This window comes from uncultured Algibacter sp. (genome assembly GCF_947487575.1).
In the GTDB taxonomy this organism is placed as follows: domain Bacteria; phylum Bacteroidota; class Bacteroidia; order Flavobacteriales; family Flavobacteriaceae; genus Algibacter_B.
Genome location: NZ_CANKXG010000001.1, coordinates 230686 through 288356, shown reverse-complemented (window position 1 = coordinate 288356; position 57671 = coordinate 230686). Strand labels below are relative to the sequence as shown.

Here is a 57671-nt window from a genome sequence, read left to right as displayed (position 1 = left end):
AGTTCTGCTTGCCAATTCTTGTTGTTGAAAATTGTAAAGCGCAACTTTTGCGCCAGCCTCAGGGTTGGTGTTTAAAATATTGGTAACCGCAAAATAATACGAGTTGTTTGTACCCTGTTTTGCAATAACGCCAAGGTTTGAAGCGAGTAAATTTTGAGATACAATTTTACGCTCGTTATAATAGGCATCATGACATGGGTTTTGCTCTTCGCGCCAATTGTAAACATAATTTTTGTAACGATAGGCTTTGTTATCCCAATAAGCTTCCTCACGTAAGTCTTCATCTTCACTATCTATTTCAGCGTAATCGCCTTCATAGTAATCTTCTTCGTAATAGTTATTATAATCATCATTTTCTGAATTTGAAACACCTGCATTGGCTTCACAATCGTATAACGAATAGCGTTTATCAAAACTAAGTTCCACCCGATAAATAGCGCCAGCATCAGCTTTAAAAAACTTTGATAAATCGATGCTATAAGCTTTCCATTTTCCTGTGTTTTCTGCTGCGGATTGTAATTGAATAGTCTGTTTTGCAATCCGACGCCCAACCTTTTTTATATCGTATTTATTGTTGCTGTTTAAGTTGTTGTCTTGCAAAAATTGCAGTACGTTATCTTCAAATATTTTAATTACACGAACATCAATTGCACTTAAGTTAACCGCTTCAAAATTGAATTTTAATTGCTCAGAATTTGGTAAAATGGTGCCGTTACTTATTAATTTAACTTGTGGTTTTAAATCTTCAAAAGCTATAGTTTCAGAAAATGGTTTCTTCAATTTATAACCTTCAGTATTTTTGATGCCTTGAAATACATCTACCTGAATATTACCCACTAATTTACTGTCAGGATACACTTTAAGAACATTTCCATCTACTACATATTTTGGATTCTTTACTTTTTGAATGGAGACTAAACCATCAAAATTTTGTTGTTTTTTAAGTGGGTCTGAAAAGTTAATGGATAGATGCTGTTCTGGAGATTGCGTGACATTAGTTTCAACAATCGTAAAGTTATTTATACCAGGAATTAAAATGGTGTTTTCGCCTTCATTAGTTGCTTCAATAGATTTTCCATTCCATTTTACAAGGATGTTGTCGTCTTCAATTTTACGATTAATACTATCAATTTTAAACTCAAAATACTTCGAACTTTCATTTGCTTCATTAAAAACCAATGCTAATTTTTTGCCATTTTGGGAGGCTTCAACTAATGTTTTGGCATCTTCAATTGAAATAACATCTGCCGATTTTATAACCCCTTCAAGGTATTGCCAATTTTTGCTGTACGATTGTAAATGATTAGTTTCAATATTAAAACTTGGCGTGATGGTTTTAAACTGAAACGTATAATCTTTAAAGCCATCAGGCATATTTTTATAGATGTCATTTAGCTTCACAACAACCGTGTATTCCGTATCGGGTTCTAAATGTTCATCGGGTTTAAAAAGTAAGGTGTGTTTGTTGGCTACCGTTAATTTACCTTCAACATGAGGTTTTATGATTACGATTTTATCGGTTATTTCCTGTCCCATTTCCCAGTCTTCAACTTCGTTTGCTAAATTAATTTGAATAGGACTAGCCACTGAGGTTATTCCTGATGTGGTATAACTAATATAATCTCGAAATTTGAAAAGATTATCGGTTTCTACAACTTTCTTTTTACAGGAAAATACTAGTACAATAACCGTTACGACAGCAAGAAGTTTTTTGAATGACATGAAGAATAGATTTAAATGAACAAATTAACTAAAAAACGAAAGCGTAGGTAGAATCCCGTTAATTAAATTACGTTTAGGAATTGCTATTTAGTCTTTTGGAGATGTTAAATAAGTCTTAAGGTTTTTTATGAATTGGTATTGTTATGTCTTTTGTGGAAAATTATCGATGAATTGCCCGTTTTTAATAAAAGCAGACGATTTTTAGGGTTTTATACATCTACGAATATGGGATAACCGTATATTTCATGTACCCAAATGATTGATATTATGAAAACCTACTATTCTAAAACCTACTTAATTCTTATTTGTTTTGCATTATTAATTGCTGCGACATCGTGTTCTAAAGATGATACGACTAATGAAGATGACATTGAAAAAGAAGAACGACTTACAGTTGCCGATGAAATTTTACAGATAGTAAATGACCATAGATTAAGTATTGGTGAAAACACATTAGAAATCAATACTTTGGCAACAAACTTAGCGAACGAACATACGGAGTATATGATTGCCCAAAACGATATTAGTCATGATGATTTTAATCAACGATCTGATCGTTTAATTGATGAGGAAAATGCCTCAAGAACTGGTGAAAACGTAGCTTATGGGCAGCGTTCTGCTTCAGCTGTAATGGAAGCTTGGTTAAACAGTTCAGGACATAGAAAAAATATAGAACGCGATTTTACCCATATAGGCATTGGCGTTATAAAAAATGATGCTGGCGTTTATTACTTTACTCAGATATTTTTAAAGAAAAGACCTGATAATAATGCCTAGTCTTTAAACATCCCGATATACAATGTACCTTTATCATCCATTGTGGCACGAAACATTCCAGGTGTATTAAATTCCATAGCAATAGTGCCATCGCTATCAATGGCTATAATACCGCCGTTACCTTTGCCGTTCCCAATAGCAGGTAATTTATTTTGAATCACTTCTTTTGAAGCTTCTTTTAGAGAAAGTCCTTTATATTCCATAAGTGCAGAAATATCGTAAGCGACCATACCACGAATAAAATACTCGCCCCAACCTGTGCTAGAAACAGCGCAAGTGTTGTTGTTAGCATAAGTGCCTGCGCCTATAATGGGAGAGTCGCCAATGCGTCCCCAACGTTTATTGGTCATACCGCCAGTTGAGGTGCCTGCTGCTAAATTACCATGTTTATCTAAAGCGGCACACCCTACAGTTCCAAACTTTGAGTTTTGAATATCTGCATCAAAAAAAGAGGCTACTTTTGTGTTTTCAGACGCTTTTACACGCTCTAAAGCTTTTAGGCTTTTTTCTGTATGAAAATAGGAGGGCTCTACAATTTTTAGTCCTTGTTCTTGAGCAAAAGTTTCTGCACCTTCACGAGCAAGCATCACATGTGGTGAGTGTTCCATAACGGCTCTAGCCAAATTAATCGGGTTTTTTACCGTTTTTGTACCTGCTGATGCACCTGCATTTAAAGTTTTACCATCCATTATAGAAGCATCGTGTTCACAAGTTCCTTCGTTAGTTAAAACAGCACCTTTGCCAGAATTAAATAGAGGTGAGTCTTCTAAAATGTTAATCGTGTTTTGTACTGCATCTATGCTAGTGCCACCATTATTTAAGATGTTATAGCCTACGCGAATCGCTTCTTCTAATTTTTGACGATATGCTGCTTCTTTTTCTTGAGAAATATTGTCCCTTTTAATAAAACCAGCACCGCCATGTATCACGATGGAAAATGCTGCCTTATCAGATGCTTTGACTATTGGTTTTTCAACAACTTTAACTTCTTTATTACATGAATATAGAGTAAAAATAATGGCAATAATAGCTGTGATTTTTTTCATGACTTAACTTTAAGTTTAGCAACTAAAGTTACTAATTTTATCATTAACTAATTTCAATAAAAACAACATTTTATTAGTATATTCGCAAATAATTTTATCATATTTAATAAATCAATAATTAATGAATAAAATAGCGACTGATTTTGGTATAGATAAGGCACTAGAAATTTTGAGTGTAAAACCTATTAATGAAGGTACATCTACGGGGTCAAATAATTTTTCTAATGGGGATAGTATTGAAAGTTATTCGCCAGTAGATGGACAACTTATCGGAAAAGTAAAAACGACTACAAAAGAAGACTATGCGCAAGTGATGGATGCTGCAACTTCAGCATTTAAAACTTGGAGAACTATGCCAGCACCACAGCGTGGAGAAATTGTACGCCAATTTGGAGATAAATTACGCGAAAAGAAAGAAGCCCTAGGAAAATTGGTGTCTTATGAAATGGGTAAAAGCTATCAAGAAGGTTTAGGTGAAGTACAAGAAATGATTGATATCTGCGATTTTGCTGTTGGGTTATCACGACAACTACACGGACTAACCATGCATTCTGAGCGCCCTGGACATCGTATGTACGAGCAGTATCATCCTCTTGGTGTTGTAGGCATTATTTCAGCATTTAATTTTCCAGTTGCAGTTTGGGCGTGGAACACAGCTTTAGCTTGGATTTGTGGCGATGTTTGCGTTTGGAAACCTTCTGAGAAAACACCACTTTGTGGTATTGCTTGTCAAAATATTGCTGCTGCAGTTTTTGCTGAAAATAATTTACCAGAAGGTATTTCATGCTTGGTTAATGGGGATTATAGTGTTGGTGAATTTATGACGAAAGACACACGTATACCATTAATATCTGCAACTGGTTCAACTAGAATGGGGAAGATTGTGGCTAAAGAAGTTGCGGGGCGTTTAGGAAAATCACTTTTAGAATTAGGTGGCAATAATGCTATTATAGTAACCCCTGACGCCGATATAAAAATGACAGTGATTGGTGCTGTTTTTGGTGCTGTTGGTACTGCAGGTCAGCGTTGTACCTCTACACGTCGTTTAATTATTCATGAATCGATTTATGATAAAGTAAAAAACGCTGTGGCTGATGCTTACAAACAATTGTGTATTGGAAATCCGCTAGATGAAACTAATCACGTAGGGCCATTAATTGATGCTGATGCGGTAAGCATGTATAAACAAGCTTTAGAAAACGTAATTAACGAAGGTGGAAATGTTGTAGTTGAGGGTGGTGTACTTTCTGGAGACGGTTACGAGAGTGGTTGTTATGTTAAACCAGCAATCGCAGAAGCAAAACCCCATTTTGAGATTGTACAACACGAAACATTCGCACCAGTTTTATATTTATTAAAATACTCTGGTAATATTGAAAATGCAATTGATATTCAAAATGAAGTAGCTCAAGGCTTATCTTCTGCTATTATGACAAATAATTTACGTGAAGCAGAACGATTCTTATCTGTTCAAGGTTCAGATTGTGGAATAGCCAATGTAAATATAGGAACATCTGGTGCAGAAATAGGTGGTGCTTTTGGAGGTGAAAAAGACACTGGTGGCGGACGTGAATCAGGCTCTGATGCTTGGAAAATTTACATGCGTAGACAAACTAATACTATTAATTATACTACAGAGTTACCTTTAGCTCAAGGGATTAAATTTGATTTATAAAGGTAAATGATTTTACTCAATTTTTATAGAGTCACATTCTTAGAATGTGACTTTTTTTGTTTTATGTTTCTTACTGTATGAGCTTAAAGTGTTATATTGTAAGCACTTATAATTTTATTAACCATAAACTATTTAAAGATGAGTAAAAAAACATCCTATCTTTTAGGAATTATACTCACTATTATTCTCGGGACAATTTTGTATTATTTTCTTTGTTGCAGTATATGCTGTGGTCAAGAAAGTTGTGGACACAAAAAAGATGAGACTAAAAGTGCAGTAACTCCAGAAATTAAAGATGCAACCAGAAATGCATTTATGATTAAAGACGCCAACAGCGACTTTAACATTAAAATGAATGACAATTTCAATTTCAAAACTTCTAATTTTTCAATTCTAGATCCAGTATCACAAGATGTTGATAAAGGTGTTTTAAAATTAAAAGATTATTTATTAGCAAACCCTTCAAAAGATATTGAAATTACAGGGTTTTATAAAAGTGATGAAGTTAATAATTCTGCATATCCAAATTTAGGATTAGCACGCGCAAATTCGGTTAAAAACTATTTGGTATTACACGATATACCCTCAAAACAAATAGATACTTATGGTAAGTTAAATAATGATATTAATCCAGATGTAAATAGCACATTATTTGGGCCTCTTGAATTTGGAATACTAACTACAGATGCATCAGATGCTTCATACATGGAAGCTTTGGAAAAGGCCTGTGATGCTGTTAGAGCAAACCCATTAGTACTTCATTTTAAAACCGGTCAAGCTGCCATTAACTTATCTTCAGAGCAACGTCAAAAAATTGCAGATATTTCGCATTGTGTCGATAAATTAGGAGTAAAGATTCAAGTGGTTGGGCATACAGATAATACAGGAGATGCTGCAAACAATGTTGTATTAGGACTAAAACGTGCAGATTTTGCCAAAGGCTACTTAACTAGAAATGGTATTTTAGAGGGCAATATTGAAACATCATCTAAAGGACAAACAGAACCTATTGCAGATAATGCAACAGATGAAGGTAAAGCAGAAAACAGAAGAACAGTAATAACAATTAACTAAATTAAAAATATAAAATTATGAATTGGTGTATATTAATTCCATTATTAGTTGGTGCAATTTGTGCAATTTTAGGATACTTATTAGGAAAACTTTTAGGAGGCGGTAATGATAATGATTGTGAAGATAGAATTGCAAAATTACAAGCGGATTTAGAAGCTTGTAGAAAAAGTAGAGTATCTTTAGAAAGTGATTTGAAAACGACACAAGCTTCATTAGCATCCTCATTAACAGCTGCTAGTACAGGAACGCTTGTAGCTTTTGATGCAGCCGCAGCCAAAGCCGTATTTGGTAAAAAAATAAAAGAAAACGATTTAACGGTAGTTGAAGGTATCGGACCAAAAATCCAAGAATTATTTCATAATCATGATGTAAAAACTTGGAAAGCATTATCAGAATGTACAGTAGATAAATGTCAAAGTGTTTTAAATTCTGGTGGTGAGCGTTACAAAATTCACAAACCAGGCACATGGCCAAAGCAAGCTAAAATGGCTTATGAGGGCAAATGGGAAGCATTACTTAAATGGCAAGACGAGCTGGACGGAGGAAAATAAAGCACTAAAAATTATTAAAGAAGAGAAAACCGTTTCAATAATGAAGCGGTTTTTTTGTCTATAAAAAAAAGATTAAACCTTTAATTAACGCAATTTTATTTAAAATTATTTGGGCGTTACTCACTGAAACTCCTAATGCGAGCAAGTTAGCTATTGGAAGTAATAGGAAAGCATCGAGCAAAAAAAAACCTTGAACCAATCTTACGATTTGGGGCACAAGGTTTAATTAAAAAGATTAATAGCGGTGCAAATATAATATTTATTCTATGTTTTCAAAATTTAAAGCCATATTTATTAACATTTGTTAATTTACTTACCATTGCTTTTGGGTGGTGCTTAAGCCTTGGTAAAATACTGTTGAATCCCCTTGATTGATATTCAAATTATTAGCGTCTCCATTGATAGCCCGAATATTTTTCCCAATTACATTTAAAAAACCTAATTGTCCACCGCTTTCGTAAATAGCTAAGTACCCTGTTGAAGTTGTTGGCATATTACTACCTTTAAGAACTAAAAAATTATCACCGATAGTTGTTGAGTTTAAAGTGTTTCCTAAATCTAAATACCCATCTGAAATATTTGTATTAGACTGTTTAATTTTTATAGTTGCTCCAGAAGCCTCACTAAACATTTTATATTTAACAGCAAATATATAGCTTCCATTAGGTATTGTTAAACCATCATTATTTGCTATGGTTGCGTCTGAAAATGTTCCGCTTGAAGGTGTTGCGCTATAGTCTAAATCTGTCATTGCAGATTTGTTTATATCATTTAAACTATTAGCTAAATTATTATATTCTACTTCGGTAATTATTACCCAATCTCCATCGTTGGCTGAGGAATATGCCGATTTTGAAGTAGATAAAAAGCTTTCAATATCATCTATGTCATTAAGATTAAAAGTTGCTGTAGCTGTTGTAGAGTTTGAAGCGTTTATAATAGAAATGCTAGCTGATATAATTGGATTGGTTTCAAAATCAAATAATGAAGCGTCAGCAACAGTAATTACTCCCGTACTAGGATTGATGTTTAAAGCACCTGCAACAGTTTGAGAGGCAATAGCGAAACTTAAAGTACCATCTCCAACAGCTTGTAAAGTACCTATAACATCTCCATTAACTGGGTTTTCATCAATAGTGGTTACTAAATTTTGTGCATTGATTCCCTTGTTATTACTTGAGTCGTCACTTTTACTACAGGCTAAAATAAATGTAAATAGTAAAATTGTAAATAATTTGATTGTTTTCATAATTTTTTTGATTTAAAGATTCGGTTATTAATAGGGCGCAAAGTATATTACTACTGTAGTACACAATACCATATATGTAACAAAAGATGTTAAATATGTAACATTGTTTAACTTGTTATATAATAAATGTTATAAGGAGGGTATATTACTTTGAATCAAAGAAATAATAGTTAGATAAGTGTTTATTTATATGAAAGATAAACATCTTTGCTAAATGCTTTTAAGTATGGTTTGGTTTCGCTAAACTTATTTATAACTTGATAGAATAAATTGAGATGCATATTAATAATTTATTCAATAAAAAAAACCCTTGCTATATTACTTGTAATGTCTTTTATATCAAGGGTTTTGTTCAGTGAAATTGACTAATAACTTCGTTAATATTGTTATTTCATTACAACATGAATATTAATTCTCTGTTACTACGATATCAAAAGTGATGTTTAAAGGCATTGCAGATTGATCTTCGGTATAAATAGCCCAGTTTACTCCAGTATACCAAATTGATAGTGTTTTGTCTAGAACAACATTTGCGGCATCACCAGGTGATCCCCAATTATGAGTAAATACAAATGTCGCATCGGCATTGTTATTAAGAGAGGGGTGGTCAATAATTGTGTAATTTCCACTTATATTGGCTGCTGTCGCTTGGTGTTTAAAAGTTTCAACTGTATCACCTTGGATGAGTACGTTAAAAGCAGAATTTAATGGTAATTCACCTAAATTTTCAGTAAAGATAATCCAACGTTGGGTTGAGTCATCATACCAAATAGAATAATTATGGATGTTGTAAACCGAATTAGGGTTATAATAGGTTGAAAGAATAACATTAGCATTAGGATTATCATTAAGTAGTGGGTGATCTAACACTGTATACGAGTTAGAAGACCCTTGATTTGCTGCAGTAGCAATATGCGTTATTAATTCCCCATCTTTAGCTATGTAAATGTTATATGTACTCCCTTCTACAATGCTAGTAGTATCCTCATTAAAAACGCTCCAGTTCGCTCCATTATACCATAACCCTGTTACTTTGTCGTTATAAGTACCACCATTCCAATTATGGCAAAAAACAATTTTAGCATCAGGGTTTCCATTAAGATCAGGATGATCTAGGTAGGTAATATTTCCTGAAGAATTTTCTGCTGTTGCAGTATGAATATAAATTAAATCCTTGATGTTAGTTAAGTTTACTGTAGCTGTTGCGGTTGTAGTGCTTGTGTCATCTGTAACAGTTACTATGGCTTGAACTATAGGATTAGTTTCAAAATCGAATAATGCATTATTAGCTATTGTTAATTCTCCTGTCGCCGAATTAATGCTTAACGCTCCATTTGGTGTTTGAGAGGTTAACGAATACGATAATGAACCTTGACCAGCAGTGGCTTGAAGAGCACCCAGAACAAGACCAGTTGTAGGGTTTTCTTCAATAGTTGTTGAGAAATTAGAAGCACTTACATTATTTGGTGTTGATGGGGCATCATCACTACTGCAAGCAAAGACAAAAATTAATAGTATAATTGTTAATAAGTGTGATAATCTAAATGTTGTTTTCATGATTTGTAGCTTTTAAAATTGTGTTTATTTATTAGTACTAAATTATGGCAGAAGTAAACAGAATGATGTCTCGTATGTAACAAATGGTATTACATATGTAACAAATTTAGTGTTGAAATGACATAAGGTTATAAGACATATAAAGAGGTTAAATCCTTATTAACAAAAGGTTTACCCTATAAGTAAAAAAGTATATTCCTACAAAAATTTAACTATATTTTACTTTTCTTAAAATACGGAGTGTTTCTTTATATGAAAGGTAAACATCTTTACTAAATGCTTTTAAGTAAGGTTTAGCATCATTAAGTTTATCTAAAGCATTATCAAATGCATTTAAATAACAAATTAAATAAGTAGCTGGTAAATTTTTTAAATCTAATGTTTCTCTTGGGCTTAAAGTCAACCCTTTTTTCAATTTATCCAAAATGGCATTATTGGTATTGTAAATATGATGAAGATCTTTTTTGTTAAACTGAGGGGGCTCAAATAATAGTTTGGTTTCAATATTATAATGGGCGTTGTCTTCAAACTTAATGATGGTTTCTTCTAATTGATAATACTTATTGGAGTTTTGAAATCCAAGATTAACATATTCAATAATTTTAAAACTATCATCATTTATAGCAATAGAAACTTCATCTAAAGCCGAAAAAAACAAACGGACTTGCTCATTTATAAGTTCAATATCAACACGAGAAAAAAACGTTTCATGTTTCACTTCTTTTTTCTGTCCCGCCCAACATACCACAAAATATTCCTTAAAAACTTTGTACTGCGGATTAAAGTCTTTCCTGAAATTCATAAAATCGAAAACACCGTTTAAGGTGTGCTCAATATTGTTTTGAGCATGTTTTTCAATGGCTTCAACAATATTGGAGTTTACATCTTTTATCTCAATATCAAAAACCTTGGGCATACTAATACTTCCATCTCTAAAAAATACTGAGCCTCCATAATATTTCCAGATATTTTTTCTAAGAGATGTTATTTTCCCCGTTGGTCGAATAGTAACCAATCCCACTACCTTATCATCTGGCAAATGCGGAAATGGAATGTTTTCATATTGTACTATAGGCGGATGACTCAAATAGGCATTAATGAGATTTTGAATTTTGCTATCGTCAAAAAAATCAACCCCAATAATGTTGTTATCTTCATCTTCTACACCAATTACGATGTAAGAATTGTTTTTTGGATTACTATTAGAAAGCGCACAGATGTGTTTTAAGAACTTAGCTTTTCCTTCCTTATGGCTGATATCAATTTTTCGCTTTTTATCATAAAAACTGTTCTCATCGTTGTGAGCTAAAAGGTGTTTTATGAGCAAGCGTTTATTAATCATATTTGTTATTCCTGCGTATGTAGGAGTCTATTTAAAATTCTTTTTTAACCGTTACACTATTTGCCTGCGCCGTTGGAAAAACAAGTAAATCAGCAATATTTACGTGAGGCGGTCTAGATATGGCAAAATAAATAATTTCAGCTATATCTTTGGCTTTCAATGCTTTAAATCCTTTATAAACATTATCGGCAATTTCATCACCTTTAAAACGCACTTGCGAAAATTCAGTTTCAACCAAACCCGGACTTATGGCACCTACTTTAATACCAAAAGGGTTTAAATCAATACGCATACCTTCTGTTATGGCTAAAACGGCATGTTTACTAGCACAATACACGTTGCCTTTAGGGTAAACTTCTTTTCCTGCCGAAGAACCAATGTTTATAATATGGCCAGATTTACGCTCAGTCATTTGAGGAATAACAGCCTTACTTACATAAAGTAAACCTTTCACGTTTATATCCATCATAGCATCCCAATCATCAATAAGTCCTGTTTGTATCGGGTCTAAGCCATGAGCATTTCCAGCATTATTTATTAAAACATCTATGTTTTTAAAGTCTTTCGGGAGTGATTCGATGGCTTTAAAGGTGTCGTCTTTATCACGAATATCAAAATTTAAAATATGCACATCGGTTAAACGCTCCAGAGCTTTTTGGATGGTTTTTAAACGTTGTAAACGCCTTCCGCAGAGTATTAAATTGATGCCTTGTTTTGCAAATTCGTAAGCAGTAGCTTCTCCAATACCACTTGTAGCTCCAGTAATTAGGGCTGTTTTTTTCATTTATTTTATAATTAATGTCTATAAAAATACTTAAAAGTGACTATATAATTAGTGGCTTTTAAAATTATAATAGAAACAATGTATTGGGCGTTTAAGAGAAACTTATAATAATTATTTGTTAAATACCATCAACATTGATATGGGTTATTATTTTTAACCATTTTTTAACACCTTTGCAATAATTTTTTTAACATTTTGCAATGCTCAAATACTAAGCGTACATTCGGGCTTTTAATAAAACAAAAAATGATGGAAGAAACAGGGACAATTGATATTAAATCGATAAACGAGAAAATTGAAAAAGAGAGTGCTTTTGTTGATTTACTGATGCTAGAAATGAACAAAGTTATTGTGGGTCAAAAGCACATGGTTGAACGTTTGCTAATTGGTTTATTAGGACAAGGGCATATTCTATTAGAAGGTGTTCCAGGATTAGCAAAAACATTAGCTATTAATACACTGGCACAAGCGGTTGATGGTAGTTTTAGTAGAATACAGTTTACACCAGATTTATTACCTGCAGATGTTACAGGAACGTTAATCTACAACATGAAGCTTAACGATTTTTCAATTAAAAAAGGACCAATATTTGCAAACTTTGTATTGGCAGATGAGATAAATAGAGCGCCTGCAAAAGTACAATCGGCTTTATTAGAAGCTATGCAAGAAAAGCAAGTGACTATTGGCGATGAAACATTTATACTTGACAAACCATTTTTAGTAATGGCAACTCAAAATCCTGTTGAACAAGAAGGAACGTATCCATTGCCAGAAGCACAGGTAGACCGTTTTATGTTAAAAACAGTTATTGATTATCCAAAAATTGACGAAGAGCAAATGATTATGAGGGCGAATTTAAAAGGTGCTTGGGATAAAGTAAACCCTGTAGTTTCAGTCTCTCAAATATTAAAAGCTCAAGAAGCCGTTCGTGAAGTTTATATGGATGAAAAAATTGAAAAATACATTCTGGATATTATTTTCGCAACACGTTACCCTGATAAATATAGGCTTCCGGCTTTAAAACCATTAATTTCTTTTGGAGCTTCGCCTCGTGGAAGTATAAATCTTGCTACAGCAGCAAAGTGTTATGCATTTATTAAACGTCGTGGATATGTGATTCCAGAAGATGTACGTGCTGTAGTCTATGATGTGTTAAGACACAGAATTGGTATTACTTATGAAGCTGAGGCGGAAAATGTAACTTCAGAAGACATCATCAATAAAATTGTAAACGAAATAGAGGTACCTTAAAAGTTTATTTGTTTAACTGTTTATTCGGTTAAACAGCTCACAACTAAACGGTTTAACAATTCAACATTTCAACAACAATTGGATACTAAAGAATTACTAAAAAAAGTACGTAAAATAGAGATTAAGACACGTCGATTGTCTGATCATATCTTTGGAGGGGAATATCATTCTACTTTCAAAGGGCGCGGTATGACTTTTAGTGAAGTACGCCAGTATCAATTTGGAGATGATGTTAGAAATATTGATTGGAACGTTACTGCACGTTATAATGAGCCTTATGTAAAAGTTTTTGAGGAAGAACGAGAACTCACCATGATGCTTATGGTAGATGTTTCAGGTTCTGAATTATTTGGTACAGAACAACAATTTAAAAATGAAGTGGTTACAGAAATAGCCGCAACATTAGCATTTTCAGCAACACAGAATAATGATAAAATTGGTTTGATTTTATTTTCAGACCAAGTAGAATTATATATTCCGCCTAAAAAAGGACGTTCGCACGTACTTCGTATTATTCGCGAGTTAATAGAATTTGAACCAGAAAGTAGACAAACTAATTTAGCCGAAGCTTTAAAATTCATGCAAAACGTCATGAAGAAAAAAGCGATAGTATTTGTGTTGTCTGATTTTATTGCAGATGATTACCATCAAACCATGAAAATCGTTTCTGGGAAACACGATGTTACTGGTATTAGAGTTTATGATAAACGCGAAGAAGATATACCCAATTTAGGGATGGTACAAATGCAAGATGAAGAAACTGGCGAACTAATGCTGGTAAACACATCTTCAAAAAAAGTACGTCTCAATTACGGGGAATTTTATAATCAAAAAGTAGATTATTACAAAGAAAGCTTTACTAAGTCTGGAGCAGGAGCTATTGATTGTCGTGTTGATGAAAGCTATGTAAAAAAGCTATTAGGATATTTTAAAAGAAGAGGATAATGAGCACGAAGTGCGAAGTTAGAAGTATGAAAATAAATATGAAAAACGAAATTAAGATAGAAATTATAGATATGATTAAGAAGATTTCAAGCTTCAGGCTTCAATCTTCAATCTCCCTATTCTTTATACTCTTTTCTCTTTTCTCATTCTCGCAAGTATCATCAACTATTGATTCAACTTCAATTAAAATTGGAGAGCAAATTACCTATTATATTCAAGTTGAATCAGACACAACAGATTTGGTTGTTTTTCCTGAGGGTCAAACATTTTCACCTCTAGAAATGATTGAATCTTATAATGTTGACACCTTAAATAAAAAGGCTAAATACAACCTGATTAAAAAATACGGATTAACCCAATTTGATTCAGGTAAATACACTATACCTAGGCAAAAAATTATTATTGGAGATAAAACGTTTTTTACCGACTCTTTAAAAGTTGAGGTTAATAATGTTGTGGTAGATACTACTCAAGGACTTTACGATATAAAACCCATTATTGCAGTTGAAAAAAGAGGAAGCAATTGGTGGAAGTATCTATTACTTACATTATTAATTATTGGTGCAGTTGCATTTTTATTATACTGGTTTATATGGCGAAAAAAGCCTTTAACTGAAGAAGAGGAAATTGCATTATTACCGCCTTACGACAGAGCGAAATTAGCACTTAAGAAACTAGATGATAGCCCATATTTAGAAAACCAGAATTTAAAAGATTACTATTCTGATTTAACGTTTATTATCAGGAAATATCTAGATGAAAAAGTATATGATAAAGCTTTAGAAAGTACTACAGATGAGTTAATTACCAGATTAAATTTACTTAAAGATGGTAATCAAGTTGATCTTAGTAAAGAGGATATTAAGAATTTAGAAAGTATTTTAAAACGTGCAGATTTAGTAAAATTTGCCAAATCTGCTCCGGATATTGAACTGGCTAAAATTGATAGAGATACTATTGATGTAGAAATAGATCATGTTAAAGAAGCATTACCAGAGCCTACAGAAGAGGAAAAACTATTAGACGAAAAATATAGAGAAGAACAAGAACGTAAAAAGAAACGTAAAAAAGTTTGGCTAACAGTTGGTATTAGTGTTTTTTTATTACTAGCAACATTAACAGGGCTTTCTGTAAAGTATGGTTTTGATTTTGTAAAAGACACCATTATTGGTCATGATAGTAAAGAACTTCTTGAGGGAGATTGGGTACGCAGTGAATATGGATTCCCTCCAATAACCATTTCAACACCTAAAGTTTTAAAAAGAACAACACCGGAATTGCCAGAAGAAATGGCACAACAAATAGAGCTGACTCAATTTAGTTATGGCAGCTTAATGGAGAAATTTCAAATACAGGTAGCTACAACAAAAATCAAGAATTTAGGAGAAAACAAAATAGACCTTGAACAGGCCATGGAGGGTACTTTAAAATTTATTGAAAACGCAGGAGCTCAAAATATAATTACCAAAAATGAAAAGTTTGAAACACCAAATGGTGCCGAAGGCTTAAAAATTTATGGTTCTATGGATTCTCCAGTTCTTGGTACTGATAAACTTGAAAAAGGTAAATATATTATTTTAGGTTTCACAGCAGAAAGTGTTATTCAACAGGTAATGCTTTTTTATAAAGAACAAGATGTATATGCTGAACAAATGGTAGAGCGTATTTTAAATTCAGTTGAACTTAAACCAGCAGAAGAATAATGTTTGAAGGGATTGAATTTGTAAATAAAGAATTTTTCTGGTTGCTATTAGCACTTCCTTTGGCTACCCTTTGGTATGTTTTGAAAAACAAAAAACAAACGGCCGAACTTAAAATATCAAGTTTAAAAGGCTTTAAAATCACCAATCCCTGGTTGCCAAAATTAAGACCCTTATTGTTTGTGCTTAGATTGTTAGCATTGGCACTCTTAATCATGGCTTTGGCAAGACCGCAATCGGTTGATGTGTCTACAAAAACAAAAACTACTCGAGGCATAGATATTGTTATGGCTATTGATGTTTCAGCAAGTATGTTGGCTAAAGATTTGTCGCCCAATAGGTTGGAGGCCTTAAAGAAAGTAGCTTCAGAATTTATTAAAGGCAGACCAAACGATAGAATTGGTTTGGTTGAATACGCTGGTGAAAGTTATACAAAAACACCAATTACTAGTGACAAAGCTATAGTACTTCGCTCATTAAAGAGTATTAAATACAACACCATTATTGAAGGCGGTACCGCTATTGGTATGGGTTTAGCAACTTCAGTAAACCGATTAAAAGATAGTAAAGCATCAAGTAAAGTTATTATTTTGTTGACAGATGGAGTGAACAATACAGGATTTATTGACCCTAAAATAGCCAGCGAATTGGCGGTTGAATATGATATAAAAACATACACCATTGGTTTAGGAACCAACGGAATGGCATTATCACCTGTTGCTATTTTGCCAAATGGAAACTTTCAATATGGACGAATTCAAGTGGAGATTGATGAAGATTTACTTAAAGAAATTGCTGAGGTTACGGGCGGTAAATATTTTAGAGCTACCAATAACAAAAAACTTGAAGAAATTTATGATGAAATAAATAAGCTTGAGAAAACAGAAATAGAAGAGTTTAAATATTATAATTACGAAGAAAAATATAGACCATTAGTAATTTTAGCAGGCTTGTTATTGCTTGTAGAATTACTATTGCGTTTTACTGTTTTTAGAAGCTTTGTATAAAAACGAATAAGCATTTAGAATGTTTCAATTAGAAGAAAAAATATGGTTTTGGGCATTTGGGATTATTCCAGTAATAATCTTACTCTTTTTGGTGCTTCAATTTTGGAGATATAAAACACAAAAAAAGTTTGCTGATGCTTCTTTGCTTAAAAGATTAAGTCCAAATAGGTCTGTTTTTAAATCTGTTTTAAAAATAATTGTTTTAAGCTTAGCATTTATTTGTTTAATTATTGCTTTGGTAAACCCTAAGATTGGAACAAAACTAGAAACAGTAAAACGCGAAGGTGTAGATATTGTTTTTGCTATCGATGTTTCTAAAAGTATGTTGGCTGAGGATATTGCTCCAAATCGGTTAGAAAAATCTAAGCAATTAGTTACTCAAATTATAAATAATTTGGCTAGTGATCGTGTTGGAATTATAGCCTATGCAGGAAAAGCATTTCCGCAGTTACCAATTACAACAGATTATGCATCTGCTAAAATGTTTTTACAAAGCATGAATACCGATATGCTTTCGTCACAAGGAACAGCTATAAACGAAGCTATAAAATTAGCTAGAACTTATTTTGATGATGAAGAGCAAACTAATCGTGTGCTTATTATAATTTCAGATGGCGAAGACCATAGCGAGCAAGCTGCTGTTGTAGCTGAAGAAGCAAGTGAAGAAGGTATTAGGATTTTTACTATTGGTGTTGGCGATATAAAAGGAGGACCAATTCCTGAAAAGCGTAACGGTGTTGTTTTAAATTACAAGAAAGACAGTCAAGGCGAAACGGTAATTACAAAATTGAATGAGGAAACGCTTCAAAATATTGCATCCGAGGCTAATGGTGCTTATATAAATGGGAAAAGCACTAATGATGTGGTAGAAAATATTCGTGAGATTTTAAATGCTATGGATAAAACCGAATTTGAAGCAAAAGAATTTGCCGATTTTAAAGATCAGTTTCAGTGGTTTTTAGGTTTTGGAATTTTCTTTTTATTATTAGATATTTTTCTGTTAGAAAGAAAAACGGCTTGGTTAAAAAAATTGAATCTTTTTAATGAAAATCTATAAATAAAATGAGTTGCCTCCTTAAGCATAATTGAAAGGCCTCAATTTTATAAAATAATTAACGCCAAAAATGCATTAGATTCTATAATTTAGGAATAAAAATGAAACATATAATACTATTCATATTAACGTTAAGTTCCGTTTTTTCTTTTTCTCAAGAAGAGAATAAAGCGTTGTTATTGGCTGAAAAAAAAGCAAATAACTTTGTGTATGAAGGCAATGAACTAATTGAAGGAGAAGATTTTGTTTCAGCTGAAATGGAGTATAGAAAAGCCATTTCAGAACAGCCAACTACAGTAGCCGGAGCCTATAATTTAGGAACGTCTTATTATAAGAGCGGAAATTTTGAAGAAGCATTATATCGTCTTCAGCAAGCCACAGAAACCGCCAGTTCAAAAAGCGAAAAACATAAAGCATTTCATAATATTGGAAACATTTTAATGCAAAACAAAAAATGCAAGGAAGCCGTTGAAGCTTATAAAAGCGCTTTGAGAAATGACCCAACTGATAATGAAACCAGATATAACTTAGGTGTTGCAAAAGTTTGTGCTGAAGAACAACAAAAACAAGAAGACGAAAATAAAGACGATAAGGAAGATCAGGACAAAAAAGACGAAAACAAAGACGATCAAGAGAATAAAGAAAATAAAGATAAAGAGGACGAAGATAAGGAAGACAAGAAGGACGAAGGAGACAAAGAAAAGAAAGAAGGCGAGGACGAAAAGGATGAAGAAGGCAAACCTAAAGATGATGAAAAAAAGGATAAAGAAGAAGATAAAGGAAAAGGAGACAAAGAAAAAGAAGAAAAGAAACAACCACAGCCACAGCCAGGACAATTATCTCCTCAGCAAATAAAAAGTTTGTTAGAAGCTATGAATAATCAAGAACAAAAGGTTCAAGAAAAAATGAATGCTGAAAAACAAAAAGGCGTAAAGATTAAAACAGAAAAAGATTGGTAAAAGAAATTGAAGTCTGAAGATTAAAATAAAGTGTTTATTTGTAATGCTTAGTGCCGTTGAAGCATCTCTATTTAAGAATAATGAAAATTAAAAAACATATATATATAATTTTACTACTCATTTCAACCTTTGTTTCTGCACAGGTGAAATTTGATGCCAAGATTAGTAAAAATAAACTTGGTGTAAATGAACGCTTGCGTGTTGATTTTGAAATGAACCAAGATGGAGATAATTTTAACCCTCCAGATTTTACAGGATTTACCGTTGTTGGCGGCCCAAATCAATCTGTAAGTAATTCCTGGATTAACGGAAAGCGGTCTTTTAAAAAAACATACACATATTTTTTAGCTCCTAAAAAACGAGGAAACTTTATAATTTCTCAGGCTACAATAAAAATTGAAGGAGAAATTTTTAAAACCACTCCTATAAAGGTTCAGGTAACGGCTGCGGTAGATATTCCTAAAGACCCAAATAATCCAAATTATTTAGCATCCGAAAACATTCATTTGGTTGCCGAGGTTTCAAAAACAAATCCGTATTTAAATGAAGCAATAACTGTAGTTTACAAATTATATGTTTCACCTAAAATAGCTGTTGATAATTGGAATGAAATTGACACACCAAGATATAATGATTTTTGGAGTCAGAACATAAACACAAAAGGTCAAAAAGTTCAAAATGGAACTTATAAGGGAGAGGATTATCGGTATTTAGTTTTAAGAAAAACGGTTTTATACCCTCAAAAAACTGGGAAACTAAATATTGAGCCGCTAACTTTAGACCTATCAATGCGTGTACCTTCTAATAGAAGAGATATTTTTGGAAGTTTATTAATGACAAGAGTTAGCAGAACTGTTTCAGCTGGTAATAAAACAATTAATGTAAAAGCTTTACCAAATGAAGGAAAACCAGTTGATTTTACTGGTGCGGTTGGAGATTTTAAATTAGATGTGTCATCTTCAAAAAAAGAGTTAGACGCTTCAGAGTCACTTCAATTAAAAGTTAGTGTAAAGGGTAGTGGAAACTTAAAACTGTTTAAACTGCCAAAAATATCGCTACCAAGTTCTTTAGAGGTTTATGAGCCTGAGCATAAGGAAAGTGTTAGAACTAATTTATCTGGTATGCAAGGTAGTATTTCAGACAGTTATACTGTAGTGCCTCAATTTAAAGGTAAATACCCTATTCCAAGTATCTCTTTTTCATATTTTGATTTAAAAACAGAAAGCTATAAAAGGCTGTCTTCAGATGAAATAGTTATTAATGTTTTAAATGGGCCTTCTAATAATTCATCTTCATCTGAAAATAACACCACACTAAACAGTAATAAACAGGCTGTTGTTTTAAACAGCAATCAGTTTGCTTTTATTAAAACAAAAACTAATTTTTCAAATGTAAAGCCCAATTATTTTTTTAAAACCAAATTGTTTTGGAATTTACTATTGTTGCCTTTGTTAGTAATTCCGTTAGCAATTATTATTCGAAAAAAGAAAGCCAGTAGAAATGCAGATGTTTACGGTAATAAAATTAGAAAAGCCAATAAGTTGGCACGTAAATATTTAGGTAATGCAAAAAAATCTTTGGGAAAAAAAGAAGCATTTTATATAGCCTTAGAAAAAGCATTGCATAATTATTTAAAAGCAAAATTACATATTGAAACGAATGAGTTAAGTAAAGATAAAATTAAGAGTTTATTAAATGAAAAAGGCGTTGAAGAAACTGTTATTAAAGATTTTGAAAGCATTTTAGAAAGTTGCGAATTAGCTAGATATACGCCTATAGATATTGTTACTATGCAAGAGGATTATGATAAGTCTGCAAAAACAATTTCTTTAATTGATAAGCAAGCACGTTAATATGAAAAAAAGATTATACATACTATCGTTATTGTTTAGTTTTGGGCTTTTTGCTCAAAACCAAACGTTGTTTGAAAAAGCAAATGCATTATATAACGAAGGTAAATATGCCGAGGCAATAGATAATTATAGTGCGATTTTAGAGACCAAAAAGCATTCAGCAGATTTGTATTATAATTTAGCCAATGCACATTATAAGTTAAATAATATTGCACCTAGTATATATTATTTCGAAAAGGCATTATTGTTGAATCCTGAAGATTCTGAAATAAAAAACAATATAGCGTTTGCTAGAAATATGACTATTGATGCTATTGACGTTATTCCAGATGCAGGATTTTCAAAATTATTGAATACCACAACTCATAAAATGTCTTTTGATGCTTGGGCAAAAGCAGCAGTTACTTTGGTGTTTTGTTTTGTCATACTATTCTTGATATACTATTTTGCGTATTCAACATTAAATAAACGTCTAGCTTTTATAGGTAGCGTTACTGCTTTAATATTGGTATTTATAACTCTTGCTTTTGCTTTTCATAAATATAATTTAGATAAAAATGATAATCCCGCTATTATTTTTGCTCAAGAAAGTAAAGTAAAAAGTAATCCTAATTCTGGAAGTGAAGAATCTTTTCGACTACATGAAGGTACCAAAGTGCAAGTTGTTGAAGTTTATAATGACTGGAAAAAAATAAAACTTTCTGACGGGAAAGTAGGTTGGGTAATATCAGATGATATTAAAACGTTGAAGTAAATTAATTTTTAATTAAACAAAATTAATTATATTAGCCATTTAAGAAAACAATGTATAGAAATATAATCTCAATCATATTGTCAACATTATTCTTGGTGCTTTTAGTGGCACCAACAGTTATAATATTGATTGATGATTCTGCAGATATATCAGTATTCTATACTTCAAGTGAAGAAGAAGAAAAAAAAGGTCAAGAAAAACAAGAAAAAGATAAGGAGTTGTTATACTACGAGTTTTTAAAAGGAAACTCCTATTTTACTGTTAATGAAGCAGAAATTAATTTAACGCATTATTTTAAAAACTATACAAGACCTTACCTTAACCTCATCTCTCCTCCTCCAGAGTTTAGCATATCATAGTTTAGTCAATGGCCTTTAAGGTCACAATTAATTTTTAACTGCTTTTGGTATTTTTTACATCAGAAGTGAAACTTTTTTATTTTATGTTTAAAACGATTAAAAATGACTTGCCAGCGAGTATAGTCGTATTTTTTGTTGCTTTACCTTTATGTTTAGGTATTGCTTTAGCAAGTGGTGCTCCACTTTTTTCAGGATTAATAGCAGGTATTATAGGTGGTGTTGTAGTGGGCAGTTTAAGTGGCTCAAATATTGGAGTAAGTGGTCCTGCAGCAGGGTTAGCTGCAATTGTATTAACAGCAATAGGAACACTAGGAGGATATCAAAACTTTTTAGTTGCTGTAGTTTTAGGAGGAGTCATTCAATTGGTTTTTGGTTTTCTTAAAGCAGGAGTTATTGGGTACTATTTTCCATCATCAGTTATTAAAGGTATGTTAACAGGTATTGGTATTATAATTATCTTAAAACAAATACCACATTTTTTTGGATATGACGCCGACCCTGAAGGCGATTTTGCCTTTTTTCAAGTAGATGGAGAAAATACCTTCTCTGATATATTTAAAACTCTCAAATATATAACACCAGGATCCGCACTTATTGGATTTATTGGATTAGGAATATTAATACTATGGGAGCGTGTTTTATCTAAAAAAGGTAAAATATTTAAGCTTATTCAAGGCCCTTTAGTAGCAGTAGTAATTGGAATAATTTTTTTCGCTGTTACACAATCAACGGATATGTGGGCAATATCTAAATCTCATTTAGTATCAGTACCAGTTCCTAAAGATGCATCTTCATTTTTTGGGCAATTTAGTTTTCCAAATTTTACTGTTATTACTGAGCCAGATGTTTGGATTGTAGCATTTACTATAGCGCTTGTAGCAAGTTTAGAAACTTTATTATGTGTTGAAGCTACAGATAAGCTAGACCCTCATAAAAATGTAACACCTACTAATAGAGAATTGTTAGCTCAAGGTACAGGAAATATTCTTTCAGGTTTAATTGGAGGTTTACCAATTACGCAAGTAATTGTTAGGAGTTCAGCTAATATTCAATCAGGAGGCGTGTCTAAAATGTCAGCTATAATTCATGGTTTCTTTTTGATAATCTCTGTTATTGTAATTCCAAAATTATTAAATATGATTCCGCTTTCAGTACTAGCTGCAATTTTATTGGTAGTTGGCTATAAATTAGCAAAACCTAAACTTTTTAAGCAAATGTTTAATTTAGGATGGAAACAATGGATACCATTTAATGTAACAGTTTTTGGTATTGTATTTATAGATTTACTCTGGGGTATTGGACTTGGACTTACAGTAGGTATAGTAGTAATATTGATTAAAAGTTTTCAAAACTCTCATTTTTTACATATTGAAGATAAAAGTAACGGAAAGCATAAAATAAAAATGACACTTGCCGAAGAGGTTACTTTTTTCAATAAAGGAGCTATTCTTAAAGAATTAGATAGTTTACCTAGAGATACTTATTTAGAATTAGATGTAAGGAAAACTAGATATTTAGATAATGATATTATTGAAATTTTAGAAGATTTTGCCTTTAAAGCAAGAGAAAGAAATATAGATATTAAGTTAACATCTGAACGTGGAATAGTTGAAAACCCAGATAGTTTTATTGAGTTTTTCAAACTAAGGCCAAAATCAGCTTAATTATAAAAATAGAATAAAATGAAAAAAAATAAATATAAAATTTTAGTGCTTTCTGATTTAAAAAAATCAACAGATTCAATATTAAAAAGCACTGTGAGTTTAGCGAACATTATTGAAGGAGATATAGAATTTTTCCATGTAAAAAAACCTCTAGAGGTTGTAAATAAAGAAAATCAGTTATCAGCTATTAGAACAATTAATGATGAATATATTACTTCTAATAAAGCTATAAAAAAGCTTGTAAAACCTATTTCTGAAGCTTATAGTTTAAAGTTGAATTACAAGGTGGTTATTGGAAATTTAAAAGATGAAATATCTAAGCGTATTAAAGCTTATAAACCAGATATTATTATACTAGGAAAAAGGAAACAAAAACTATTAGGGTTGGGAGACAAAACAATCAAATTTGTTTTTGAAAATTTTAAAGGAGCTATTATGGTAGCATCTGATAAAAATTTTTTAGAGCCTAATAAAAATTTATTATTAGGAGTTCTAAATAGTAATATTACTAATTTAAACACCCAATTTGTTAAGGACTTATTAGAACATACCCAAAAGCCTTTAAAGGAATTTCATTTAGGTGAAGAATCTTCGGATTCAGGACATAATATGAATACGATTAAAACCGTAAAATATGTTTTTGATAAAGGCAGTAACACAATTCAAAATCTATCTAATTATTTAGAGAAAAGCAATGTAAACCTCTTATATTTAGATAGAAACAATAAAGGGGTTTTAAATGAACTATCAAAGCCAGAACTTTATAAAGTTATTAATAAGCTTAATGTTTCGTTATTAGTAGCCTAAAAAAATTATCTAAAAGATTTAATAAAACCAAAAACAGTTAAAATCGCCTTTTATTTTATCCTATTTAACTAACTTAGAGGTTGTAATTTAAGATTTATGAAAAATTTATTTTCAAATATTAAAGGCGATGCTTTTGGTGGCATTACAGCAGGAATTGTTGCATTACCCTTAGCACTTGCATTTGGTGTTTCTTCTGGATTAGGCCCTACAGCAGGACTTTATGGAGCTATTTTTATTAGTTTCTTTGCTGCGCTTTTTGGAGGTACCAGTACACAAATTTCTGGTCCAACTGCTCCAATGACAGCTGTAAGTATGGTAGTTATTGCGGGTATTATTGCTACTAATGATGGCGATGTTAATAAAGCTTTGCCTGTAATTCTTACTGTTTTTTTACTAGCAGGATTAATGCAGGTAGGTCTAGGTGTATTAGGTCTTGGAAAATATATTAGATACATTCCTTATCCTGTAGTTTCTGGTTTTATGACAGCTATTGGTGTTATTATACTATTAACTCAAATTCTCCCTTCTTTAGGATATTATCCAAAAGAAGATATGGAATTTGTAAATACGTTTAAACCACAAGCAGAAGAAGTTATCCTTGAAAACATATTGAAAGAGGAAGCAGGAGAAGGTATTCTAGTTCTTGAAGATTTTAAAGAAACTATTAATCGTGCACATGAAATTTCGCAAGATGCTATTTTAAAAGAGTCTCAAACATTAGCTGCAAAAGAAACATCGGGCGCATTGGGAGCTATAAAAGCCTTTCCAAAAGCTTTACAAAATATTAACTGGTTAGAGTTAATTTTAGCTTTAGGAACCATCTTTATAATTTATGGATTCAAAAGGATTACCAAAGCTATTCCAAGTACCTTAGTGGCTTTAATAGTTATGTCTGGAATTGCTGTAGGCTTTGGGTTAAGTTATAGACCTATTGAAGAAATTCCAAGTGGATTACCTATTCCTAATTTAGAAATTTTCACAAGTTTTAGTTTGAGTAGTATTTCGCCTTATATTTTTACAGCGCTTACATTAGCATTATTAGGTGCCATAGATTCATTACTTACAAGTGTGGTAGCTGATAATATGACCAAAACGAAACACAAACCAAATAAGGAGTTGGTAGGTCAAGGCATAGGTAATAGTATAGCAGCTGTTTTTGGCGGAATTCCTGGAGCAGGAGCAACAATAAGAACTGTTGTAAATATTACTTCAGGAGGAAAAACTAAACTATCAGGAATGATAGCTGGTATTATGTTATTAATTATCCTTTTAGGATTAGGACCAATAGCATCTCAGATCCCTGCAGCCGTTTTAGCCGGAATCTTAATTACTGTAGGTATTGGAGTTATGGATTATAAAGGTTTGAAGGCTATACCAGCACTTCCAAAAGACATCAAACTAGGTCCTATTAAATTAAGTTCAGAAGTAATGATTATGTTAGTTGTATTAGTACTTTCTACTTTTTGGAACTTAGTGTATGCTGTTGGAATTGGTTTAGTTATAGCTTCTTTAATGTTTATGAAAAAAATAGGTGATTTAACTGCGGAACGATCTGAGGTAAAACCGCTTAAAGAAGAAGCATGGGCAGATGAAGATGAGTTTCCTTCAAACTTAAAAGAAGAGGTGTTTATAAAACACCTAAAAGGCCCTTTGTTTTTTGGTTCTACTAGCGATTTCCAGCAACTTTCTGCTCAAATACCAAATACAGCAGAAATAGTTATTTTAAGGTTAGGCCGTATGCAGTATATGGATCAATCAGGATTATATGCTATGGAAGATATGCTTCAAGATTTAAAAAAGAATGATGTTGAAGTGTTATTTGTTGGCTTATTAAAACAACCAAGATATATGATGGAGCGTATTGATATTATTCCAGATTTTGTTCCAAATGAACATATATTTGAGACGTTCCACGATTCCATGTTATGGATAAAAGAAAATATAAAAGATAAATACTAAAAAAATAAACAGATAAATATTATGAAAAATATAGCAATTACCAAAGATGTACAAACAAGTCTATCACCTTCAAATGTTTTAGACGATTTATTAGATGGAAATAAAAGATTTGTAAATAATAATATGCAAGCAGTTGATAATTCTGCTTTGGTTTCACAAACTGTTGGCGGGCAATTCCCAAAAGCAGTAGTGCTTTCTTGTATAGATTCTAGAGTTCCTGTAGAAACTGTTTTAGACCAAGCTATAGGCGATGTTTTTGTTGCTAGAGTAGCTGGTAATTTTGAAAATACTGATATTTTAGGAAGTTTAGAATATTCATGTAAAGTTGCAGGTAGTAAATTGATTTTAGTGCTAGGTCACGAAAGTTGTGGAGCTGTAAAAGCAGCTTGCGATGGTGTTGAACTGGGCAATATTACAGATTTGTTAGCAAACATTTTACCAGCAGTGAAGCAATCTGCAGATGAAGTTGAAGGTGAAGCTAATTCTTCAAATAAAGTATTTGTAGCCAAAACAGTTGAGAACAATGTGAAGCTTACTATTGAGCGTATTAGAGAGCGCAGTCCTATTTTAAAAGAAATGGAAGACGCTGGCGATATTAAAATTGTAGGTGGCGTATATATGTTGTCTTCTGGAAAAGTAGAAATGCTTTAAAAAGCATTCATTTTTAATAAAATATTAAGCCACTTTCTAGTGGCTTTTTTTATGTCTCATGTTCTTCAGTAGAAGCATTTTCTTCATTAAGATTTAATAGATTAGGAAAAATCATAGGTACCAACGATTTTACAGGTTTGTAAAGCACAGAACTTTCTTTAGTATCATCATCTAAAAGCGTAATCGTATTATTAAGTTTATCAAAAATATTTAAAACTACACTCAAAATTAAGACAATTTTTAATGCTCCAAAAACACCACCAGCAAGCTTATTTATAATACCTAAAGCAGCAAAATCAGCCAGTTTAGTTAATGCTTTTCCCGCCAGTCCAATGGCTAAAACTATAACAACAAAGGTTATCGCAAAAGCAACAATATTAATGGTTTTTTCGTTCCATTCGGTTTTAGTTTGTAAAAATTCGGCAGCAAAATTACTAAAATGTATGGCGCCATAAACTCCAGCAACCAAAGCTACTAAAGAGGCCACTTCAACAAAAAGCCCTTTCATAAAACCACGAACAAGCCCAAATAAAATTAACGCCCCTAAAACAATATCAATAACCCCCATATTAAAATAATTTAAAACAAATATAAAATAATACTAACACTTTGGTTTATTAACTTTGCAGCTTTCAATTTATTATGGCAAGAGACGTACAATTAAAAGAACGCTGGCAATTGGTAGTAAAAAAATTATCTAATCAATTTGCTGACGGCGACCCGCTGGATTTGGATGCCATAATTTATCTTATTGGCGTGCAAGAACTTGGTCAGTTAGATAGAACATTTAAAAAAGACCAAAAGCTAGATCTAATGCATATTGCCATTTGCAAACTGCTAACACCTTATGGCTATTACGAACTCGATTTTGTTGATGAAGACGGTTGGCCACATTACAAAACTCTTGAAGCATTACCGCATTTAAAAGGAGGCGAGCAAAGCGTTTTAATGAAGGAAGCTATCGTAAATTACTTTATAGAAACCGAGTATATCCAATAAAATAATTAGGGCGTTACCCAAAAGGGTCGGGCTTTTCGTTCCCAATCTTTTTTTCGTGCCTCAAAAAAGGATTTCCACTGCAATCCCTAACGCATTACTTGCTAGTTAAGGTTTAAACTTAAAAACTATTTCACTTTTTATTAATTACTCCGATATAGCATTAAATAAGAAGTTCCAAAAGCATAGCCCGTACGAACATTTTGACCGAGTGTGTTGTCTCCAGGTGTTAATTTAATAGCTAAATCGATTTCTTCTTCTGGTAAATCACTGTAAACATTTGCTGATTCAACAAGAGTTGATACGGTGCTTGTAGAGGACACTCTTGAATTATTAATAACTCTGTTATTAGTGATATCATACAATTCGGCAATAATAGCTGTATTCGCTATTTCTGTTCTGAGTTTAGGTATAAATATTATAGAATCCACACCAATATAATTGCGTTTATCAAAATCAATAATCTCCCCACCTATGTCAGGAGTGTTTCTAGTACCTACACCATTTCCAGCTCCTTTAATTAAATAAAGTCGTATTTGTTCATCAAATCCGCCATCAATACCATCACATACAAATCTTGTAACGGTTATTTCCTCTTCATCAAGAGTGCCATTCCCATTATCATCAACTCCAGATTCTATTTTAACTCCACCGTTTTCACAATTTTCTCCTGCAAGTTCATCAGTAACATTTACTAAACTAATGTTACCATCAACACCATTACAAGCATAAGCTGTCGCTCTAATTTCAGTATCATCAAGCACACCGTTGCCATTGGTATCTACTCCTGTATCAATTTTTAGTCCGCCATTTTCACAATTAGTACCTGCAGCTTCATCCGTAATTTTAGTAAGGCTATTATTGCCATCAATACCATTACACACATAAGCTGTTGCAGTAATTTCATCATCTTCAAGTGTGCCGTTACTATTTGCATCTATTCCAGAGTCAATTTTTAAACCGCCGTTTTCACAATTAATTCCCGCTGCTTCATTAGTAGTTTTAATTAAACCATCATTTCCATCAATACCATTACATACATAAGCTGTTGTAGTAATTTCGTCTGCATCTAATGTACCATTACCGTTTACATCTACACCAGAATCTATTTTAACACCACCATTTTCACAGTTATCACCAGCTGGTTCTGTTACTACAGATGTTAGGCTGGTATTACCATCAACACCGTTGCATATATAATTTGTACCTAAGATTTCATTACCTTCTAATATACCATTAGCATTGTTGTCAACCCCAAAATCAACTTTTACACCACCATTTTCACAGGTATCACCAGAAGAGACATTGGTAATATTTACAAGGCTATTTAGTCCTGATGCACCTGTTTCACCAGTAGCTCCAGTTTCACCTTGCTCTCCTTCACATCCCATAAAAAATATTATTGTTAATCCTAATAGTATGTTTTTTGTATTTGATAGACTCATGTTGCTAGTTAAGTTTAAAATTAGTACTAATGGTTTCGTATTATTAATAATTGATTTTTTGAGATTGTAGCATTTTCAAAGGCTAAATTGAAACAATCAAAAAAAGCAATATTTTTTGAAGAGCTAAAAGTAGGGTTTTTATATAGGTCATTCAAATAATTTTCGTTCAAAGCCCAGATTCTTCTTTAAAAATTAAAGTGAATATTTATTGACTTAAACCATAGTCACTTCTAACACAAATCCCAATAAATTCATTAAATTTGCCATCATTTTAGGATGTCATGATAGATAAGATAAACCAACTCATAGCAGAAGCCGAAGCTTTTAAAGCGCAATCAAAAGAAGAGGTAGAAGCATTTCGTATAAAATATTTAGGTAAAAAAGGATTATTAAACGATTTTTTTGCTGAATTTAAAAATGTAGCAAACGACCAGAAAAAAGAGTTTGGCCAGACTATAAACAAGCTTAAAAAAACAGCTGAAGAAAAAGTAAATGCCTTAAAAGAAGAGCTTGAAAGTAAAGATGAAATTGTTGGTGTTTATGGCGATTTATCGCGCCCAGGCGAACCTATTCAAATTGGAGCACGTCACCCAATATCCATAGTAAAAAATCAAATTATTGATATTTTTTCACGCATAGGATTTAACGTTAGTGAAGGTCCAGAAATTGAAGACGACTGGCATAACTTTACAGCATTAAATTTACCAGAATATCATCCAGCACGTGATATGCAGGATACGTTCTTTATTCAAACAAACCCAGATATATTGTTACGTACCCATACTAGCTCTGTGCAAGTGCGTTATATGGAAAATAATAAACCGCCAATTAGAACTATTTCTCCAGGTCGTGTTTATAGAAACGAAGCTATATCTGCACGTTCTCATTGTTTTTTTCATCAAGTAGAAGGATTGTATATTGATAAAGATGTAAGTTTTGCCGATTTAAAACAAACACTTCAACATTTTACAACAGAAATGTTTGGGAAAAGCAAAATACGTTTACGCCCATCTTACTTTCCGTTTACAGAACCAAGTGCAGAAATTGATGTGTATTGGGGACTAGAAACCGAAACCGATTATAAAATAACTAAAGGGACAGGTTGGTTAGAAATTGGTGGTTGTGGTATGGTAGATCCAAACGTACTTGAAAATTGTAAAATCGATGCTACAGAGTATTCTGGTTTTGCATTTGGTGTAGGTGTAGATCGTATAGCCATGTTATTACACCAAATTGGTGATATTCGTTTGTTGAGTGAGAATGATGTTAGGTTTTTGGAGCAATTTAAGAGCACTCTATAATTTTGTCATTCCTGTATATTTAGCGATCTTATAAATTGAATTTCTTAGTTTAATATGAAAAACGATATTATAATTCCAAAAGTTGAAAACGTTTATATAGCCATAGTAAGCGAATATAATGACATTTATAAAACACAAGATTGGAATGCATATATAATTAATGATAAGGATGTTGATTTAGAAATGATTCTTATTGTTACAAGTGGTTATTCTGAAAGTAAAACAACATCCGTTTTTAGAAAAAAACTAGATACTCTTCCTAAAAAAAGCTATGCCAAAATTGAGTTGATGCAAGAGGAATTATTTGCATTAAATAACACTTTTAAAGTGTCTTTTTTTGAAGGTAATACTATGTTTGATAAAACATATTTATTTAGAAAAAACACAATTAACCTTAAAGCATTACAACCCATTCCTTTAATGGATGTTAAAGGAGTTTTAGTGAAATAATTTATTTATAATTAAAAAAAGAAGTATTAAACAATCGGTCCAATCTTGGTAGTAACACCAATATTAATCCAACTTATCAGTTAGTTTTTTAAATACCTTTTTGGGATTCTTATTTTCATATAAGATTTCGTAAACTGCTTTTATAATAGGTATTTGAGTTTTTTTAGCATTTTTTTCATTTAGTTTATAGGCACTTTTTGTGGCATAATAACCTTCGGCAACCATACTCATTTCCATTTGTGCAGATTTTACGGTATACCCTTTGCCAATCATGTTACCAAACATGCGGTTTCTAGAAAAAATTGAGTAGCCTGTAACCAGTAAATCGCCTAAATATACTGAGTTATTAATGTTACGCTTCATTTTATGGCGTTTTTTAATAAAACGTTTCATTTCACGAATAGCATTACTCATTAAGACACTTTGAAAATTATCGCCATAGCCTAAACCATGCGCTATTCCAGCAGCAATAGCATAAATGTTTTTTAGCATGACGGCATATTCAATACCTATAATATCGTCGCTAGTTTTGGTTTTTATATAATCGCTAGCTAAAGAATTAGCAATAGCATTAGCTTTTTTAGTGTCTGAACAGGATATGGTTAAATATGATAAACGCTCCAAGGCCACTTCTTCTGCATGACAAGGCCCTGCAATAACTGCAATATTATCTAAAGGTACTTTGTAAATTTGATGAAAATGTTCGCCTACTAAAAGCTCAGTTTCTGGCATAATACCCTTTACTGCAGAAACAATAATTTTGTTTGAAATATCGACATTGAGTTTTTCTAACTCACTATGTATAAAGGCAGAAGGAATTACAAAAATTAAAACATCTGCATAATTAGCAATTTCATTAATATCATTACTAAGTTTTAATTGCTCTAAATGAAACTCAACCGAACTTAAATAATTAGGGTTATGCTGCTCTTTTAATAAGTGTTCTTTGGTATAAACACTTCTCATATACCAACCAACTTCATCTAAGTTTTCGCATAGCATTTTAACTATTGCTGTTGCCCAACTTCCAGCTCCAAAAACCGCATATTTTAATGGATTATCCATATAATTTTAAATCGTTATCTACTTCAAAAATACATAAAATATTAGTCATTATAAAGCCTTTAAATTATTAGATATTTCTTTTTGGCACGCGTTTTGAAACTACATAAACAAGAACCCTAAAATGTTATATTATGAAAACAATAAAAATACTTTTAAGTTTTGCTTTAATAGCAACCCTTTTTACATCTTGCTATACAGAAGTAGTTGTTGATGATTTTAATAATGAAACTCCTATTTCTATAAATCAATTATTGCGTTCTCATGAAATTTGGTATGTTGATATTAATAGTACTATAGGTTATGGAGAAACACCATTTTTACAAAAAGCATTTACAGTTTCTTTTATAAATGGAGTCTTATATGCAAATAATAATATTGCTGGTTTGGGTGCAAACGGCAATGGTTATGGAATTGATGTTGGTGAATATGATGCTTATAATATGATTTTAGATGTACAACATGATATTGATGGATTTTCAACTTTTGATGTATATGAAGTAGATTATAATACCATAGAATTATACAATCCTAATAATGATACTTCTTATTTTTTAGATGGTTACCAACGTAATAATTTTGATTATGACTTTGTATTCTATGACAATATTCATTATTTCTTACAAGAGTATGAAGCTTGGGAAAAAACATATACAAGTGAGTTAGGTGCTTTAAATGAATTTGATAATGAGAATTATTTACAATTTTTACCAGGCGGAAACGACTCTGAGTTTAGAAGTTCTCAAGATGATACAGGATTGAATGCAAATAACCTTCAATGGGATTACACAGGGATTTATGGAGTAGGTAATATTAGCGGAAACGACCTTTTAAAAACTTTAACATTAGATTATGATTCATTGAGCAATGAATATTTTGAATTGAGCGTTATAACAGATAGTAAGATAGAGTTGTTTCACCCTTCGTCTGAAACGGTTTATGAGTTTGAAGGCAGAGGATATATTCAATACTTAAAGTCCGATGGTAAAACCAAAGGTAAAAAAGTACAAAAAGATAAAAAACGTAAGTTTAGAAAAGATAAAGTAGCAAACCCAAGAGAAAATACAAGGGTTTAATAAAAATTTTGGTTGGTTATTTAGTTTAGAAACCGTTTAAAACATCTTGTTTTAAGCGGTTTCTTTTGTTTGTATAAGTGACATATTTATATTTTTTGTGTCTAAAAAGTATAAAAACTTAAACTCAAGATAAAATTAAATGGCATTATTTTCATTCATAAAAAAAGCAGGAATTAAAGTATTTAAAATTGAAAAAACACATATGTTATTGCCTTCTGAAGCTTCAACTAAAAAAGCTGAATTTGAAAATTATGCTGCAAAAAAACTAGAAAAAATAATTATAGATTTACCATTACATGTTAAAGATTTAAATGTTTTTATAGATACAGATGTTGCTGTAATTTCTGGTTTAGCTTACGATCAAGCTACACGAGAAAAAATTGTTTTAATTGTTGGAAATTCAGATGGTATTGCTAGTGTATATGACTATATGAAAGTTGAAAACGAAGCTCCTATTTCTCAATTTTATACGGTAACAAATGGAGATACGTTAGGAAAAATAGCAAAAGTGTATTATGGAAGTGATATGAACTACTCTGTTATTTTTGAAGCAAATAAGCCTATGTTAAATCATCCAAAAAAAATATATCCTGGGCAGGTATTAAGAATACCTGCTTGATAATTAGATTAGTAAAAACACTATTTGATTACTAATCATATTATGTTTGAAACTGGTCTTAGTTTTTTTGTGAAATATGAATTGTGACCTATTGAATTTTTATGTGTCTTAAAAATATTAACCCTTAAAACAAATTACAAAATGGGATTATTTTCATTTATTAAAAACGCAGGAGCCAAAGTATTTGGTATAGGAAAAACGGATGCTGAAGAGGCTGCCGAAGCCGTTGCAAAAGAATTAAAACTAGAAGAAGCTGCTGCTAGGAACCTTGAACAAACAATTACAGACTTACAACTTCAAGTTGAAGGCCTAAATATTTTTATTGATGATGATGCAGCCACAGTTTCTGGTTTAGCATATAACCAAGCGACAAGAGAAAAAGTGATTTTGGTTGTTGGAAACTCAAACGGTATTGCAACTGTAGATGACCAAATGACTGTTGAACATGAAGAGCCAGTAGCACAATTTCATACTGTTGCTAGCGGAGATACATTAGGAAAAATTGCAAAAACATATTATGGTAACGCTATGAAATACCCTGTTATTTTTGAAGCGAATAAACCAATGCTTACAGATCCAGATAAAATATATCCTGGTCAAGTATTAAGAATCCCAGCGCTAGATTAGAACATGAGAACCTAATTAATAGCTAATTATGTTATGTTCGAAGCCAACTTGAAAAAGTTGGCTTTTTATTTTATGTGAGATGTATTAAGTATAAATCTTTAGAGCTGTTGTTATAGTGCAGATTTAAAAGTGTTAAACATATCCTTGATGATTTCTTTTGGATCACCATCAGATAAACTCTCAAAAGACACATAGCCTTGGTAGTTAGAATCTTTTATAATTTTAGCTATACGTTTTAAATTGGCAGGGACTTTAGTGCTATCCTTAGTTTTTACATGTTCTTTTACAAACCAATAATTAGCATACGGTGCTAGTTTTTCTATTTCGGCATAAGTACTATCAGAAGGTAAACTTCCGCAATCTAATACTAAACCAAACCATTCTGAGTTAACGCGCTCTATAATATCAATTATCTCGTCACTGGTAAATAAAAACTCATCATGATTTTGCAAACCTACAATTACACCATGTTCTTCTCCATATTTGGCACATGTTTTATAATCGTTAATTAGCCATTCTTTTATTTCATCTTTTGTATAGTTTTCACTTTTATTTCTACCAGTAAAAACGCGCATAATAGTTGCTCCTAATTTTGAAGATACTTCTAGCCAGTTTTTTATAAGCGTCTTATCAGTGTTTCTGGCATTAATATCTGGAGTTACAAAATTATTTCTCACACCTGTCCAAGCAATATCTAAACCTAAATCGAGGGCTTTTCTTTTTAATGTAAATAGTTTTTTATTTTCTGGTATTTGTGGGTAAGAAGGAAAATAATAACCGGTTAAATCTACAGCATCCATACCAATTTCTGCACAGAACTCCATCATATCAAAGAAAGTCATTTCACCGCTGCGCAACATAGCATTAAACGAATATGCGTTAATACTGTACTGTAGTCTGTTTTTCCTTATCGTATTAAAACTTTCAGATTTAGAAAAGGCCATAAGTTTATTAGCACCCAATAAAAACGGAGCTAGTGCTAAATGCTGCAGTAAAGTTCGTCTTGTTTTATTCAAAATTTATTGTTTTTACTTATAAAAATTCATCTCATCCAAATATTCCCAAACGTGCTGAGGTAGCATGGGTTGTATGTTTTTTCCAGCTTTAATAGACTTTCTTATAAAAGTTGAAGAAAGTTGCATAATAGGTGCATTTACAAGATGTATTTTTTCATGACTATCAAACTGTGTTTCAATTTTTCCGTCTGAAATTCTAGGGTATGTGTATATATGATGATTTTCAAGAATAACTTTATAGTTTTTCCATTTATGGAAACTCTTCAAATTATCTTCACCCATGATTAAAGCAAACTCATAATCAGGGTGTTTTTCTTGTAAATGAGCGAGTGTATTTACAGTGTAACTGGGTTGTGGTAAATTGAACTCTATATCGCTAGGTTTTAACTTGGCGTAATCTTTTGTTGCTTGATATACCATTTCTAGCCGTTGGTAATTATCTAGTAAGCTGCTTTTCTTTTTAAATGGGTTGTGCGGTGTAACAACAAACCATATTTGGTCTAAATCGCTGTATTCTGCCATGTGGTTTGCAATAACCAAATGCCCTATATGAATGGGGTTAAAAGAACCAAAATATAAACCAATTTTCATTTTGAAATACTAATAATTTATAAAATTGCCTACTTTTTTATTTGCTTCTTGAAGTGCTTTTTCTAAATCGTCATTAACTATAATGGTATCAAAAAGTGGCGCAGTAGCTAATTCAGCAGAAGCTTTTGCAACACGCATGTTTATTTTGTCTTCGCTTTCGGTTTTACGTTTTTTCAAACGAATTTTTAACTCATCAATACTTGGCGGTTTTACAAAAATAGCTAAGGTTTCTTCAGGGAATTTTCTTTTTATTCTAAGCCCACCAGAAACATCAATATCAAAAATTACATTTTTTCCTAACGCCCAAATACGTTCAACTTCAGTTTTTAAAGTGCCATAGAAATTATCTCGATATACTTCTTCCCACTCTAAGAATTCATCATTCTTTATTTTGGATTTAAATTCTTTTGCTGAAAGAAAATAATAATCTTTACCATGTTCTTCTTCTCCGCGTTTTGCTCTAGAAGTTGCAGATATTGAAAATTCTAAATTTAAGTTTTCCTTACCAAGCAAATGCCTAACAATGGTTGTTTTTCCTGAACCTGAAGGTGCTGAAAATACTATAAGTTTGCCTTGTTTTTTTTCTTGTTCTTTTGCCACTAATTCATAAATATTTTTTAATGAATACTGTCACTGAGACTGTAAACTGAATTATAGTACATTCAATAACTGTTCCTTAATTTTTTCTAACTCATCTTTCATCTGTACAACTAATTGTTGCATAGGTGCATAGTTGCTTTTGGAGCCAATAGTATTTATTTCCCTTCCCATTTCTTGGCTGATAAATCCAAGTTTTTTACCGTTAGAATCTTTTGAATTAATTGACTCTGTAAAATAATTTAAATGATTTTTTAAACGAACTTTTTCCTCTGTAATATCAAACTTTTCAATATAATATACCAACTCTTGTTCAAACCTGTTTTCGTCGTATTTTTCTTTTAAGTCTTGAACCCCTTTTAACAAACGCTCACGAACGCCTTCAACACGTTCTGGATCCATCGCTATAACTTGTTCAAGTATGTTTTCAATTGAAACAACCCGATTATTAAAATCTTGCTCCAATACTTTGCCTTCATCCAACCTATGGTTGTTTAGGTATTCAATTGCACTAAGAATTTCAGCTTCAATAGTTTTCCACTCATTTTCATCAATTTCTTCTCTTACTGTATTAAGTGCATCAGGAAAGCGAACTGCCATTTTTAGTAAATCCATATCCTCTCCATCAACAACTTGCTTAAGTTGCTGAATATATTGCTTAACAACAGGTGTGTTTATTTGTGTAGAAGAATCTTCAGCAGTGGCTTCAACATAAATAGAAAAATCAATTTTACCACGAACTAATTTGTTGGCCAAAATTTTTCTAATTGCTAATTCCTTTTCACGATAAATAGAAGGCATTCTAGCATTTAAATCTAAATTTTTACTATTTAAAGATTTAAGTTCAATAGTTATTTTTTTCGTTGGTAGCTGCAAAACAGATTTCCCATAACCTGTCATTGAATATATCATAAATGCACGTATTTAAGTTATGCAAAGGTAATTAAAACATAAAGATGAGTTCAATGTTAAAAAAAATACTTTAAATATAATATTTGGCTTATAAAACAATTAATAAATACATTTACGGAAATGATTTTACAATATTAAAAATGAATAAAATTAAAGCCTTATCTGTAGTTTTTACAAGTTGTTTAGTGTTATTTACTTGCAAAGAAAACAAGACTGAAACTAAAATTGATGACGCAGATGTTGATAAAAAAAGTGTTGAAAAAGTTAACCAAGAATTGAAGGACAAGCTTATTTCTAACCCTCCAGAAGGGATGCTTTGGATTCCAGGAGGTTCTTTTTTACAAGGTGCTGTACAACAAGATAAAACAGCTATGGGGCATGAAAAACCACAACATTTAGTTTCTGTTGATGGATTTTTTATGGATATAACTGAGGTGACAAATGCAGCGTTTAAAAAATTTGTTGAAGAAACAGGATACCTTACTATTGCTGAACGAAAAATTGATTGGGAACAAATGAAAAAGCAATTACCAGAAGGTACTCCTAAACCACACGATAGTATTTTACAACCAGGATCTTTGATGTTTAAGAAGACCAAAACATCTGTCCCTAATTTATACGATTTTTCACAGTGGTGGCGTTGGGTTATTGGTGTAAATTGGAGACACCCAAGTGGACGAGATAGTAGTATTGAAGGAAAAGGTAATCATCCAGTAGTGCATATTAGTTATGAAGATGCTCAAGCCTATTGTAAATGGGCAGGAAGACGTTTGCCAACTGAAGCAGAATGGGAATATGCAGCAAGAGGTAAAAAAACAAACACCATTTATTTTTGGGGTGATGATAGGTCTCAACTTTCTAAAATGGTAAATAGTTGGGAAGGTGAATTTCCAGTTAATAATATTTTAGAAGATGGTTTTGAAAGAACAGCACCTGTAAAATCGTATATACCCAACGATTTTGGATTATATGATATGGCAGGAAACGTTTGGGAATTTGTATCAGACTGGTATAACATTAAATATTATGAAGAATTAGTCGCTGCTAATACAGAGATTGTAAATCCGCAGGGATCAGATAAAGCATATAACCCTAGCCAACCTTATCTGCAAGAAAAAGTAATTAAAGGGGGTTCTTTTTTATGCAGTGATTCTTATTGTGCGAGTTATAGAGTATCTTCTAGAATGGGAACAAGTACAGATTCTTCTTCAGAGCATATTGGATTTAGAACAGTTGCTACGCCTGATATGTTGATAGAATAATTTTTGAATAAAAAAGGCTTCAACATTTTTGTTAAAGCCTTTAGTACTCAAGGTGGGAATCGAACCCACACTTCCGAAGAAACTGGATTTTGAATCCAGCGCGTCTACCAATTCCGCCACTTGAGCAATTTTCGGACTGTAAAAATATAGTTTTTTTCGGTATTACGCATAAAAATACTAGTCAATATACTTTTTAGGTTAAAATAAATGCATAAATTTGCACCTTGTTAAAAATTATGTGGTGTTTGCGCACTCTAAAACAATAAGTTAACTATGCCAATTGTTATACCAGAAGCTAAAATTTTTGCATGTACTCAAAGTAAAGTTTTAGGCGAAAAAATAGCCAAAGCTTTTGGTGTAAAACTAGGTAACGTTATCACATCAACCTATAGTGATGGTGAATTTCAACCATCTTATGAAGAGTCCATTCGAGGAACCCGAATTTTTATTATTGGTTCTACCAATCCAGAACCAAGAAATTTAATGGAAATGTTGTTAATGATTGATGCTGCAAAACGTGCATCAGCAAGGCATATTACAGCAGTAATGCCATATTTTGGATGGGCAAGACAAGATAGAAAAGATAAACCTCGTGTACCAATAGCTGCAAAATTAGTAGCAAAAATGCTAGAAGCGGCAGGTGCAACACGTATTATTACTATGGATTTGCATGCAGATCAAATTCAAGGATTTTTCGAAAAACCAGTAGATCATTTATATGCATCTATTATATTCTTACCATACTTGCAGAGTTTAAATTTACCAAATTTAACTATTGCATCACCAGATATGGGAGGTTCTAAAAGAGCCTATGCATATTCAAAAGCTTTAGAAAGTGATGTTGTAATTTGCTACAAGCAACGTGCAAAAGCCAATGTTATTTCACACATGGAACTAATAGGAAATGTAGAAGGCAAAAATGTGGTATTGGTAGATGATATGGTAGACACTGCAGGAACATTAACAAAAGCAGCAGATTTAATGATGGAGCGTGGTGCATTAAGCGTAAGGGCTATATGTACACACCCAATATTATCTGGTAAGGCTTATGATAATATAAACAATTCTAAATTACAAGAATTAATAGTAACAGACACCATACCCGTTAAACCTTTAAGTGATAAAATTAAGGTATTAAGTTGCGCAAATTTATTTGCCGAGGTTATGGATAAAGTACACAACAACAAATCTATAAGTTCAAAATTTGTGATGTAACCATTTCGCGAAGGCGATATAAAAAAGAATATTAATTAAAATTATTATATAAATAACAATTATGAAATCAATTTCAATCAACGGATCTCAAAGAGAAAGCGTAGGCAAAAAAGCAACAAAAGCCTTACGTAATGCTGGTCAGGTTCCTTGCGTATTATACGGAGGAGACAAGCCAGTGCATTTCTCAGCACCAGAATTAGCTTTCTCAAAACTAGTATACACGCCTAATGCGCATACAGTTGTGATTGAGTTAGACAACGGCGAAACTTTAAACGCCGTACTTCAAGACATTCAATTTCACCCAGTAACAGACAGAATCTTACACATAGATTTCTATCAGTTATTCGAAGACAAAGAAATTGCATTAAACATCCCTGTACACTTAGTAGGTAACTCTAGAGGTGTTAAAAATGGTGGAGTTTTAAGAAAAACTAATAGAAAGTTACGTATTAAAGCATTACCAGTAAACTTACCAGATTTTATAGAGGTAGATATTACGCCACTTAAAATTGGAGATAAAGTTGCCGTAGGTGATTTACCAGATGGCGATTACACATTCTTACACAACGACAACACCGTAGTATGTAGAGTAAGTACATCTAGAGTAGCAGTTGAAGATGAAGAAGATGAAGAATTAGAAGAAGGAGCAGAAGCAGCAGAAGGAGTAGAAGCACCAGCAGCAGAAGCACCAGCTCAAGAATAAAACATATTCTCGATTATATAAAACAAAGCATCTTGATTTTTTCAAGGTGCTTTTTTTTATAATAAAAATTTGGGCATTACCACAATCCCGATAGCTATCGGGAGGGCTATCCACTACTATCCCTAATATGGGCAAATCATTATTTTTATTGCATAGTCGATGGTCAGTGTCGCTTAAAATAAACCAATAATTAGTAAAGGTAAAACAAACACCCTTAGTTAATTCATAGAATTGAATGTCAAAGCTCAGAATAGCTTCGAGAACAGTAGGACGAAAGTTCGACGCGGGAGTTTTCAAATCGGTTTTCATTCCGATTTTCATCGGGATAAAAAAAAAATCTCGGATTGAATTTGATTTTTTGGTTCGTTTTGTATCAAGACAAAATGAGGAAACCAAAATTCATTTATTTTTTATATGAAATATGCCTAAACCAACTAGAAACAGAGTAACCACTAAATTTTTGGCATGTTTAGTGTATTTTAGCTGAAAAATTATAACATGTGGCAATTTTTGTCAAACATATTTAAAAAGAAAACAGAAGCACAAGACTCAATGAAAAAGTTCTTAATAGTAGGTTTAGGGAATATTGGTGCAAAATACCATAACACCCGCCATAATATAGGCTTTAAAATTTTAGATTATTTTGCAAACCAAGAAGACCTAACTTTTGAAACCCAAAAACTAGGAGACGTTGTATCCTACAAATTAAAAGGGCGCACCTATATATTTTTAAAACCAAGTACCTATATGAATCTTAGTGGAAAATCGGTGCAGTATTGGTTAACAAAAGAAAAAATTCCATTAGAGAACCTCTTAGTAATAACAGACGATTTAAACTTACCTTTTGGCAGTATCCGTCTAAAAACAAAAGGAAGTGATGGTGGACATAATGGATTAAAAGATATTCAAGATAAATTAAACACCACAAAATACAACCGTTTTAGGTTTGGTATAAGCGATGCTTTCAGTAAGGGGAGGCAAGTAGATTATGTATTAGGAGAATGGACAACCGAAGAAAACACAAAGCTTAAAGAGCGTCTGGAAAGATCAATTGAATTGATAAAATCTTTTGCCTTGGCTGGAATAAATAATACCATGAATACTTTTAATGGTAAATAAAAAAGGAAAGTTTAAAACTTTCCCTTTTTTTATCTTATTCTATAATAATTTTTTTGGTTGATCGTCGCAAACCGTCACTAATGTTTAAAATGTACATACCAGATTGTACGTTTACTAAATTCAATGTTTCTTCAAAATCACCGCCATCTTTATAAATATTTTTATAAATAACTCGACCTCTTAAATCAACCATTTGTATATTTAATTGGCTTGATAACGATGCATTTAATTTAATAGTAAACTCGCCTTTATTAGGATTAGGATAAACCACAAAATTTTCAAAACCAAATTCTTCAATTGAAAGTGTTGGCATAATATTAAGGGTGTAATCTTCAACTTCGCCATCAAAACCATTTTCACAAGAGCCTGGTAGGCCATCATCTTTAAATTTTGTAGAAATACGCATTACGGTAGAACCTAAAACAGCATCATTCGGAATAACAATTGAAAGAGGTGAATTACCTGTTAATCCATCTGTTACATTAGATGCATCTCCTAAATTATATTCTTCCCCAACATCAAATTCACAATTTTGGTTCCAATCAATCCAAGCTTTAGTATTAGTTATAAATGCTCCATCCGTATTTACGTTAACGCTTAAATCATAGGAACTGTCTCTATTTACATTAGTAGAGATAGTTTTGTAATCACTATATCCATCACTAAGAGGATTTGGATCATCATCACCTTTCCCTGTCGAATTATTAATAGTGTTAAATTGTACTAAAGTTGTACTTGTATTGTAATCAATATTAGCTACAGATGTGCAAACACTATTAAAGAAAGGGAAATTAAAAGTTATAGATTTGTTTTTGGGTTCAGGAGTTGTACCTCTTATAGTTATATTATAATTGCCTTGAGAAAGCCCATCTAAATTACTAATAGTCATACTTACAGGTCCAGAAACAGTTCTACTTGTTGGTGAAAATATTGCTGTGGCACTTCCGGGTAACCCCAAAGCACTAAATGTTGTAGTATCAGAAAAACCATTTACTGCTACATAGTCAAAATTGTAAACAACTGTTGTTTCATCACAATTAATAGGTGTTAAAACCTCATTAGCCATAAAAAAATCTGGGTCAGCAGAAATAGAGAAATCGAAGTCTGAAATATCGTAAAAAATATTATCTGTTGCTTCAATTAATATCCTAGCATTTGCACTGTCAGTCATAGCAGGCACTGTATACGAAAACGAACCATCATTTGGAGTACTTGAAGTAATTGTTGTTGGAAATGTTATTCCGCCATCTGTTGATAGTTTTATACTTACAGTTTGACAATTAATTGTACCTACATCTGCTGATTGTCCAACAATCCATTCAATATTTTGAGTAGAACCTTGCGCCCAAGAAAAAGGATTTACTACAGCAAAGGGGTCAGTACTATTTACTATAACATCCATAAAATCAACAGCAGTTTGTCCACCTCCATTAGCGCCAATAACATCATTATCTCTTACAGTTAAAGCAAAAGTTATGGTTCTGTTAACTGATGGTAGTTTTTCCCAAGTTGTTGATCCTCCTGAGGATATATAATCTGCAAACCTAGGAATATTTCTAACAGGGTTTGAAGTACCTTCAAACGAACGTACTAATGGACCAGTAGTGTTTGCTTCTAAAGGAAGACCCGCTAATCCTAAATCATATTGTTCCCATGTATAGGTGTGTCCAGCAGTTCCGTCTGGATCTGTTGAATTTCCAACTAGTTTATAGGCTGTAGAAATTGGAATGGTATAATCTGGTCCTGCAATAGCTACAGGAGCACTATTTGTTAACGTAGTTTCTGCACCACATGTACTTAACCCTGTGGTGATGTTATCCCATATCATTTGAATACTTTTTTGATGAAAATAGGTATCACTACTATTTTGGACATTCTGTGGGGCACAAATTCCTGCATACGCCATAATAGTTGTTCCACTACCTGGTTCATAAGCATTATCCGCTGTTCTATTATCACCAGCACAATTGCCAGCATCTCCATTAAAAGTATGAGGCGCACCAAACTGATGCCCCATTTCATGAGCTACAAAATCAATATCGTAAGCATCTCCAACTGGGTTTGAAGACCCAGTAACACCTTGAGCTTTTCTGGCAGCTACGCAAGGTGAGTTTAAAGATGCCAATCCGCCACCACCGGTACTAAAAGTATGACCTATGTCATAGCTAAAAGGTGTAGCAATAGCAGCAGCATCAATTTCAGTTTGACTCTCTCCAATCAATGCATTTGCATCGTCATTTGAAAAATTATCTGAAAGAATAAAAATAATATTACTATTATCGACTAAAATCATTTTCAAAGCTAAATCTCTTTGAAAAATAGTGTTAACGCGATTCATAGTTACAACCATAGCAGCTAGCACTGCTGCTTTTCTTTCTTCAACGGTATTAAAACCATTCAGTCCAGCCGCTTCCCAATGGAATTGAGAATACTCAATAGTTGAAGCCAATGCTAAGTTGAATGTTCTTAACTTACTGTCAGCAGCATTTCTTTGCAATTTTGAATTTTTGCTCGTTTCTCTAGCTATAGTCATCTCATCTGGTACAAAACATTGAAACTCCTTTTTTAAATCGGGTAAATTTCCCTTATCGTATACTATATATGTATTGTTTTGTGTGTATGGGTCAATAAATTGTGTTCCTGTTTTTGAAGACATAGTCATGCCATGCAGTCCTTGCGGAGTAATACTAAAACTAATTGTTGACGATGGGTTTTTAATATTTTGGCCAATGTAAGTTCGTATTTCAGGATGTTTTTTTTGATATGAAGGCTCTAAAATTGAGGATTCTTTCACCTTAAATTCATCAAAACTACCTTGGCTATTTGGGAATTGAATAGTTTGATAAGTCGTTTCTTTTGTAGTCGAATTTTTTGAAACTTGGCTTAAAGTACTTTTTAATTTGTTTATATCTAATTGGTAGAAAATTGATTTTGAAGGTTCGGTCTTTCTCAACATTTTTTTTCCAAATGAAGCTTCTTGTTTAGAAATCTTAGACCAAATTTCTTGATTAGTTTGAGCATAAAGACTTGTTAAAAAAAAGGAAAACAAGAGCATTAATAAATTGTTTTTAATGGGAGAAAGTTTCATAACAATGTATATTAGATTTTTCTTAATCAGGCTAAAAGTAGGATGTTGAAGTGTTAATTGCAAAAATTAAGCTATCATTTTAAAATAACATATATTTGTTTATGAGGTATTTATATATGTTTTTTTTAGTGGTTGGTTTGGTTTCATGTAAGGCTAAAGTTGATTCAAAACCTACTATATCAAAGGAAGTTGATAAAATTGCATGCCCAGAAAATGGCACTTGTTCGTTTGAAATAATTGAAAACAAAGTACTTCAAATTAAAACCGATGAATTGCAAGGCATGTATCCAGAGATAATAAATGGGAATCATGTTGTATTAAAGTTTGAATATAAAAAACAAGGAGACGCCAGTTATCAGGATAATGACTATAGAGAAGAAATTTTTATTGAATTAGATAAAAATAAATTTCTATTTGAAACCACAGATTTAAAAAATGAAAAACTTGTTTTTGCAAGATGGTGTTATTGCAAAGGCCAAACGGGGTATTATAAAATACGTCATGGTAAACTATCAATAACTAAGATAGATGATAAAAATTTTCAACTTCACTTAGGTTTTAAGGTAGACGAAGTTCCACAAATTATAAATGAAATAAAACATACTTTTAGCTTACAATAGACTCTTATAAATTTGTTTTAAGGGACATTATAACTAGTTTTGTGTAAAATGTAAAAGCTTGAAAACGAAGCGTAGTTTAAATACCTTACCAGATAAGCAAACTGTTGTTACTATTGGCACTTTTGATGGCGTTCATATTGGACATCAAAAAATAATCAAACACATGATTAATACTGGAAAATCGGAAGGTTTACAATCTGTAATTCTTACATTTTTTCCGCATCCTCGAATGGTATTGCAAAAAGATTCAAATATTAAACTTATTAACACTATTGATGAACGTCATGATATTTTAGCTGAATTAGGATTAGAATGTTTAGTCATAAAAAAGTTTACACATGAGTTTTCAAGACTTTCAGCCGAAGATTTTGTTAAGCAAATTTTAGTTTACAAACTAAAGGCAAAAAAAGTTATAATTGGTTATGATCATAGATTTGGTAGAAATAGAAATGCAGATATTAATGATTTAAAAATATTTGGTGAAACTCATGGTTTTGAAGTAGAAGAAATTTCGTCACAAGATATTGATGATGTTGCAGTAAGTTCAACAAAAATTAGAAATGCTTTAATTGAAGGCGATATAGAAAGAGCTAATACTTATTTGGGGTATCCATTTATGCTTACAGGTAAAGTGTCAAAGGGTAAAGGTTTAGGTAAACAATTAGGGTTTCCAACCGCTAATATTGAAATAGAAGAGGATTATAAAATTATACCTAAACAAGGTTCATTTATTGTAAATGCTATAATTAAAAATAAACTTATTTATGGCATGATGAATATAGGTATGAACCCTACCGTAAATGGCAGCAAACAAACTATTGAGGTTCATTTTTTAAATTTTAATGATGATATTTATGGAGAAACCATTAAAATAGATTTGTTAAATAGAATTCGTGATGAACAGAAGTTTGAATCGGTTGAAGCACTAAAACTTCAATTAGTAAAAGACAAAAACACGGTTTTAGAATACGTTTCAAACCAAAATGTTAAATAATCAACTTTTTAAACATATTGATAATTCGGCTTTAGTAGTTTTCAGGATTATTTTTGGATTACTCTGTTTTTTGGAATCGGTTGGTGCAATTTTTACGGGGTGGGTAAAACGCACCTTGGTTGAGCCAGATTTCACTTTTAATTTTATTGGTTTTGAGTTTTTACAACCACTACCAGGAAATGGCATGTACTATTACTATGCTATTATGGGCATTTTTGGTTTGCTAATTATAGTGGGTTATAAATACCGATTTAGCACATTAGCATTTGCAATTATGTGGTCCACGACATACCTAATGCAAAAATCTTCATATAATAACCATTATTATTTGTTGATGCTTTTAAGTGGAATTATGGCGTTTCTTCCAGCGCATAAATATGCTTCTGTAGATGCCAAATTAAACCCAGAAATTAAAAGTTATTCCATGCCACAATGGTGTCGATGGGTAATTATACTTCAGCTTTTTATTGTTTATTCTTATGCCTCTATTGCAAAATTATACCCAGATTGGTTAGATACATCAGTTATTGAGTTAATGATGAAGGGTAAAAAAGATTATGTTTTTGTTGGCGATTTTCTTCAGCAAAAGTGGCTGCATTATGTGTTGGCTTATGGAGGCATTTTATTTGATGGCTTAATAGTTCCTTTACTATTATTAAAACGAACAAGAAAGTATGCTTTTGTAGTTTCTATTTTCTTTCATTTATTCAATTCATTTATATTTCAAATAGGTATTTTTCCTTACATGTCTTTGGCATTTTCATTATTCTTTTTTCAACCAGAAGTTATTCAAAAGTTGTTTTTAAAAAAGAAGCCGTTTTATAGTGAAACTCAAGTTCTCGTTTCGCCATTAAAAATACCGCTAATTATAATTTTTTCAGTTTATTTTATCATTCAAATAGGCTTACCATTAAGACATTATTTTATTGAAGATAATGTGCTTTGGACAGAAGAAGGGCATAGACTATCGTGGCGAATGATGCTACGCGTAAAAAGTGGGCAAACCTCATATTACGTTGAAAATAAGGATACAGGAAAACGCACTTATATTAATTTAAACAAATATTTAAGTGCAAAACAAAAAAATTCTGCAAGTACAAAGCCAGATGTGATGTGGCAATTTGCGCAACGTTTAAAACAAGATTTTAAAAGTAAAGGGCAAGATGTTGCTGTTTATATAAATAGTAAAGTTAGTATTAATGGAAAGCCTTATAAAACCTTAATCAATCCAGATATTAATATTGCAAATGTTGAGTGGGAAGTTTTTAAACATAGCCATTGGATTTTACCCTCAATAAAAGAGTGATTTAAAAGACAATTATCTATATATTAATTTCGGTATAGTTAGTTCAAAAATATGTCTTTACTCTCTATTCAATTCCTTAAATTTGTCCCTTAAATTTTCAAGTCATGTTACAAGTTCCTTTTATTAGAGAAAACAAAGCATTAGTTATTGAGCGATTAGCAAAACGAAATATTGATGCTACACAAATGATTAATAATGTTATTAATTTTGACGAAGAGAGAAGACGACTTCAAACAGAGTTAGATAATACTTTGGCTGAATCTAATACCTTATCAAAAGAAATTGGGAATTTATATAAATCTGGTGAAGTTGAAAAGGCTAATCTTCTTAAAGAAAAAACAAGTCAATTAAAAGAGGCTTCAAAGGAATTAGCTGAAGCATTAAGCAGCAAAACAGAAGCTTTAAATGAGTTACTTTATAAAATTCCAAATGTCCCTCATGATTCTGTGCCAAGAGGAAATTCTGAGGCAGATAATGAAGAAATTTTTAAAGAAGGCGACATTCCAAAATTATATGGTGGTGCCTTACCGCATTGGGAATTAGCTAAAAAATACGATATAATAGATTTTGAATTAGGAAACAAAATTACAGGAGCTGGATTTCCTGTTTATAAAGGAAAAGGTGCCAGATTACAACGTGCTTTAATAGCTTATTTTTTAGACAAAAATACAGCGGCTGGTTATACCGAATATCAATTGCCACTTATGGTAAATGAAGCTTCAGCTTTGGGCACGGGGCAGTTACCCGATAAGGAAGGGCAAATGTATCATGTTACTGAAGATAATTTGTATTTAATACCAACTGCTGAAGTTCCTGGGACTAATATTTTTAGAGATGTGGTTTTAAGTGAAAGTGAACTTCCAGTAAGTATTACAGGTTACACGCCGTGTTTTCGTCGAGAAGCAGGAAGTTATGGTGCACATGTAAGAGGTTTAAATAGACTACATCAATTTGATAAGGTTGAAATTATTCGAGTGGAACATCCTAGTAAATCTTATAAAGCTTTGGAGAGGATGGTTGACCATGTAAAAGATATTTTAAAAGAATTAAAATTGCCATATAGAATTTTACGTTTATGTGGGGCAGATGTCACATTTGCATCTGCATTAACTTATGATTTTGAAGTGTTTTCAACAGCTCAAGACAGGTGGTTAGAAGTTTCTTCAGTTTCAAATTTTGAAACCTTTCAAGCCAATCGTTTAAAACTTCGATTTAAAAATAGTGAAGGTAAAAATGAATTGGCGCATACTCTAAACGGAAGCTCTTTGGCATTACCGAGAGTATTGGCTGGAATCCTTGAAAACTATCAGACTGAAGAGGGTATTTTAGTCCCTGAAGTGCTTCAATCTTATACAGGTTTCAAAATCATAAATTAAAGCAAAAACTTACATAATAGCTTGGTTTGTTTCTTTTTTAACGACGAAATGCAAGTTAATCATGTTGTTTAACGAATTTAAAATAAATTCCTTGATTTTTTAATATATATTTCACAAGTTCGCTTAACCAAATCTTTTAACCTACTTGATTATGAAGAATTTTAAGCGTATTGTCTTATTAATTACTTTGATTTTTTTCGCAACTAAAGTTTTATCTTCAGATTTCGAATTGTTTAAATCCGAAGATAACACAACAACCATTGCGAGTAAATAGGGATTTTTTCATTTAAAAGTCTTGTTGCAATCCAATAACATTTTTTGAAAATAGTCGTTCTTAATTTAGTTTAAGAATTCAAAGACTGTCCCCAATCGAGTATTTAATTAACAAGTAGTTAATAGAAAATTATTTTTGGTTGGTAAGTGCCCGATTTTTATCGGGCACTTTTTTTTAATGAAACCTTAATTTGTAAAGGTCTTTTTTGACCATAGTAAATTAATTAGTTGAATTAATTCCGATAACTATCGGAATCTCATAATCAAATCCACTTTTTATAATAACTTTTGCAATATCAACACCCTACATTTGTTATATTTACCGTATGCGCTATATTTTAATTTTATGCTTATTTATAACTAGTGTTTTGTATTCACAAAATGCTATGCTTGCTAAAGACTATTTTCAAAAAGGGGAATATGAAAAGGCATTGATTGAGTATAAAAAATTGTATGCTGAATCATCCTCAAATATTAATTATATTAATCAAATTATAAGCACGCATCAACAATTAGAGCAATATGATGAAGCCGAATTGTTTTTAGTAAAACTAATGGAACGTGTTAAATACCCAGCTTTTTTGGTTGAGTTAGGATATAATTATCAGCTTAAAAACGATTTCCAAAGAGCAAATGAAAACTATCAAAAAGCAATTTCATTTATTGATGTTAAGCCAAGTCATGTATTTGGTATAGCTAGAAGTTTTCAAAACCATTCGCTTTTAGACCAAGCCGTAATATCTTATGAAAAAGCAACAACTTTAAACCCCGATTTTAATTTTAACGTTCAGCTGGCTCAGATTTATGGCGAGCAAGGCAATATTGAAAAAATGTTTAATAGTTATTTGAATTTTGCAGATTCTAACCCTATAGTTGTTAGAGACGTAAAACGTGCTATTAATGACTTTATAAGTGAAGATAGTGCCAATGAAAATAATGTTTTGTTTCGAAAATTACTTATAAAAAGAATGCAACTGGAGCCAGATATACTTTGGAACGAGTTGCTAAGTTGGCTGTTTATTCAACAAAAAGATTTTAAAAAGGCATTTACTCAAGAAAAGGCAATTTATAAAAGGCAACCAGAAAGCTTAAGTAGAATAGAAGAGATAGCTTTAATGGCTTCAAACGAGAACCAAAAAATAGCCCAAGATATTTTCAATTATATTATAGAAACAACCCAAGATACCCAAACAAAGTTAAAGGCACATCAAAATTTAATTAAGATAAATATTAAAGAGAGCTCGAAATCCAATTATGGCGTTATTAAAAGTAGATATTTAGAGCTATTAAAAACCTTTGGAGAACAACCTGAAACTTTAGAATTGCAAATTTCATATGCACATTTTTTAGCTTTCTATTTAAATGAAACACAAGAAGCCTCAAAATTCTTAGAAACAAGTTTAAAAATGCCATTAACAACACTGGAAAAAGCTAAAGTAAAGCTGGAATTAGGTGATATTTTAATACTGCAAGAAAAATTCAACAAAGCATTAATTTATTATACACAAATTCAACGTAATCTTAAAAACAGTACCATTTCTCAAGAGGCTCGTTTTAAAGTGGCAAAGGCAAGTTACTATAAAGGCGATTTTAAATGGGCTGAATCTCAGCTTAAAATATTAAAAGCTTCAACATCTCAACTTATAGCTAATGATGCTTTAGATTTAAAGCTCCTTATATCTGATAATAAATATGAAGATTCATTACAAACAGCATTAAAACGTTATGCAAAAGCAGATTTATTGGCGTTTCAAAACAGAAATGATGAAGCTATTATTTTACTTAACAAAATTCTTGAAGAACATAAAACTGAACCTATAATTGCTCAAGCTTTATATAAACAAGCCCAGTTATTTGAATTAAAATCTCAATTTGAAAAAGCCATTGTTAATTACCAAGCTATTATCGATAATTATAGAGATGGAATATTAATTGACGATGCTCTTTATCATTTGGCAGAAATATATGAGAAACAACTAAATGGTTCTGAAAAAGCAAAAGCTTTGTACGAAAAAATTATTTTTAATCATGCCGATAGCATTTATTTCGTGGATGCCAGAAAGCGCTATAGAACCTTAAGGGGCGATGCTATAAATTAATTATGATTGCAGAAACTGATCGCTTAATAATTGAAAAATTCTAGCTTACCGATGCACTATTTTTTAAAACATTGGTAAACTCACTACATTGGTTAAAATATATTGGAGATAGAAGTATTAAACAGATAAAGATGCAGTAGCTTATATAAAACACAAGGTTTTGGGTTTTATAAATAAAAAAAGATTAAACGTTTAGATGATAATGAAGAACTTCTGTTATTTGCAAAAAAATTATAAATAAAAATGATCATATATAACGTAACAGTAAACATCGACGAATCTATTCACGACGAATGGCTCACTTGGATAAAAGAACATATTCCAAAAGTTTTAGGTACAGGGAAATTTGAAAAAGCAACTTTGTCTCAGGTTTTAGTAGAAGAGGATATGGGAGTTACCTATTCCATTCAATACCGTTCATACTCACGAGAAGCTTTAGACGCTTATTATAAAGAAGATGCTGAAAAATTAAGAAGTGATGGTATGAAAAAATTTGCAGATAAAATGTTAGCTTTTAGAACCGAGCTACAGATAGTAGATGAATATACCGTGAATTTTAAATAGTTTATTTAGTTAAACATAAAAACAACCATAAATTTGTGGCATACAAACCCAATCAACATCAAGTAAAAGCAAAAAAATATTTAGGGCAACATTTTCTAAATGATGAAACTGTGGCTAAAAAAATTGCAGACACCCTCATTTTAAAGAACTACAAAAATGTTTTAGAAATTGGGCCAGGTATGGGTGTACTTACTAAGTATTTACTCAAAAAAGATATTACAACTTATGTTATCGAAATTGATTCAGAATCAGTAGCGTATTTACAAGCTAACTACTTAAACCTAGCTCCCAGAATTATAGAAAAAGATTTTTTAAAATACGATTTAAACGATGTGTTCAATCAAGAGCCATTTGCTATTATTGGTAACTTTCCGTATAATATTTCTACTCAAATTGTTTTTAAAACTTTAGCAATGCGAGATCAAATTCCTGAATTTTCAGGCATGTTTCAAAAAGAAGTTGCACAACGTATTTGCTCAAAAGAAGGTAGTAAAGTATATGGTATTCTTTCAGTGTTAACTCAGGCTTTTTATGATGCCGAATATTTATTTACGGTACCACCAAATGTTTTTAATCCACCACCAAAAGTAGATTCGGGTGTTTTAAGGCTTACTCGAAAAGAAAATTACACATTGCCATGCGATGATAAATTCTTTTTTAAAGTTGTAAAGGCAGCTTTTCAACAACGTAGAAAAACACTTCGTAACAGTTTAAAAACATTCAATTTATCTGATAATTTAAAAGCAAATAGTATATTTGGCAAACGACCAGAACAATTAAGTGTTCAAGCCTTTATTGAGCTTACGCAATTAATCGAAGCAGATAGTTAATAATATTTAATATCACACTGAGCGCAGTCGAAGTGTCTTTTTTTGGAAGAAAGCGAAAACATACAATTTCAATTAACAGATGTACTCATTGAGCAAGTTGAATTATTTATCGAACAAGAAAACGATAAAGAACTCAAAGCGTTATTAGATGAGTTTCATTATGCTGATATTGCCGAAATTTTAGATGAGTTAAATCTAGAACAGGCTGTGTATGTTATAAAACTTCTAGATTCTGATACAACTTCAGATATTTTAACAGAGTTAGATGAAGACAATCGAGAAAAGGTTTTAAAAAGCCTTTCTGCCAAAGAAATTGCTGAAGAAATTGAAGAGTTAGATACCGATGATGCTGCTGATATTATTGCAGAATTGCCTGAAGCACGTCAGCAGGCGGTTATAGCCCAAATTGAAGACGAAGAGCATAAGGAAGAAATTAAAGAGCTCCTTACCTATGATGAAAATACTGCAGGTAGCCTTATGGCAAAAGAGCTTGTAAAAGTCTATGAAACCTGGACGGTTGCTGGTTGTATGCGTAGAATTCGCGGTCAGGCTGAAGAAGTAACTCGTGTACATTCTATTTATGTTGTAAATAAAGAAGAAAAGCTCATCGGTCGGTTATCTTTAAAAGATTTGATTGTTGCCAAAAATGAGCGAAAAATATCAGAATTAGTAAAAGTAAATGTAGATTCTGTAAATGTAGAAGAAAACGTAGAGGAAGTTGCTAAAATCATGGCAAAGTACGATTTAGAAGCCATTCCAGTTGTAGATGAAAACAAAACTCTTTTAGGCAGAATTACCATCGATGATATTGTAGATGTCCTAAAAGAAGAAGCTGAAAAAGATTACCAAATGGCAGCAGGTATAACTGGCGATGTAGATTCAGATGATACCATTCTAGAACTTACCAGAGCACGTTTACCATGGCTATTCCTCGGTTTAGTTGGTGGTATTGGCGCGTTTTTAATCATGGAAGGTTTCGAGGGACTTTTTACAGGAAAAGCCGTAATATTATTCTTTTTCACCCCCTTAATTGCAGCCATGGCTGGTAATGTAGGTGTGCAATCTAGCGCCATTATTGTGCAAGGCTTAGCCAATGATGATGTACGTGGAAGTGTCAATAGTCGTTTAATTAAAGAAATGCTTTTAGCCGCCCTTAATGGAGTAATATTAGCCCTGTTTTTATTCTTATTTGTATGGGCATTTAAAGGAGAATTAAATACTGCTTTAGCCATTTCAGTATCGCTTGTTGCCGTTATTATTGTTGCAGGACTCATCGGTACGTTTGTACCATTATTTTTAAACAAACGCGGTATTGATCCAGCCATAGCAACCGGACCGTTTATTACAACAAGTAACGATATTTTAGGAATTTTACTCTATTTCTGGATTGCTAAAATGATTTTAGGGATATAGTATTTGGCCGTTACCATAATCCCGATAGCTATCGGGAGGACTTTCCGTTTCAATCTTTTTACTCGTGCCTCACAAAAAGGATTTCCTCTGCAATCCCTAACACAAAAACATCGTATTTTTGTAACCTAATTAATTTTAAATGAAAATCCTTCACCTCGATACCAACCACGATTTACTAATTAATCAATTAAACAATTTAGGTTTCACAAATCATGAAGATTATTCATCTTCAAAAGAAGGCATTGAAGCAAAAATTAATGAATACGATGGTATCGTTTTAAGAAGTCGTTTCACCATAGATAAACAATTTCTTGATGTAGCAAAAAACCTAAAATTTATAGGTCGCGTAGGTGCAGGATTAGAAAATATTGATTGTGATTACGCCCAACAAAAAGGCGTGTATTTAATCTCAGCACCAGAAGGCAATAGAAATGCAGTTGGCGAACATACTCTGGGTATGTTACTATCATTATTCAACAAATTTAAAAAAGCAGATGCTGAGGTTAGACAAGGAAAATGGCTGAGAGAAGATAATAGGGGTATTGAGTTAGATGGTAAAACAGTAGGCCTTATTGGTTACGGCAATATGGGAAAAGCCTTTGCAAAAAAACTTAGAGGTTTTGATGTTGAGGTATTGTGTTACGATATAAAAGATAATGTTGGCAATGCCGATGCAAAACAAGTAACACTAGCAGAATTCCAAGAAAAAGTTGATGTGTTAAGTTTACACACACCTCAAACACCATTGACATTAAATATGATTAACACCGGGTTCATTAATAAATTTAAAAAATCATTTTGGTTTTTTAATACGGCACGAGGTAAAAGTGTGGTAACAAAAGACTTGGTTTCGGCACTAAAATCGGGTAAAATTCTAGGAGCAGGTTTAGATGTTTTAGAGTACGAAAAAGCATCCTTTGAAAACTTGTTTAAATCTTCAGAGAATAACGAATGTCAAACTGAGCGCAGTCGAAGTTCTATTGAAAATTTACCAGAAGCCTTTCAATATTTAATAAACTCAGAAAACGTATTATTATCTCCGCATGTAGCAGGTTGGACCATTGAAAGCAAAGAAAAATTAGCCCAAACCATTGTAGATAAGATTAAAGCAAAGTTTTAAAGCATGAAGAAAACCGTTCTTGTTTTTTCACTACTTATTTTAGCATTATTACTTTTATTTCAATTTAGTAAGTACACCTTAATTAGTGGCGATTTAAAAATGGAATATCTTATGGCAATAATTGCCATTGTTTTTTAGGTATTGGGATATTTATTAATAAGAAGGCCCAAAAGAAAAAACCTGCTTCTAATGCAGAAATAGATTTTCAAAAAATTGAAGAGTTAGGACTAAGTAAGCGTGAGTACGAAGTTTTAAAAGAAGTGGCTTTAGGCTTATCCAATCAAGAAATAGCAGAAAAACTATTTGTTTCAGAAAGTACTATAAAAACACACGTTTCAAACTTACTTATTAAGTTAGATGCCAAACGACGTACGCAAGCCATTCAAATTTCAAAAAGCCTCAATATTATTTAAATTATGAGTTTTATTTCCAAAGTACTATCAATTTAGTACTTTAGTATGAGCTTCTTATCTTCCTATCACCCTACTTTTGGTTTACTAATAAATACATAATTTATAATGAAAAATACGGTAATTAAGTTTGGACTTTATGCATTAATAAGTGGATTTGTATTATTTGGTTTGCCTTTCCTTTTAGGAATGGGTGTTGATTTTGACTATGGAGAACTTATTGGTTACACCTCCATGATACTTTCATTGTTGTTTGTTTATTTTGGAATTAAACATTACCGCGATAAAGTAAATAACGGTAAAGTCTCTTTAGGAAAAGCTATAGGAATAGGTATGCTTATAGCCTTATTTTCCGCTTTAGGAGTAGCTGTTTTCGATTATATTTATACAAGCTATATAAACCCAGAATTTGCAAATGAATATTTAGAGTATTCAATTAAAAAAATGGGTGAGACACTATCTGCTGATGAAGTAAAGGTTAAAGCTGCTGAATTAACAAAGCAAATGAAAGACTATGGTAGCCCTAGTTTTATGGCTTTCATGATGTTTGCTTCTGTAATGATTCTTGGTTTTATAATTTCTTTAATTTCAGGATTAATTCTACAACGTAAATAAATTTATTATGCAATCTAAAGCAACATCTCCAAAACAATACCTAGATGGATTACCTGAAGAAAGAAAAGCCCTAATGTCTAAATTGAGAAAACAAATTTTAGATAATCTTCCAAAAGGTATTGAAGAGACCATGAGTTATGGTATGTTAGGGTATGTAATTCCACATTCAGTATATCCAGACGGTTACCATTGTAATACAAAATTGCCATTGCCATTTATGAATTTGGCATCTCAAAAAAACTTCGTAGCTGTTTATAGCATGGTGCTTTATTCGAAAAAAGAATTGATGGACTGGTTTATATTAGAATACAAAAAACGTTGTAAGTATAAACTAGATATGGGTAAGAGCTGTATTCGTTTTAAAAGAATGGATGATATCCCTTTTGATTTAATTGGAGAATTAACAGCAAAAGTAAGTACAGAAGAATGGATAGATATTTATCAATCGACAATTAAAAAGAAATAGAATATGAAGAATCGAGTAACAGGAATAGGCGGGCTTTTTTTTAAAACTAAAGATCCAAAAGCATCAAAAGATTGGTATAAAAAACATTTAGGTTTTAATACCGATGATTATGGTTGTACATTTTGGTGGAAAGATAAAGAAGGTAAAGACTGTTCAACACAATGGAGTCCATTTGCACAAGACGCAAAATATTACGAGCCTTCAAAAAAAGATTTTATGTTTAATTATCGTGTTGAAAATCTACACGAATTACTTAAAGTTTTAAAGGAAGAAGGCGTTACTATTGTTGGTAAAGTTGAAGAATATGAATACGGAAAATTTGGTTGGATTTTAGATAATGACGGCAATAAAATTGAACTTTGGGAACCTATAGATTCTGCTTTTTTGTAAATTCGTTATTATAAGTAATAACTATTGACTTATCTAGATATACTCCAATCCTATAATTTAACTGCAGTGCAATGGGTAGCTATTGGGTTTGCAGTTTTTTTATTAGGCTTATCTAAGTCTGGAATAAAAGGTATTGGTATTATTATAGTTGTAATTCTTGCTTTTGTTTTTGGCGAAAAAGCATCAACAGGTATTTTACTTCCCATGTTAATTTGTGCAGATGTTTTTGCCGTTATTTATTATAACAGACATGCGCAATGGCACATCATTAAAAAACTAATTCCTTGGATGATAGTTGGCGTATTAGTTGGTGTATGGGTCGGAAATGATATTTCGGAAATGATTTTTAAAAGACTTATGGCCATAATCATTATAG

At 32.0% G+C, this 57671-nt stretch carries 56 protein-coding genes and 1 tRNA gene (2 of these 57 only partly in view); 42 read left to right on the top strand and 15 right to left on the bottom strand.

Going from position 1 to position 57671, the window contains the following annotated elements; genetic code table 11:
• Nucleotides 1-1722, bottom strand: the 5' portion of a protein-coding gene (locus Q0870_RS01240; RefSeq protein WP_298550303.1) for an MG2 domain-containing protein. Its footprint begins 3849 nt before the window's first position; only the first 1722 of its 5571 coding nucleotides appear in the window; its start codon is at nt 1720-1722; the stop codon falls past the left edge of the window.
• A 267-nt stretch (nt 1723-1989) separates the two neighbouring features.
• Between Q0870_RS01240 and Q0870_RS01235 the strand changes: the two genes are divergently transcribed.
• The gene (locus Q0870_RS01235) at nt 1990-2499 is read left to right on the top strand and encodes a CAP domain-containing protein (protein WP_298550301.1); all 510 of its coding nucleotides are present in this window, start codon (nt 1990-1992) and stop codon (nt 2497-2499) included.
• Here the strand turns inward: Q0870_RS01235 and Q0870_RS01230 are convergent.
• Entirely contained in the window at nt 2496-3545 is a 1050-nt protein-coding gene (locus tag Q0870_RS01230) for an isoaspartyl peptidase/L-asparaginase (protein ID WP_298550299.1), read from the bottom strand. The two genes, Q0870_RS01235 and Q0870_RS01230, sit on opposite strands and share 4 nt — an antisense overlap.
• Nucleotides 3546-3666: 121 nt before the next feature.
• Here Q0870_RS01230 and Q0870_RS01225 point away from each other — a divergent pair, with 121 nt between their 5' ends.
• The 3 genes from Q0870_RS01225 (at nt 3667) to Q0870_RS01215 (ending at nt 6845) form a co-directional block, all read left to right on the top strand.
• Entirely contained in the window at nt 3667-5220 is a 1554-nt protein-coding gene (locus Q0870_RS01225; protein ID WP_298550297.1) for an aldehyde dehydrogenase family protein, read from the top strand.
• 138 nt (nt 5221-5358) lie between these two features.
• Nucleotides 5359-6294, top strand: a complete 936-nt coding sequence (locus tag Q0870_RS01220; RefSeq protein WP_298550296.1) for an OmpA family protein — start codon at nt 5359-5361, stop codon at nt 6292-6294.
• A gap of 17 nt (nt 6295-6311) precedes the next feature.
• Nucleotides 6312-6845, top strand: coding sequence for a hypothetical protein (locus Q0870_RS01215; protein ID WP_298550295.1), 534 nt, complete (start codon nt 6312-6314; stop codon nt 6843-6845).
• 313 nt (nt 6846-7158) lie between these two features.
• On the opposite strand, the gene Q0870_RS01210 is transcribed toward Q0870_RS01215, so the two are convergent.
• The 4 genes from Q0870_RS01210 to Q0870_RS01195 all read right to left on the bottom strand — a co-directional run bounded on the left by Q0870_RS01210 (nt 7159) and on the right by Q0870_RS01195 (nt 11777).
• Nucleotides 7159-8094, bottom strand: a complete 936-nt coding sequence (locus Q0870_RS01210; RefSeq protein ID WP_298550294.1) for a cadherin repeat domain-containing protein — start codon at nt 8092-8094, stop codon at nt 7159-7161.
• A gap of 408 nt (nt 8095-8502) precedes the next feature.
• Nucleotides 8503-9651, bottom strand: coding sequence for a cadherin repeat domain-containing protein (locus Q0870_RS01205; protein WP_298550293.1), 1149 nt, complete (start codon nt 9649-9651; stop codon nt 8503-8505).
• A 208-nt stretch (nt 9652-9859) separates the two neighbouring features.
• Nucleotides 9860-10993, bottom strand: a complete 1134-nt coding sequence (locus Q0870_RS01200; RefSeq protein ID WP_298550292.1) for an ATP-binding protein — start codon at nt 10991-10993, stop codon at nt 9860-9862.
• Nucleotides 10994-11024: 31 nt separating this feature from the next.
• Nucleotides 11025-11777, bottom strand: coding sequence for an SDR family NAD(P)-dependent oxidoreductase (locus tag Q0870_RS01195; protein ID WP_298550291.1), 753 nt, complete (start codon nt 11775-11777; stop codon nt 11025-11027).
• Between the two features lie 249 nt (nt 11778-12026).
• Between Q0870_RS01195 and Q0870_RS01190 the strand changes: the two genes are divergently transcribed.
• The 13 genes from Q0870_RS01190 (at nt 12027) to Q0870_RS01130 (ending at nt 26740) form a co-directional block, all read left to right on the top strand.
• Nucleotides 12027-13028, top strand: a complete 1002-nt coding sequence (locus tag Q0870_RS01190; protein WP_298550616.1) for a MoxR family ATPase — start codon at nt 12027-12029, stop codon at nt 13026-13028.
• Between the two features lie 78 nt (nt 13029-13106).
• Nucleotides 13107-13973, top strand: a complete 867-nt coding sequence (locus tag Q0870_RS01185) for a DUF58 domain-containing protein (protein ID WP_298550290.1) — start codon at nt 13107-13109, stop codon at nt 13971-13973.
• Nucleotides 13973-15676, top strand: a complete 1704-nt coding sequence (locus Q0870_RS01180) for a BatD family protein (protein WP_298550289.1) — start codon at nt 13973-13975, stop codon at nt 15674-15676. Before Q0870_RS01185 ends, Q0870_RS01180 begins: the two co-directional genes overlap by 1 nt.
• Entirely contained in the window at nt 15676-16680 is a 1005-nt protein-coding gene (locus tag Q0870_RS01175; protein WP_298550288.1) for a VWA domain-containing protein, read from the top strand. Before Q0870_RS01180 ends, Q0870_RS01175 begins: the two co-directional genes overlap by 1 nt.
• A 19-nt stretch (nt 16681-16699) precedes the next feature.
• The gene (locus Q0870_RS01170; RefSeq protein WP_298550286.1) at nt 16700-17737 is read left to right on the top strand and encodes a VWA domain-containing protein; all 1038 of its coding nucleotides are present in this window, start codon (nt 16700-16702) and stop codon (nt 17735-17737) included.
• Nucleotides 17738-17835: 98 nt separating this feature from the next.
• Nucleotides 17836-18693, top strand: coding sequence for a tetratricopeptide repeat protein (locus tag Q0870_RS01165; protein WP_298550285.1), 858 nt, complete (start codon nt 17836-17838; stop codon nt 18691-18693).
• Nucleotides 18694-18773: 80 nt separating this feature from the next.
• On the top strand, nt 18774-20546 hold the full coding sequence (locus tag Q0870_RS01160; RefSeq protein ID WP_298550284.1) for a BatD family protein: 1773 nt from the start codon (nt 18774-18776) through the stop codon (nt 20544-20546).
• 1 nt (nt 20547) lies between these two features.
• Nucleotides 20548-21300 (top strand): tetratricopeptide repeat protein, encoded by a 753-nt coding sequence (locus Q0870_RS01155; protein WP_298550283.1) that lies wholly within the window; start codon nt 20548-20550, stop codon nt 21298-21300.
• A 77-nt stretch (nt 21301-21377) separates the two neighbouring features.
• Nucleotides 21378-21659: a hypothetical protein gene (locus tag Q0870_RS01150; RefSeq protein WP_298550282.1), complete on the top strand. Its 282-nt coding sequence runs from the start codon at nt 21378-21380 to the stop codon at nt 21657-21659.
• A gap of 83 nt (nt 21660-21742) precedes the next feature.
• On the top strand, nt 21743-23323 hold the full coding sequence (locus tag Q0870_RS01145) for a SulP family inorganic anion transporter (RefSeq protein WP_298550281.1): 1581 nt from the start codon (nt 21743-21745) through the stop codon (nt 23321-23323).
• 18 nt (nt 23324-23341) lie between these two features.
• On the top strand, nt 23342-24130 hold the full coding sequence (locus Q0870_RS01140) for a universal stress protein (protein ID WP_298550280.1): 789 nt from the start codon (nt 23342-23344) through the stop codon (nt 24128-24130).
• A gap of 96 nt (nt 24131-24226) precedes the next feature.
• On the top strand, nt 24227-26089 hold the full coding sequence (locus Q0870_RS01135; RefSeq protein ID WP_298550279.1) for a SulP family inorganic anion transporter: 1863 nt from the start codon (nt 24227-24229) through the stop codon (nt 26087-26089).
• A gap of 21 nt (nt 26090-26110) precedes the next feature.
• Nucleotides 26111-26740 carry a carbonic anhydrase family protein gene (locus tag Q0870_RS01130; protein WP_298550278.1) on the top strand — a complete coding sequence of 210 codons (630 nt, stop codon included), beginning with the start codon at nt 26111-26113 and terminating at the stop codon, nt 26738-26740.
• A 49-nt stretch (nt 26741-26789) separates the two neighbouring features.
• On the opposite strand, the gene Q0870_RS01125 is transcribed toward Q0870_RS01130, so the two are convergent.
• Nucleotides 26790-27308, bottom strand: coding sequence for a CvpA family protein (locus Q0870_RS01125; protein WP_298550277.1), 519 nt, complete (start codon nt 27306-27308; stop codon nt 26790-26792).
• 74 nt (nt 27309-27382) lie between these two features.
• Between Q0870_RS01125 and Q0870_RS01120 the strand changes: the two genes are divergently transcribed.
• On the top strand, nt 27383-27739 hold the full coding sequence (locus Q0870_RS01120; protein WP_298550276.1) for a hypothetical protein: 357 nt from the start codon (nt 27383-27385) through the stop codon (nt 27737-27739).
• A gap of 140 nt (nt 27740-27879) precedes the next feature.
• Here the strand turns inward: Q0870_RS01120 and Q0870_RS01115 are convergent, their stop codons facing one another.
• Nucleotides 27880-29181 (bottom strand): hypothetical protein, encoded by a 1302-nt coding sequence (locus Q0870_RS01115; protein WP_298550275.1) that lies wholly within the window; start codon nt 29179-29181, stop codon nt 27880-27882.
• 281 nt (nt 29182-29462) lie between these two features.
• On the opposite strand from Q0870_RS01115, the gene pheS reads away from it, so the two are divergent.
• Both pheS and Q0870_RS01105 read left to right on the top strand, forming a co-directional pair.
• Nucleotides 29463-30482: a phenylalanine--tRNA ligase subunit alpha gene (pheS, locus tag Q0870_RS01110; protein WP_298550274.1), complete on the top strand. Its 1020-nt coding sequence runs from the start codon at nt 29463-29465 to the stop codon at nt 30480-30482.
• 54 nt (nt 30483-30536) lie between these two features.
• Complete coding sequence (locus tag Q0870_RS01105) at nt 30537-30932, top strand: hypothetical protein (protein ID WP_298493049.1); 396 nt, start codon at nt 30537-30539, stop codon at nt 30930-30932.
• A gap of 63 nt (nt 30933-30995) precedes the next feature.
• On the opposite strand, the gene Q0870_RS01100 is transcribed toward Q0870_RS01105, so the two are convergent.
• Nucleotides 30996-31997 carry an NAD(P)H-dependent glycerol-3-phosphate dehydrogenase gene (locus Q0870_RS01100; protein ID WP_298493052.1) on the bottom strand — a complete coding sequence of 334 codons (1002 nt, stop codon included), beginning with the start codon at nt 31995-31997 and terminating at the stop codon, nt 30996-30998.
• Nucleotides 31998-32128: 131 nt separating this feature from the next.
• Between Q0870_RS01100 and Q0870_RS01095 the strand changes: the two genes are divergently transcribed.
• The 3 genes from Q0870_RS01095 (at nt 32129) to lysM (Q0870_RS01085) (ending at nt 34316) form a co-directional block, all read left to right on the top strand.
• Nucleotides 32129-33070: a nicotinic acid mononucleotide adenyltransferase gene (locus tag Q0870_RS01095; protein ID WP_298550272.1), complete on the top strand. Its 942-nt coding sequence runs from the start codon at nt 32129-32131 to the stop codon at nt 33068-33070.
• 139 nt (nt 33071-33209) lie between these two features.
• Nucleotides 33210-33689, top strand: a complete 480-nt coding sequence (gene lysM / locus Q0870_RS01090) for a peptidoglycan-binding protein LysM (RefSeq protein WP_298550270.1) — start codon at nt 33210-33212, stop codon at nt 33687-33689.
• A gap of 141 nt (nt 33690-33830) precedes the next feature.
• Nucleotides 33831-34316 carry a peptidoglycan-binding protein LysM gene (gene lysM / locus Q0870_RS01085; protein ID WP_298550268.1) on the top strand — a complete coding sequence of 162 codons (486 nt, stop codon included), beginning with the start codon at nt 33831-33833 and terminating at the stop codon, nt 34314-34316.
• 110 nt (nt 34317-34426) lie between these two features.
• On the opposite strand, the gene Q0870_RS01080 is transcribed toward lysM (Q0870_RS01085), so the two are convergent.
• The 4 genes from Q0870_RS01080 to Q0870_RS01065 are packed head-to-tail and all read right to left on the bottom strand — an operon-like array spanning nt 34427 to nt 37432.
• Complete coding sequence (locus Q0870_RS01080; protein ID WP_298550266.1) at nt 34427-35332, bottom strand: sugar phosphate isomerase/epimerase family protein; 906 nt, start codon at nt 35330-35332, stop codon at nt 34427-34429.
• A 12-nt stretch (nt 35333-35344) separates the two neighbouring features.
• Entirely contained in the window at nt 35345-35923 is a 579-nt protein-coding gene (gene nadD / locus Q0870_RS01075) for a nicotinate (nicotinamide) nucleotide adenylyltransferase (protein WP_298550264.1), read from the bottom strand.
• 9 nt (nt 35924-35932) lie between these two features.
• Nucleotides 35933-36523 carry a guanylate kinase gene (gene gmk / locus Q0870_RS01070; protein WP_298550261.1) on the bottom strand — a complete coding sequence of 197 codons (591 nt, stop codon included), beginning with the start codon at nt 36521-36523 and terminating at the stop codon, nt 35933-35935.
• Nucleotides 36524-36574: 51 nt separating this feature from the next.
• Nucleotides 36575-37432, bottom strand: a complete 858-nt coding sequence (locus Q0870_RS01065; protein WP_298550259.1) for a YicC/YloC family endoribonuclease — start codon at nt 37430-37432, stop codon at nt 36575-36577.
• A 140-nt stretch (nt 37433-37572) separates the two neighbouring features.
• On the opposite strand from Q0870_RS01065, the gene Q0870_RS01060 reads away from it, so the two are divergent.
• Nucleotides 37573-38694, top strand: coding sequence for a formylglycine-generating enzyme family protein (locus Q0870_RS01060; RefSeq protein WP_298550257.1), 1122 nt, complete (start codon nt 37573-37575; stop codon nt 38692-38694).
• A 44-nt stretch (nt 38695-38738) separates the two neighbouring features.
• On the opposite strand, the gene Q0870_RS01055 is transcribed toward Q0870_RS01060, so the two are convergent.
• Nucleotides 38739-38820 (bottom strand) — tRNA-Leu (locus Q0870_RS01055).
• 147 nt (nt 38821-38967) lie between these two features.
• On the opposite strand from Q0870_RS01055, the gene Q0870_RS01050 reads away from it, so the two are divergent.
• The 3 genes from Q0870_RS01050 to pth all read left to right on the top strand — a co-directional run bounded on the left by Q0870_RS01050 (nt 38968) and on the right by pth (nt 41731).
• The gene (locus Q0870_RS01050) at nt 38968-39909 is read left to right on the top strand and encodes a ribose-phosphate pyrophosphokinase (protein WP_298550255.1); all 942 of its coding nucleotides are present in this window, start codon (nt 38968-38970) and stop codon (nt 39907-39909) included.
• 61 nt (nt 39910-39970) lie between these two features.
• Nucleotides 39971-40612, top strand: coding sequence for a 50S ribosomal protein L25/general stress protein Ctc (locus Q0870_RS01045; RefSeq protein ID WP_298550254.1), 642 nt, complete (start codon nt 39971-39973; stop codon nt 40610-40612).
• A 498-nt stretch (nt 40613-41110) separates the two neighbouring features.
• Entirely contained in the window at nt 41111-41731 is a 621-nt protein-coding gene (gene pth, locus Q0870_RS01040; protein WP_298550253.1) for an aminoacyl-tRNA hydrolase, read from the top strand.
• Between the two features lie 34 nt (nt 41732-41765).
• On the opposite strand, the gene Q0870_RS01035 is transcribed toward pth, so the two are convergent.
• A complete protein-coding gene (locus Q0870_RS01035) occupies nt 41766-44819 on the bottom strand; it encodes a reprolysin-like metallopeptidase (protein ID WP_298550251.1) in 3054 nt (1017 codons plus the stop codon).
• Between the two features lie 101 nt (nt 44820-44920).
• On the opposite strand from Q0870_RS01035, the gene Q0870_RS01030 reads away from it, so the two are divergent.
• The 15 genes from Q0870_RS01030 to Q0870_RS00960 all read left to right on the top strand — a co-directional run.
• Nucleotides 44921-45439, top strand: coding sequence for a hypothetical protein (locus Q0870_RS01030; RefSeq protein WP_298550249.1), 519 nt, complete (start codon nt 44921-44923; stop codon nt 45437-45439).
• A gap of 58 nt (nt 45440-45497) precedes the next feature.
• Entirely contained in the window at nt 45498-46433 is a 936-nt protein-coding gene (locus Q0870_RS01025) for a bifunctional riboflavin kinase/FAD synthetase (protein ID WP_298550248.1), read from the top strand.
• On the top strand, nt 46423-47739 hold the full coding sequence (locus Q0870_RS01020) for an HTTM domain-containing protein (protein WP_298550247.1): 1317 nt from the start codon (nt 46423-46425) through the stop codon (nt 47737-47739). Before Q0870_RS01025 ends, Q0870_RS01020 begins: the two co-directional genes overlap by 11 nt.
• Nucleotides 47740-47843: 104 nt before the next feature.
• Nucleotides 47844-49115 carry a serine--tRNA ligase gene (gene serS / locus Q0870_RS01015; protein ID WP_298550246.1) on the top strand — a complete coding sequence of 424 codons (1272 nt, stop codon included), beginning with the start codon at nt 47844-47846 and terminating at the stop codon, nt 49113-49115.
• A gap of 659 nt (nt 49116-49774) precedes the next feature.
• Nucleotides 49775-51487: a tetratricopeptide repeat protein gene (locus Q0870_RS01010; RefSeq protein WP_298550244.1), complete on the top strand. Its 1713-nt coding sequence runs from the start codon at nt 49775-49777 to the stop codon at nt 51485-51487.
• A gap of 243 nt (nt 51488-51730) precedes the next feature.
• Nucleotides 51731-52051, top strand: a complete 321-nt coding sequence (locus Q0870_RS01005) for a DUF4286 family protein (RefSeq protein WP_298550242.1) — start codon at nt 51731-51733, stop codon at nt 52049-52051.
• Between the two features lie 35 nt (nt 52052-52086).
• Nucleotides 52087-52881, top strand: a complete 795-nt coding sequence (gene rsmA / locus Q0870_RS01000; RefSeq protein WP_298550240.1) for a 16S rRNA (adenine(1518)-N(6)/adenine(1519)-N(6))-dimethyltransferase RsmA — start codon at nt 52087-52089, stop codon at nt 52879-52881.
• A gap of 42 nt (nt 52882-52923) precedes the next feature.
• Nucleotides 52924-54294: a magnesium transporter gene (mgtE, locus tag Q0870_RS00995; protein WP_298550238.1), complete on the top strand. Its 1371-nt coding sequence runs from the start codon at nt 52924-52926 to the stop codon at nt 54292-54294.
• A 139-nt stretch (nt 54295-54433) separates the two neighbouring features.
• Nucleotides 54434-55414: a 2-hydroxyacid dehydrogenase gene (locus tag Q0870_RS00990; RefSeq protein WP_298550237.1), complete on the top strand. Its 981-nt coding sequence runs from the start codon at nt 54434-54436 to the stop codon at nt 55412-55414.
• A gap of 3 nt (nt 55415-55417) precedes the next feature.
• Complete coding sequence (locus tag Q0870_RS00985) at nt 55418-55552, top strand: hypothetical protein (RefSeq protein WP_298550236.1); 135 nt, start codon at nt 55418-55420, stop codon at nt 55550-55552.
• 122 nt (nt 55553-55674) lie between these two features.
• A complete protein-coding gene (locus tag Q0870_RS00980; protein ID WP_298550235.1) occupies nt 55675-55827 on the top strand; it encodes a LuxR C-terminal-related transcriptional regulator in 153 nt (50 codons plus the stop codon).
• 105 nt (nt 55828-55932) lie between these two features.
• On the top strand, nt 55933-56439 hold the full coding sequence (locus tag Q0870_RS00975) for a DUF4199 domain-containing protein (RefSeq protein WP_298550234.1): 507 nt from the start codon (nt 55933-55935) through the stop codon (nt 56437-56439).
• 7 nt (nt 56440-56446) lie between these two features.
• Nucleotides 56447-56905 (top strand): DUF1801 domain-containing protein, encoded by a 459-nt coding sequence (locus Q0870_RS00970; protein WP_298550232.1) that lies wholly within the window; start codon nt 56447-56449, stop codon nt 56903-56905.
• Between the two features lie 3 nt (nt 56906-56908).
• Nucleotides 56909-57295 carry a VOC family protein gene (locus Q0870_RS00965; protein ID WP_298550230.1) on the top strand — a complete coding sequence of 129 codons (387 nt, stop codon included), beginning with the start codon at nt 56909-56911 and terminating at the stop codon, nt 57293-57295.
• Nucleotides 57296-57319: 24 nt separating this feature from the next.
• A protein-coding gene (locus Q0870_RS00960; RefSeq protein WP_298550228.1) for a sulfite exporter TauE/SafE family protein crosses the window boundary here: on the top strand, nt 57320-57671 show its 5' portion. The gene runs 413 nt beyond the window's last position; only the first 352 of its 765 coding nucleotides appear in the window; the start codon lies at nt 57320-57322; its stop codon lies beyond the right edge, outside the window.

Excerpts from the sequence above, each read along its gene's own strand:
- Q0870_RS01235 (WP_298550301.1), top strand. The coding sequence starts at position 1,990 with ATGAAAACCTACTATTCTAAAACCTACTTAATTCTTATTTGTTTTGCA.
- Q0870_RS01230 (WP_298550299.1), bottom strand. The coding sequence starts at position 3,545 with ATGAAAAAAATCACAGCTATTATTGCCATTATTTTTACTCTATATTCA.
- Q0870_RS01225 (WP_298550297.1), top strand. The coding sequence starts at position 3,667 with ATGAATAAAATAGCGACTGATTTTGGTATAGATAAGGCACTAGAAATT.
- Q0870_RS01220 (WP_298550296.1), top strand. The coding sequence starts at position 5,359 with ATGAGTAAAAAAACATCCTATCTTTTAGGAATTATACTCACTATTATT.
- Q0870_RS01215 (WP_298550295.1), top strand. The coding sequence starts at position 6,312 with ATGAATTGGTGTATATTAATTCCATTATTAGTTGGTGCAATTTGTGCA.
- Q0870_RS01210 (WP_298550294.1), bottom strand. The coding sequence starts at position 8,094 with ATGAAAACAATCAAATTATTTACAATTTTACTATTTACATTTATTTTA.
- Q0870_RS01205 (WP_298550293.1), bottom strand. The coding sequence starts at position 9,651 with ATGAAAACAACATTTAGATTATCACACTTATTAACAATTATACTATTA.
- Q0870_RS01200 (WP_298550292.1), bottom strand. The coding sequence starts at position 10,993 with ATGATTAATAAACGCTTGCTCATAAAACACCTTTTAGCTCACAACGAT.
- Q0870_RS01195 (WP_298550291.1), bottom strand. The coding sequence starts at position 11,777 with ATGAAAAAAACAGCCCTAATTACTGGAGCTACAAGTGGTATTGGAGAA.
- Q0870_RS01190 (WP_298550616.1), top strand. The coding sequence starts at position 12,027 with ATGGAAGAAACAGGGACAATTGATATTAAATCGATAAACGAGAAAATT.
- Q0870_RS01180 (WP_298550289.1), top strand. The coding sequence starts at position 13,973 with ATGAGCACGAAGTGCGAAGTTAGAAGTATGAAAATAAATATGAAAAAC.
- Q0870_RS01175 (WP_298550288.1), top strand. The coding sequence starts at position 15,676 with ATGTTTGAAGGGATTGAATTTGTAAATAAAGAATTTTTCTGGTTGCTA.
- Q0870_RS01170 (WP_298550286.1), top strand. The coding sequence starts at position 16,700 with ATGTTTCAATTAGAAGAAAAAATATGGTTTTGGGCATTTGGGATTATT.
- Q0870_RS01165 (WP_298550285.1), top strand. The coding sequence starts at position 17,836 with ATGAAACATATAATACTATTCATATTAACGTTAAGTTCCGTTTTTTCT.
- Q0870_RS01160 (WP_298550284.1), top strand. The coding sequence starts at position 18,774 with ATGAAAATTAAAAAACATATATATATAATTTTACTACTCATTTCAACC.
- Q0870_RS01155 (WP_298550283.1), top strand. The coding sequence starts at position 20,548 with ATGAAAAAAAGATTATACATACTATCGTTATTGTTTAGTTTTGGGCTT.
- Q0870_RS01145 (WP_298550281.1), top strand. The coding sequence starts at position 21,743 with ATGTTTAAAACGATTAAAAATGACTTGCCAGCGAGTATAGTCGTATTT.
- Q0870_RS01140 (WP_298550280.1), top strand. The coding sequence starts at position 23,342 with ATGAAAAAAAATAAATATAAAATTTTAGTGCTTTCTGATTTAAAAAAA.
- Q0870_RS01135 (WP_298550279.1), top strand. The coding sequence starts at position 24,227 with ATGAAAAATTTATTTTCAAATATTAAAGGCGATGCTTTTGGTGGCATT.
- Q0870_RS01130 (WP_298550278.1), top strand. The coding sequence starts at position 26,111 with ATGAAAAATATAGCAATTACCAAAGATGTACAAACAAGTCTATCACCT.
- Q0870_RS01125 (WP_298550277.1), bottom strand. The coding sequence starts at position 27,308 with ATGGGGGTTATTGATATTGTTTTAGGGGCGTTAATTTTATTTGGGCTT.
- Q0870_RS01120 (WP_298550276.1), top strand. The coding sequence starts at position 27,383 with ATGGCAAGAGACGTACAATTAAAAGAACGCTGGCAATTGGTAGTAAAA.
- Q0870_RS01115 (WP_298550275.1), bottom strand. The coding sequence starts at position 29,181 with ATGAGTCTATCAAATACAAAAAACATACTATTAGGATTAACAATAATA.
- pheS (WP_298550274.1), top strand. The coding sequence starts at position 29,463 with ATGATAGATAAGATAAACCAACTCATAGCAGAAGCCGAAGCTTTTAAA.
- Q0870_RS01105 (WP_298493049.1), top strand. The coding sequence starts at position 30,537 with ATGAAAAACGATATTATAATTCCAAAAGTTGAAAACGTTTATATAGCC.
- Q0870_RS01100 (WP_298493052.1), bottom strand. The coding sequence starts at position 31,997 with ATGGATAATCCATTAAAATATGCGGTTTTTGGAGCTGGAAGTTGGGCA.
- Q0870_RS01095 (WP_298550272.1), top strand. The coding sequence starts at position 32,129 with ATGAAAACAATAAAAATACTTTTAAGTTTTGCTTTAATAGCAACCCTT.
- lysM (WP_298550270.1), top strand. The coding sequence starts at position 33,210 with ATGGCATTATTTTCATTCATAAAAAAAGCAGGAATTAAAGTATTTAAA.
- lysM (WP_298550268.1), top strand. The coding sequence starts at position 33,831 with ATGGGATTATTTTCATTTATTAAAAACGCAGGAGCCAAAGTATTTGGT.
- nadD (WP_298550264.1), bottom strand. The coding sequence starts at position 35,923 with ATGAAAATTGGTTTATATTTTGGTTCTTTTAACCCCATTCATATAGGG.
- Q0870_RS01065 (WP_298550259.1), bottom strand. The coding sequence starts at position 37,432 with ATGATATATTCAATGACAGGTTATGGGAAATCTGTTTTGCAGCTACCA.
- Q0870_RS01060 (WP_298550257.1), top strand. The coding sequence starts at position 37,573 with ATGAATAAAATTAAAGCCTTATCTGTAGTTTTTACAAGTTGTTTAGTG.
- Q0870_RS01050 (WP_298550255.1), top strand. The coding sequence starts at position 38,968 with ATGCCAATTGTTATACCAGAAGCTAAAATTTTTGCATGTACTCAAAGT.
- Q0870_RS01045 (WP_298550254.1), top strand. The coding sequence starts at position 39,971 with ATGAAATCAATTTCAATCAACGGATCTCAAAGAGAAAGCGTAGGCAAA.
- pth (WP_298550253.1), top strand. The coding sequence starts at position 41,111 with ATGTGGCAATTTTTGTCAAACATATTTAAAAAGAAAACAGAAGCACAA.
- Q0870_RS01035 (WP_298550251.1), bottom strand. The coding sequence starts at position 44,819 with ATGAAACTTTCTCCCATTAAAAACAATTTATTAATGCTCTTGTTTTCC.
- Q0870_RS01030 (WP_298550249.1), top strand. The coding sequence starts at position 44,921 with ATGAGGTATTTATATATGTTTTTTTTAGTGGTTGGTTTGGTTTCATGT.
- Q0870_RS01020 (WP_298550247.1), top strand. The coding sequence starts at position 46,423 with ATGTTAAATAATCAACTTTTTAAACATATTGATAATTCGGCTTTAGTA.
- serS (WP_298550246.1), top strand. The coding sequence starts at position 47,844 with ATGTTACAAGTTCCTTTTATTAGAGAAAACAAAGCATTAGTTATTGAG.
- Q0870_RS01010 (WP_298550244.1), top strand. The coding sequence starts at position 49,775 with ATGCTTGCTAAAGACTATTTTCAAAAAGGGGAATATGAAAAGGCATTG.
- Q0870_RS01005 (WP_298550242.1), top strand. The coding sequence starts at position 51,731 with ATGATCATATATAACGTAACAGTAAACATCGACGAATCTATTCACGAC.
- Q0870_RS00990 (WP_298550237.1), top strand. The coding sequence starts at position 54,434 with ATGAAAATCCTTCACCTCGATACCAACCACGATTTACTAATTAATCAA.
- Q0870_RS00985 (WP_298550236.1), top strand. The coding sequence starts at position 55,418 with ATGAAGAAAACCGTTCTTGTTTTTTCACTACTTATTTTAGCATTATTA.
- Q0870_RS00975 (WP_298550234.1), top strand. The coding sequence starts at position 55,933 with ATGAAAAATACGGTAATTAAGTTTGGACTTTATGCATTAATAAGTGGA.
- Q0870_RS00970 (WP_298550232.1), top strand. The coding sequence starts at position 56,447 with ATGCAATCTAAAGCAACATCTCCAAAACAATACCTAGATGGATTACCT.
- Q0870_RS00965 (WP_298550230.1), top strand. The coding sequence starts at position 56,909 with ATGAAGAATCGAGTAACAGGAATAGGCGGGCTTTTTTTTAAAACTAAA.